This is a genomic window from Roseateles sp. FW301-B2, from assembly GCF_058788955.1.
Genome location: NZ_JBYTBE010000001.1, coordinates 386,214 through 443,071, shown reverse-complemented (window position 1 = coordinate 443,071; position 56,858 = coordinate 386,214). Strand labels below are relative to the sequence as shown.

Below are 56,858 nucleotides of genomic sequence, written 5' to 3'. Positions count from 1 at the left end.
ACACCACCGTGCTGATGGAATGCGCGCAGATGAACTGCATGGTGCTGCGCCTGCGCAAGCAGCTGGATGCCCAGCGCGTCGAGCAGGTGCGCGGCTATCTGAGCCGCCTGGAGCGCCTCTTGCCGGGCCACGACCGCGTCGCCCAGATGCGCAAATACCTGCGCGACACCCTCAGCGCCCTGGCATGAACCGCGAACTGCTGGCCCTGCTGATCCATGACCTGAAGAACCAGCTGGGGGTGCTGGAGGCCGAGCTGGCGCAGCTGGAGCGGCGGCCCGAGGCCGAGCTGGCGCACCGCGCCCACCAGCATTGCGCCCAGCTGCGCCAGCGCCTGATCGCCTACCTGACGCTTTACGGCGCCGACGGCAGCCGCCTGCTGGCGCAGGCCTCGGACGAGTCGCCGCAGGCCTTTCTGCAAGGCCTGCTGCATGTGGATTCGCGCCCCGATCATGCGCCGCTGCGCCTGGGGCCCTGCAGCGGCGCGCCGGCCTTCTGGTACTTCGACCCGCGGCTGGTGCGCCTGGCCCTGGAGGCGGCACTGCAGAACGCCTGGCGCTTCGCGCGCAGCGAGGTGGTGCTGGATGCCGGCGTGCGCGACGGCCAGCTGGTGTTCTCGGTGGACGACGACGGCCCCGGCCTGGGCAGCGCCGACCCCTCGGCCCAATCCTCCACCGGCCTGGGCCAGGAACTCTGCGCGGCGGTGGCGCGCGCCCACCAGCTCGGCGCGCGCTGCGGCAGCGTCAGCCTGCTGGACCGTCCCGGCGGCGGCACGCGCTTTGAAATCCTGCTGCCTTGAATGACCCGGCCTGCCCCCTAACTTCCTCGCTGGGCGGCGGCTACACTGCCGCCACTTTCAGCCTCCCGCCGCCATGACCAGCGCCCCTGCCCAGCCCGCCCCGGGCGACACCGTCGAAGCCATGACCGTGCTGTTGCAGGCCTGGAAAAAGGGCGACGGCGCCGCCTTCGAACGCGTGGTGCAGGCGGTGCATGGCGAGTTCCTGCGCATGGCGGCCTCGCGTCTGCGCGGCCACGACGCCGCCACCCTGGCCAAGGGCGATGTGGTGAACGAGGCCATGCTGCGCCTGATGGCCGCGCCCAGCGACTGGCAGAACCGCGCGCACTTCTTCGCCACCGTCTCGCTGACCATGCGCAGCGTGCTGCGCGAGCATGCGCGCGCCCGCCTCGCCGACAAGCGCGGCGGCGGCCGCGTGCAGCTCACCCTCACATCGGCGGCGCTGGGCGAGGAATCGATGGCGGCCGATCTGCTCACCCTTGACGCGCTGCTGGACCAGCTCGGCGCCCACGACCCGCGCGGCGCCCAGGTGCTGGAGCTGACCTATTTCGCCGGCCTGCAGCGCGCCGACATCGCCGAGGTGCTGGCCATCTCGGTGCCCACGGTGGACCGCGAGCTGCGCTTCGCGCGCGCCTGGCTGGCCGAACAACTGGGCCGCGAGCTGGAAGCCTGAGAGCGGGCATGAGCAGCAGCAGCGCCGCCGACCCCGATTTCGCCCAGGTCAAGGCGCTGTTCAACGAGATCTGCGACCTGCCCGACGAGGCCGCGCAACGCCGGCGTTTGGCCGAGCTAGCCGCCCCGGCGCAGCTCTGGGCGCGCGTGCTGCGCCTGGCCGGCCACGACGCCACCACCCGCTTTGCCAAGCCGGTGGCGGGCATGCTGGCCAGCGTCGGCGGCGCCGAGCTCAGGCCCGGCGAGCGCCTGGGCGCCTGGACCCTCGTGTCCGAGCTGGGCCATGGCGGCATGGGCATGGTCTACCTGGCCGAGCGCAGCGACGGCCATTACCAGCAGCGCGCCGCCATCAAGCTGCTGCGCGGCTGGTCGGGCGAGGCGGCGCTGGCCCAGCTGGCGCGCGAGCGCCAGATCCTCGCCTCCCTGAACCACCCCCATATCGCGCGCCTCATCGATGGCGGCAGCACGCCCGGCGGCCAGCCCTATCTGGTGATGGACTATGTCGAGGGCCAGCGCATCGACGTCTACCAGCACGAGCACGAACTCGGGCTGGAGGCCACGCTGGAGCTGTTCCTGATGGTGTGCGAGGCGGTGGCCTATGCGCACCGCCAGCTGGTGGTGCATTGCGACATCAAGCCCGGCAACGTGCTGGTGGGCAGCGACGGCCGCGCCATGCTGCTGGACTTCGGCATCGCCCAGCTGCAGGGCAAGCGCGCTGAGAGTGGCGTGGACGGCAGCGCGCAGGACGGCGAGACGCTGGCGCTGACGCCGCGCTATGCCAGCCCCGAGCAGCGCGCCGGCGCGCCGGCCAGCAGCGCCAGCGACATCTACAGCCTCGGCGCCATGCTGGGCGAGCTGCTGCAGGCGCTGGGCCCGGCGGCGGCGCGGCCCGCGGAATGGCAGGCGATCGTGCGGCGCGCCACCGCCGCGCAGCCGGAGGCGCGCTACCTCAGCGTGGCGGCGCTGATGTCGGATCTGCGCCGTTATCGCCAGCATCTGCCGCTGGCCGCGCTGCCGCGCAGCCCCGGCTATGTGGCGCGCAAATTCCTGCGGCGGCGCTGGCCCTGGGTGCTGGCGGGCAGCGGTGCGCTGCTGATGGCGGCCCTGTTCACCCTGCGCGTGGTGCAGGAGCGCGACCGCGCGCTGCAGGCCGAGGCGCTGGCGCGTGCCTCGGCCGCGCAGGCGGAGCGTTCGGCCGCGCAGGCACAGGGCGCCGAACGCCATGCCCTGGCGGAACGCGACCAGGCAGCCCAAGCGCGCGCCCAGGCCCAGCATGAGCGCGATGCGGCCCTGGCCGCCGAGGCACGCGCCGATGCCGAGCGGCGGCGCGCCGAGGCGGCCCGCCGGCTGGCCCAGCAGGAGGCCGAGACCACGCGCCAGGTGAGCGACTTCATGGTGGCGCTGTTCGAGGGCGCCGACCCGCGCGTCTCGGGCCGGCCCGACCTGAGCGCCGCCACTCTGGTGGACAAGGGCCGCGAGCGCATGGACCGCGACCTGCAGGGCCAGCCGGCGCTGCAGGCCTCGATGAAGGGCGTGCTCGGCAAGGTCTACGAGAACATCGGCAAGCCGCGCGCCGCGGTCGAGCTGTACGAACAGGCCATCGCCCTGGAGCGCGCCAAGCCACAGCGCCAGCCGCTGCGCGAGGCGGCGCTGCTGAGCCGCCTGGCCGTGACGCTGTCCAACGATGGCCAGGAGGCCAAGGCGGTGGCGCCGGCGCGCCGCTCGCTGGCGCTGCGCCAGCCCCTGGTGGCGGCCGATGCCCTGGAGCTGGCCGACGCCTACAACACCCTGGGCCTGGTGCTGACGCGCGTCGATGCCCTCGACGAAGCGCGCCGCTGCCTGGACAAGGCACTGGCGATACGCCTCGCCAGGCAGGGCGCCGAGCACCTGGACGTGGCGATCGCGATCCAGAACCTCGGCTCGCTGGCGCTGCGGGCCGGCCAGTTGCGCGAGGCCGAGGCGCAGTTCCGCCGCGCCCTCGAACTCAAGCGCCGCCTGCTCGGCGAGCAGAATCCGTCGGTGCTCACCAGCATGCAGTCGCTGGCCGTGGTGCTGGCCGCCCAGCACCGCGTCGACGAGGCCGAGGCCCTGCTGCGCGAGCTGGTGGCGCAGCGCCGCGCCGTGCACGGGCCGCAGAGCGCCACCGTGGCGAGCGCGCTCAACGAGCTGGCCAGCGTGCTGCAGGACGGCGGCCGCAGCGCCGAGGCGATCGCCGCCTACCGTGAGGCGCTGGCCCTGCACGAGCAGCTGCAGGGGCGCGGCTCGGTGAGCGTGGCGGTCAATATCAACAACCTCGCCACCGCGCTGGAGGACCTGGGCGACCCGGCCGCCGAAAGCCTGTACCGCGAATCGCTGGCGATCCGGCAGGCCGCCCTCAAGCCGGACGACCTGAGCCTGGCCCGCGCGCGCCACAACCTGGGCCGCTGGCTGCTGCGCGCCGGCCGCCTCGCCGAAGCCCAGCCGCTGCTCGAAGAGGCGGCCGTGCAGCGTCGCAAGCGCCTGCCGGCGGCCCACAACGACCGCATCGACTCCGAGCTGACCCTGGCCGAAGCCGCCCTGCTGCAGGGCGACAGCAGCACGGCCGCCGCCGGTGTTGCACTGGTGCAGGCACAGGAGGCGGCGCTGCGGCCGCTGCGCCGCGTGGCCTTGCTGCGCCTGCAAGGCCTGCTGGCCAGCCACCTGCGGCAGGCACAACAGGCCTTGGAGCATCACCAGGCCGCACTGCAACTGGCCCTGGCCACGGTCGCGCCCGAACACCCCAGCCTGCGGCGTCTGCGTCTCGATGTGGCCGAGGCGGCCGCGGCCCTGGCTCGGACCCCGGACAAACCCTAGGCCCTGATAGGCCGGCCGGCGCCACCGCCCTTATCCCCATAGAGCAGCAAAGCGCTGCAACAGGGGATCAAGATGAAAGCAACCATCTGGGCCGCAATGGCCCTGGCAAGCCTCGGACTGGGTATCGCGCAAGGCCCGGTCCAGGCCGCCACACAGTCCTTCCAGGGCGATTTCAGCCTGGACGACGAGCTCTTCAGTACCAGCGTCTGGCTCAGCCAGGACGATCAGCTGAGCGTGCAGAGCTTTTCCTTCGCGGGCGGGCAGAACGCGCTGGGCCAGCAGATCGCCGCCGGCGGCTTCGCGCCGGTGCTGGCCCTGTTCAGCGCGGGCGGCGAACTGCTGCAGTTGGCGCGTGGCAGCGCCGGCGCCTGCGGCGACCCGAGCAGCCCGGACCCGGCCAGCGGCTTTTGCTGGGATGCGCACTTCAGCATGGCCCTGCCGGCCGGCCACTACACCCTGGTGCTCTCGCAGGATGGCAACGAGCCGCTCGGCAGCCTGCTCAGCGACGGCTACAGCCAGACCGGCATCCCCGACTACACCGGCCTCGCCTACCTGGGCCAGCCCGGCCAGCATTTTGTGCAGGTCGATGCCAGCCAGCGCAGCGGCCACTGGGCCTTCGACATGCAGGCCGCCAGCGTGCCCGAGCCCGCCAGCGCGCTGCTGATGCTGCTGGGTAGCGCCGGACTGATCGCGCGGCGGCGCCGTTACCTGGAACAGGCCTGAGGCCAAGGGGGCTTGACCATGAAGCACTTCCGCATCGCCAGCGCACTGGCCCTGCTCGCATGCACCGGTGGCGCGCGCGCACTCGATGTGCCGCTGCAGGCCGACGCGCAGATCAGCAACCTCACGCCCAGCATCAATTTTGGCAGCCTGCCACAACTGGGTGTGGGCGGCGGCGCCAGCGTGCTGCTGCGCTTTGACCTGGCCGGCGTGCTGCCCGCCGGACTCAGCGCTGCCAAGCTGCAGAAGGCCAATTTGAAGCTGTTCGTCAACCGTGTCGGCGTGCCCGGCGCCATCGAGGTGCTGAGCGTCAACGGCGGCTGGGGCGAGAGCAGCGTCAGCGCTGCCGCCGCGCCGCCCAACAGCGGCGCGGGCAGCGGCCCGGTAGCGACGGTGAGCCAGGCCAACCAATACATCAGCATCGACATAACGAGTCAGGTCAAGGGCTGGATCAACAACCCCGCCACCAATCTGGGCCTGCTGCTGCAACCCGCCTTGAGTGCGCCGGCTACACAGCTGTTCCTGGACAGCAAGGAAAACACCGCCACCGGTCACGGCCCCAGCCTGGACATCAGCCTGATGGACCAGGGGCCGGTGGGCCCGCAAGGGCCCCAGGGCCTGCCAGGCCCGACCGGCCCGGTCGGGCCCAAGGGCGACACCGGCGCCACCGGCCCGGCCGGAGCCACGGGAGCGACCGGCGCAACGGGCACCCAGGGTCCGAGAGGCCTGACCGGTGCCACCGGCGCAACAGGCGCAGCGGGCCCGCAAGGGCCGCAGGGGCCGGCGGGGCCGGTCAACCTCGCCTACGGCCGCTCCGACTTCAGCCTGCCAGCCAACAACCATGCCTCTCTCAACCTCTACTGCCCCAGCAATATGTTTGTGGTGGGTGGTGGTTGCGGTCACCGCGACTACAACAGCGCGCAGACCGACATCACGGTCAACTACGCCGGCCCCAACCCCGACAACCAGCGCGGCGGCTATGCCTGCCGCATCAACAACAACTCGAGCAGCAGCCGGGCGGTGCGCGCCTACGTCATGTGCATCAGCGCCAGCAACGTCACCGGCCCCTGAACCCGCCGTCAGCCCATAGGCCCATTGGCCCATTGATCAAGGAGTGAGCATGTTGTCCCATCGATTCATCCGCGCCAGCGCGAGCTTGGCCCTGCTTGCCTGCGCCCTGCCGGCGCTGGCCCTGGACGCACCGCTGGCCGCCGATAGCCATGTCAACAGCCTGCTGCCCGGCAACAACTTCGGCAGCCTGCCAACGCTGAACGTGGGCGGTGGCGCCAGCGCCCTGCTGCGTTTTGACCTGGCCACCCTGCCCGCCGGCACCACGGCCGCCAAGCTGGTGAAGGCCAATCTGATCCTCTACGTGAACCGCGTCGGTGCCCCCGGCGCGATCGAGGTGCTGGGGCTCAACGGCGCCTGGGCCGAGGGCAGCGTCACGGCTGCGAACCAGCCGCCCAACGCCGGCGCCGGCAGCGGCATCAGCGTGCCAGTGGGCGCCGCCAACCAGTTCCTCAGCGTGGACCTGACCGCCCTGGTGAAGCAGTGGATCAGCAACCCCGCCAGCAACTATGGCTTGGCGCTGCAGGCGTCACTGAGCGCGCCGGCCACCGTAGCCTTCTTCGACAGCAAGGAGAACACCGCCAGCGCCCATGTGGCGCGGCTCGACCTGACGTTGGCGGACCAGGGGCCGAAGGGGGATACCGGGGCGACCGGGGCTACAGGCGCCACCGGTGCCACCGGCGCCACCGGCGCAACAGGCCCGCGCGGGCTAACCGGGGCTGCGGGCCCGGTAGGCCCGACAGGTGCGACGGGTGCCACCGGGCCGGCCGGGCCGGTCAACGTCCACTACGTGCAGGCCAACAACTCGATGGGGGCCAACACCTGGGGCGGCTTGAACGCCAGTTGCCCGGCCAACACCAGTCTGCTGGGCGGCGGCTGCGGCCACCGCGACAACAACAGTGCACAAGCCGATATACGCGTCGACTACGCGGGCCCTCACCCCAGCGCACCCACCAGCACCTACCAGTGCCTGCTGACCAACACGTCCAGCTCAAGCCGCGCGGTGCGCGCCTGGGCAATCTGCGCCACGACCACCGGCATCACCGTGCACTGAGGGCCTGCCATGACATCCCGCATCACCCCCCGCCTGTTGCTGGCCGCGCTGCTGTGCGGCGCCTGTCTGAGCGCGCAGGCCCTGGAAGCGCCCCTGAGCGCCGACACGCACATCAACGCCAGCCTGCCCGCTAACAACTTCGGCAGCCTGCCGACCCTGAACGTGGGCGGCGGCGCCAGCGCCCTGCTGCGTTTTGACCTGGCCACCCTGCCCGCCGGCACCACGGCGGCCAAGCTGGTGAAGGCCAATCTGATCCTCTACGTGAACCGCGTCGGTGCCCCCGGCGCGATCGAGGTGCTGGGGCTCAACGGCGCCTGGGCCGAGGGCAGCGTCACGGCAGCGAGCCAGCCGCCCAACGCCGGCGCCGGCAGCGGCATCAGCGTGCCGGTGGGCGCGGCCAACCAGTACATCAGCGTGGACCTGACCGGCCTGGTCAAACAGTGGATCAGCAACCCCGGCAGCAACTTCGGTCTGGCGCTAACGACGGCCCTGAGCGCCCCGGGCACGGTGGCATTCTTCGACAGCAAGGAAAACACCGCCACCGCCCATGTGGCCAGGCTGGACCTGACCCTGGCCGACCAAGGGCCCAAGGGCGACACCGGCGCCACCGGGCTGACCGGGGCGACGGGCGCCAAGGGTGCCACCGGCGCGACCGGCGCGATCGGTGCGACGGGTCCGGCAGGGATCCAGGGGCCGCAGGGCCAGGCCGGCGTATCCGGGCACCAACGCGTCAGCGCCACTACCAGCATACCGGCCAGCTTCCTGGCCACCCTGGTGGCCAGTTGCCCGAGCGGCAAGAAGGTGCTGGGCGGTGGCGTGCAATTCCCCAGCCTGGGCAGCCAGCTGGATCAGCTCAAGCTGGTGATGCACCAGAGCTATCCGTCCAGCGACAGCAGCTGGCAGGTCTACTTCTCCAACACCAACGCCTTCGCGGTCCAGGCCACCGTGTGGGCCATCTGCGCCAGCGCGCTGTAGCAGCACGGCGAGGGCGCTCAGCCCTCCCCCGACTCCGGTAGGTGGATCATGCCGGTGTGGTAGTTGTACTCGAACACCTCGCCATAACGCGCCCATTCGATGGCCACCTGGAGCACGCGCTCGGCCTCGTGGGCGTCCATGCTCTCCTGCAGCAGCTTGAGGAAGGGCTCCTCGCGCAGCTCACCATGCGCCTCCTGCTCCAGGCTGTGGCGGATGAAGGCGGCGATTGGCACATGGGCGAGCAGCTGCTGGCCGAAGATCTCGCGGCGGAACTCGTGCTCGCCCTCCACATACTTCTGGCCCAGCGGCGTGATGAGGATGTCGCCATGCTCGAGCTGGGCCAGGCCCAGGCGCTGCAGCGCATCGGCCAGCGGCAGCAGGTCCTCGTCGGTGAGCTCGCTTTCCTCGGCCAGCTGGGGCAGGTCGGCGCGGCCCTTGAAGCGCTCGTCCACCAGCAGCTCCAGCAGGCTTTCCATGCGGCCCACGTCGGCCTCGGGCAGGCGGTCGGACAGATGCGGCTTGGGCGCCTCGGCCTGTCCGGCAGGCACGGCGCCCACCGTCATCAGGCTGTAGACCTCGTCGATCAAGAGGCGCACCTCGGGGCTGTCGGGGTGGCGCGGCCGCGGCAGGCTGATCGGCAGCTCGGCGCGCACCCGGCCGGGGTTGCTGGAGAAGATCAGCACCCGGTCGGCCATCAAGACCGCTTCCTCGATATTGTGCGAAACCACCAGCATGGCTTGCGTCGGCATGCTGCCGCCGTCCCAGAGCTCCAGGATCTCGTTGCGCAGGCGTTCGCCGGTGAGCACGTCCAGCGCCGAGAAGGCCTCGTCCATCAGGAGCACCGCCGGCTCGGTGACGAGGGCGCGCGCCAGGCCCACGCGCTGGCGCATGCCGCCGGAGAGTTCACGCGGCAGCGCGCCTTCGAAACCGGCCAGGCCAATCAGCTCGATCGCCGCCTCGGCACGCTTGGCGCGCTCGTCCGGCGCCACGCCGCGCGCCTCCAGGCCCAGCTCAACGTTCTGCTGCACCGTCAGCCAAGGGAACAGCGCAAAGGACTGGAACACCATGGCAATGCCCTCGGCCGGGCCGAACAGCGGCTGGCCGCGGTAGCTGACCGTGCCACCATCCACCGGAATCAACCCCGCCATGATGCGCAGCAAGGTGGACTTGCCCGATCCCGACTGGCCCAGCAGGGCCACGATCTCGCCCTTGGCGAGCTCGAAGTCCACCCGTTCCAGCACCGAGCGCGAGCTGCCGTCCGAGGACTTGAAGCTCTTGGCCACGTTTTTCAGTTCGATCAGATTCGTCATGGCTGGGTTCAGAAGTGCATTCTTTGCTCGGCGAGCCGGTACAGGCGCCGCCACACCCAGTGGTTGAGCGCCATCACGAACACGCACATCACGCCAATGCCCAGCGCAATGCGCGGGAAGTCGCCCGCCGCCGTCATTTGCTGGATATAGCTGCCCAGGCCCTGGGCCTGCAGCGTGGTGTCGCCCCAGCTCACATATTCCGCCACGATGCTGGCATTCCAGGATCCGCCGCTGGCGGTGATGGCACCGGTCACGAAGCTGGGGAAGATCGCCGGCAGCAGGTAGCGCCGCCACATCAGCCAGCCCTTGAGCCCGAGGTTGTGCGCCGCATAACGCAGCTCCGAGGGGATGGTGGAGGCGCCGGCCACCACATTGAAGAGCAGGTACCACTGGGTGCCCAGGATGATGAGGGGCGAGAGCCAGATATCCGGATTGAGCTGCCAGCGCAGGATCAGTATCACCGCCACCGGAAACACCAGATTGGACGGGAAGGCCGCCAGGAACTGCGCCAGCGCCTGCACCCGGCCCGCGATGCGCGGGTTGAGCCCTATCCATACACCGATGGGCACCCAGATCAGCGAGGCCACCGCGATCAGCACCAGCACGCGTGCCAGGGTGTAGAAGCCCAGCTTGAAGACATGGCCCACTTCGCCCCAGCCCACCTCGCCATGGATGAAGCTCACCAAGCGCCAGAGCGCGAACATCACCAGCGCCGCCAGCACCGCATCCCAGACACGAGCCCAGAGCGGATTGGCGGGCTTGGGCCGGGCGCGAATGGAGGTGCCGTCGAAGCGCAAGCGCATCGGCGCGAAGCTGGACGTGAGCCAGCGGCCCGGCCAGTCGCCCAGGCGTTGCAGCAGCGCGGTGCGACGCAGCCAGGTCAACAGCCAGGAGGTCGGCGCGTTCTCGCTGCCCGACTCCTCGAAACGGAACTTGTCGGCCCAGGCCAGCAGCGGGCGGAAGAACAGCTGGTCGTAGAGCAGGATGCCGATCAGCATGCCCAGGATGGCATAGCCGATGCCGTGCAGGTCCTTGGCCGCGATCGCCATGGCGATGTAGGAGCCCACGCCCGGCAGCTTGATGTCCTGGTTGGCCACCGAGATCGCCTCCGAGGCGACCACGAAGAACCAGCCGCCCGACATGCTCATCATCATGTTCCACAGCAGGCCGGGCATCGCGAACGGCAGCTCCAGGCGCCAGAAACGCTGCCAGGCCGACAGGCGGAAGATGCTGGCAGCCTCCTGCAGCTCGGCCGGCACGGTGCGCAGCGACTGGTAGAGGCTGAAAGCCATGTTCCAGGCCTGCGAGGTGAAGATGGCGAAGATGGCCGCGCATTCCACCCCCAGCAGGCTGCCCGGGAAGAGCGCGATGAAGCCCGTCACCGTGATGGACAGAAAGCCCAGGATGGGAATGGACTGCAGGATGTCCAGCAGCGGCACCAGCAGCTTCTCGGCCGCGCGCACCTTGGCGGCGAGCGCCGCGAACACGCAGGCGAACAGCACCGAGGCCGCCAGCGCCAGGAACATGCGCAGCGTGGTGCGCAGCAGGTAGTAGGGCAGCGCCAGCGGGTCCAGGCTGATGGGCAGCACCTCGCCCACATGGAAGGGCCTGGCCATCTGCGTGGCGGCCAGCGCCAGCAGGCTGAAGCCGGCCAGCACCAGCGGCAGCAAGGCCCAGTCCCAGCGGTTGAGCGCGGGCTCGACCACCTGGCGGGGAAAGAATTCTTGGCGCTGCTCCTGCATGGAGGGCCATGCTAGGCGATGTCAGCTGAGCGGAAGCTGACTTGGAGCCAACTCAGCCCGATGCCGCCGCCAGCGCCTCGCGCACCGCAGCCACTTGGCGGCGCGAGACCGACAGCCATTCGTTCACCGTGGCAACGCGCACGGCCCAGCCCTCGGCGCCTTCGCTGGCCTCACCGGCCTCGGCCGCCTCGGGGCTGCCGCCATCGCTGGGCGCGTGGCGCTCGAGCTCGCGCACCGCCGCCTTGGCCACCAGGGCATTGCGGTGCACGCGCAGAAAGCGCTCGCCCAGGCGCTGCTCGAGCTCGCTGAGGCTGCCGTCCATCACATAGCTCTGGCTGGCGGTGCGCAGGGTCAGGTACTTGAGCTCGGCCTTGAAGTACAGCACCTCGGCCAGCGGCACTCGGATCAGGCGGCCGCGGTCGCTGATATTGATCACCGGGCCTTCGGCGGCCGCGTCGGCGGCGCCCTGCTGCGACCGGGCGGCGGCGCGCTCGGCGATGCGCTGGGCCACGCGCGCCAGCGCCGCCTGCAGGCGCTCGCGCCGCACCGGCTTGGTGAGGTAGTCGATCGCATCCAATTCGAAGGCACGCAAGGCATGCTCGGCATGGGCGGTGACGAACACCACCGCGGGCCGCGGCTCGCGCTCGCGCAGCGCGTCGGCCAGTTGCAGGCCGTCCGGGCCGGGCATCTGCACGTCCAGCAGGATCAGGTCGCAGCCATGGTCGCGCAGCCATTGCTGGGCCTGCGAGGCGGTGCCGGCCTCGGCCACCACCTCGGCATGCGGCTCGGCGCAGCTCTCCACCAGGCCGCGCAGGCGCATGCGGGCGAGCGGTTCGTCGTCGACGATCAGGACCTTGAGGGCGGGCTGCAGGTGCATGGTTCAGCGGGGCAGAACGATTCGGACGGTGAAGCGGCCGGGCTCCTGGCGGACCTCGAAGCGCGCGGCCACATCATGCATCAGACGCAGGCGGTCGCGCACATTGCGCAGCGCCAGGCCATGGCCGGGCACGCTGGAGGCGGCGCCCACGCTGTTGCTCACCAGGATCTCGACCTCGGCGCCGCGGCTCTTGGTACGCACCTCCAGCGCGCCGCCGGCGTCGTTGGGCTCGACGCCATGGCGCACCGCGTTCTCCACCAGGGGCTGCAGCAGCAAGGGCGGCACGCGCGCATTGCCGGCGCTTTCGTCGAGCTGCCAACGGATGCGCAGGCGCTCGCCGAAGCGGATCTGCTCGATGTCCAGATAGCGCCGCGCCAGCTCCACCTCCTCGTTGAGGCTGACCACCGTGCTGGCCTCGGCCAGGGCCACGCGGAACAGTTCGCTCAGGTCCTCCAGCACCGCCTCGGCGCGGTTCGGGTCCACGCGCACCAGGGCCATCGCGGTGTTGAGGGTGTTGAAGAGGAAATGCGGGCGGATGCGCGATTGCAGCTCCACCAGCTGGGCCAGGGCATCGGCGGGCCGCTGCGAGCGCTCGCGCAGCTTCATCCAGTACAGCAGCATGGCGGCCATGGCGGCACCGGCCAGCGCCACGCTGAGCTGGCGGAACCAGCCGCTGGGCTCGTCGCTGGCGAGGTTGAGCAGCTGCCAGCCCAGGCTGGCGCCCAGCGCCCCCAGGCCCAGCAGCACGGCCCATTGCCAGGGCTCGCGCAGACGCGCCAGCGGCCGGCGCGCGCCGCACACCAGCAGCAGCCAGAACAGCACGGCCGAAAGCGTCACCACCGTGCCGCTGCTCATCCACCACAGCCATTGCAGGGGCTCGCGCGCCGCCAGCGCCAGGCCCAGGGCCAAGAGGGCCTGCACGCCCAGCACCGCGCGCAGCACCAGGCCCACATGGCAGACGTCGAAGACGCGCTCGCCGTCGAACAGCGGCGCCACCTGTTCCTCCACCTCGGCGGGCGTGGGCGCCAGGCCCAGCATGCTGGTGAGGTTGCGGCTGTCGTGCCAGTCGTTGTGGTGCTTGCCTGCCATGCCGAGGGGCCTATGGGGCCCCGCCCTTAGAATCAATGCCCGCATTCTGCTTCAGCGGCGCGCCCTGCCCCTTTTCCACCCTTCCCGCACCCTTTCCGCCATGTCCGCCGACAACCAACTCGACAACAAGTCCCAAGCCTGGTCCGCGCTGTTCTCCGAACCGATGAGCGAGTTGGTGAAGCGCTACACCGCCAGCGTGTTCTTCGACCAGCGCCTCTGGAAGGCCGACATCCAGGGCAGCCTGGCGCATGCCGAGATGCTCGCCGCGCAAGGCATCCTGAACGCCGAGGACCACGCCGCCATCCAGCGCGGCATGGCGCAGATCACGAGCGAGATCGAGGCCGGCCAGTTCGAATGGAAGCTGGACCTGGAGGACGTGCACCTGAACATCGAGGCGCGCCTGACCACTCTGATCGGCATCGCCGGCAAGCGCCTGCACACCGGCCGCAGCCGCAACGACCAGGTCGCCACCGATGTGCGCCTGTGGCTGCGCGACGAGATCGACGCCATCGGCGCGCTGCTGCAGGCCCTGCAGCTGGCCATGGTGGAGGTGGCGGAGCAGAACGCCGAGGTGATCCTGCCCGGCTTCACCCACCTGCAGGTGGCCCAGCCGGTGGCCTTTGGCCATCACCTGCTGGCCTATGTGGAAATGTTTGCGCGCGACGCCGAGCGCCTGGCCGATGCACGCCGCCGCGTCAATCGACTGCCGCTGGGCGCCGCGGCCCTGGCCGGCACCAGCTACCCGCTGGACCGCGAGCGTGTGGCGAAGACCCTGGGTATGGAGGGCGTGTGCCAGAACAGTCTGGACGCGGTGAGTGACCGCGACTTCGCGATCGAGTTCAGCAGCGCCGCCGCGCTGGTGATGGTGCACATCTCGCGCCTCAGCGAAGAGCTGATCCTGTGGATGAGCCAGAGCTTCGGTTTCATCGACCTGGCGGATCGCTTCTGCACCGGATCAAGCATCATGCCGCAGAAGAAGAACCCCGACGTGCCCGAGCTGGCGCGCGGCAAGACCGGCCGCGTGGTCGGCCATCTGATGGGCCTGATCACCCTGATGAAGGGCCAGCCGCTGGCCTACAACAAGGACAACCAGGAAGACAAGGAGCCGCTGTTCGACACCGTCGACACCTTGAAGGACACGCTGCGCATCTTTGCCGAGATGATGGGCGGCCTGACCGTCAAGCCCGAGGCGATGGAGCGCGCGGCCTTGAAGGGTTATGCCACCGCCACCGACCTGGCCGACTACCTGGTGAAGAAGGGCCTGGCCTTCCGCGATGCGCACGAGATCGTGGCCCATGCGGTGAAGACCGCCATCGCCACCGGCCTGGACCTGTCGCAGCTGCCGCTGGCCGAACTGCAGAAGTTCGATGGCCGCATCGAGGCCGATGTGTTCGAGGTGCTGTCGCTGCGCGGCTCGCTGAACGCACGCAACATCCTGGGCGGCACCGCGCCGGCTCAGGTGCGCGCCCAGGTGGCGCGCCATCGCGCCCGCCTGGCCGCCGCCGCGGCGCATTGACATGTCGCAAGCCGGGGCGCGCCCGCGCGCCCTATGCTGAGCCCCTCACTTTGAGCACGACCATGAGCAGCATCACCTGGAACGAGCAACTCGCGCTCAACCACGCCCAACTCGACCACACGCATGAGGAATTCGTCGGCCTGCTGAACGAGTTCGCGGCGGTGCTGGCCAGCGGCGCCGACCCGCTGCCCGCCTTCCAGCGCCTGCTCGCCCATACCGAAGAGCATTTCGCGATGGAAGAGCGCTGGATGGCCGCCACCGGCTTCGCGCCCGAGAACTGCCACAGCAAGCAGCACGCGATGGTGCTGGACACCTTGCGCGAGGTGCTGCGCTATGCGGTGGAGCTCAAGGACATGGAGCCCATGCGCATCATTGTGGGCGAGCTCTCGCAATGGTTCCCGGCCCATGCCGAGATGATGGACGCCTCGCTGGTGTTCCACATGAGCCAGGTGGGCTACGACAGCGCCACCGGCACGCTGACCCAGCCGCTGCAGCAAGCCTCGGCCACCATCAGCTCCTGCGGCAGCGCCAGCTGCAGCTGAAGGCTGCCGGTTCCTTTCGCTATGTCCCCGCCTTTTGACATAAGGCAAGTCGCTGGCTTGACCTAGGGTAAACCCACAAGTCCAATCCATGAGTCCGCCGTCTGGCGCGCCAATCCGGCGCCGCGGCAGGCTCACAGGGAAGGACCACATGAGCGGGAAAAAGAATATGGCGGACCTCGGCATCGGCGTACGCCTGGGCCTGGGATTCGGGGTCCTGCTGCTGATGATGGCGGGCATCATCTTCATCGCCTGGCAGCAGTTCGGCCGCGCCGACGCGGTCAACAGCCGCATCATCGAGCAGGACTGGGTCAAGGCCGATGCGGCCAATGTGGTGAACGCCAGCACGCGCGCCAATGCGCGCAACACCATGGAGCTGATCGTCAGCGCCGATGCGGCGCAGTCGGCGCGCGCCAAGCAGCGCATCGAGGCCAACAAGCAGATCATCACCGAGGCCCTGCGCACCTTGGAGTCGCTGGTGCGTCTGCCCGACGGCAAGGCCATGCTGGCCCAGCTGAAGGAGACGCGCGCCAAGTACGTGGCCTCCTTCAGCAAGGTGGCCAAGCTGGTCGACGAGGGCCGCAAGGACGAGGCCACGCAGCTGCTCAACAGCGAAACCCTGGCCCTGCTGGATGCCATGCAGGAGCCCATCAACGGGCTCACCGCCCTGCAGAAGAAGGTGGTGGTGGCCAGCAGCGCCGAGTTGCGCGGCGATCTCGGCACCGGCCGCATGCTGCTGCTGGCCGTCGGCGCGCTGGGCCTGGCGCTGGGCGTGGGCTTCGCCTGGTGGATCACGCGCTCCATCACCCGGCCCCTGCATGCGGCGCTGCGCGTCGCGCGCACCGTGGCGGCCGGCGACCTCAGCAGCCAGATCGAGGTGCGCAGCGCCGACGAATGCGGGCAGCTGCTGCAAGCCTTGAAGGACATGAACGCCAGCCTGGTGAGCATCGTCAGCCAGGTGCGTCAGGGCGCGGATTCGATGGCCATCGCCACCGACCAGATCGCCGCCGGCAATCTCGATCTGTCGTCGCGCACCGAGGAGCAGGCCAGCTCGCTGCAACAGACCGCGGCCTCGATGGAGCAGCTGTCGGCCACCGTCAAGCAGAACTACGACGGCGGCCGCCATGCCAACCAGCTGGCCGAAACCGCCTCGGGCGTGGCCGTCAAGGGCGGCGCCGTGGTGGCCCAGGTGGTGCAGACCATGGAGGCCATCAATGCCTCGTCGACCAAGATCGCCGACATCATCGGCGTGATCGACGGCATCGCCTTCCAGACCAACATCCTCGCCCTGAATGCCGCGGTGGAAGCCGCGCGTGCCGGCGAGCAGGGGCGTGGCTTCGCCGTCGTGGCCGGCGAGGTGCGCAGCCTGGCGGGCCGCAGCGCCGAGGCCGCGCGCGAGATCAAGAAGCTCATCACCGGTTCGGTGGGCAATGTGCGCGAGGGCTGCAAGCTGGTGGAACAGGCCGGCAGCACCATGGACGAGATCGTCGTGCACGTGCGGCGCGTGGCCGACCTGATGGGCGAGATCACCACCGCCAGCAAGGAGCAGACCACCGGCATCGAGCAGGTCAACCAGGCGGTGGGCCAGATGGACCAGGTGACGCAGCAGAACGCCGCCCTGGTCGAGGAGGCCGCGGCCGCCGCGCAATCGCTGTCCGACCAGGCCCAGGGCCTGGTGCAGGCGGTGAGCGTGTTCAAGCTCGGTGCCGCGACGCCGAGCCAGGGCTGAGGCCATGGCCTACTTCGAATGGGCCGATGACATGGTGATCGATGGCGGCGCGATCGACGCGGACCACCGCCATCTGGTCGATCTGGTGAACCAACTGCACAGCGCCACCACCGAGGGCCGCGGCATGGAGGTGGTGGAGACCATCCTCAAGGAGCTACTCGCCTACACCGCCGAGCATCTGCAGCGCGAGGAGCAGCGCATGGCCGAGCTGCAGTTCCCCGATCTCGAGCGCCACCGGCTCACGCACGCGAAGTTCATCGCCGATCTGCAGGCCCTGCGCGCGCGCTTCGAGGCCGGCAGCATCGCGGTGGCGGCGCAGCTCTCGGCGGTGCTGCGCGACTGGTTGTCGCTGCACATCCGGCGCGGCGACAAGGAATTGCTGCGCTTCGTGCAGCGCCGCCAGCGCGCCTGAGCTCACGCGCTGCTGCTGCCAGCCCCTGTCAGCAGCGCACGCCACAATGCGGCATGGCCGCATCGCCTCCCTCCTCCACCGCCAGCGGGCCCCTGCCCGAGCGCCTGATCGCGCACCTCGACATGGACGCCTTCTATGCCTCCGTCGAGCTGCTGCGCTATCCCGATCTGAAGGGCCTGGCGGTGGTGGTGGGCGGGCGGCGCGCGCATGAGCCCAAGACCCTGCCCGACGGCACGCGCCAGTACGCGCGGCTGCGCGACTACACCGGCCGCGGCGTCGTCACCACCTCCTCCTATGCGGCCCGCGATCTGGGCGTGTTCTCGGCCATGGGCCTGATGAAGGCGGCGCTGCGCGCGCCCGATGCCATCCTGCTGCCCACCGATTTCGACGCCTACCGGCGCTACTCGCGCCTGTTCAAGGCCGCGGTGGCCGAAGTGGCGCCGGTGATCGAAGACCGCGGCATCGACGAGATCTACATCGACCTCTCCGACGTGCCCGGCATCCGCGAGCCGGTGGGCCACGATCCGCTGGGCGGGGTGCGCGCGGTGGCGCGCGAGATCAAGAACTCGGTGTTGCGCGCCACCGGCCTGAGCTGCTCGATCGGCATCACGCCCAACAAGCTGCTCTCCAAGATCGCCTCCGAGCTCGACAAGCCCGACGGCATCACCATCCTCCTGGCCGAGGAGATTCCCGCCCGCATCTGGCCGCTGGGCGTGCGCAAGATCAACGGCATCGGCCCCAAGGCCGGCGCCAAGCTGTTGGAACTGGGCATCGAGAGCGTGGGCGAGCTGGCGGCCGCCGACCCGGCCCTGCTGCGCCAGCATTTCGGCGAGAGCTATGCGGCCTGGCTGCACGAGGCCGCGCATGGCCGCGACGACCGGCCGGTGGTGACGCACAGCGAGCCCGTCTCGATCAGCCGCGAGACCACCTTCGAACGCGACCTGCATGCCAAGCACGACCGCGCCGAACTGGGCGCGATTTTCACGCGCCTGTGCGAGCAGCTCGCCGCCGACCTCGAGCGCAAGGGCTATCTGGGCCGCACGGTGGGCATCAAGCTGCGCTTCGAGGGCTTTCGCACCGTCACGCGCGACCTCACCCTGGAGCTGCCCACCCAGGATGCGCAGGCGATCCGCCGCGCCGCCGGCGCCTGCCTCAAGCGCGTGGACCTGAGCCAGCGCCTGCGCCTGCTGGGCGTGCGCATCGGCAGCCTGTCGCGCCCCGGCGACGCCGCAGCGCCGCGGCGCGGCAGCAAGCCCGCCGCGCCGTCCAGGGCCGAGAACCTGCCGTTGTTCTGAGCCTCTACACGCCCGGGCCCGGGCTGGGTATGCTCAAGCTCTGAGCCCGACCGAGCCGCATGACGCCCACCACGCCGAACGCCGAGGAACCCCAGCCCTGCCTGCAGCGCCTGCGCCGCGCCGCGCTGCGGCATCCGCGCTGCACACCGGCCCTGTACGAGCGGCTCGGCGCGCGCTGGCAGGCCGAAGGCCGGGCGGCGGCGGCGCTGGACGCCCTGTACGGCCGCTTCTTCGTGCTGGAACGCCTGGGCCTGGCGCTGGACCTGCGCCGCCAGCTCGAGGCCGGGCTGAAACAGGCCACCGAGGCGCATTTGCCGCAGCAGGCGGCGCGCCTGCACGAGGCGCTGGGCCGGCTGCATTACCAGATGGGCGAATACCAGCTCGCCAGCACGCATTGGTCGCAGGCGCTGGACCTGGCCGCCATGCTGGGCGATGGGCGCACCGGCGTGGCCGCCCGCATCGGCCTCGGCCAGATCCATTACGCGCTGGGCGACTGGCCCACCGGTGAGCGTTTCCACAGCGATGCGCGCGGCCTGCTGCAAGGCCTGGACGACGATTACCTGGAAAGCAAGCTGCGCATCAACCTCGGCGTGGGCCTGTTCAACCGCCAGCAGTACGAGGCGGCGGCACAGGAGTTCGGCCTGGGCCGGGCGGCGGCGGCGCGCGCCGGGCATCGCGACTATGTGGCCGAGGCGCAATGGCACGAGGCGCGCAGCGCCCAGGCGCGCGGCCAGCATGAGCAGGCCCTGCAGCTGTGCCGCGAGGCGCTGGCGCGCGCGCGCCTGGCCGGCTATGCCTGGCTGCAGACCATGGCCAGCGCCACCCTCACCGAGCTGGCCGCGGCGGGCGACGACATCGCCGAGGCGATACGCTGCGGCGAGGAGAGCCTGGAGCTGGCGCGGCGGCTGGGCGCGCGCCGCCAGCAGAGCACCGCGCACCGTGCGCTGGCCAAGCTCTACCAGAACCAGGGCCGCCTGCAGGCGGCGCTCAACCATCTCTGGCAGCACCAGGAACTGGAGGGCGAGCTCTACCGGCTCAGCCTGCCCGAGCGCTTGAGCGCCCTGGCACGCTTCGACCTCAGCCAGCAGCCGCCCGAGGAGCGGCTGCTGAACCTGTCCAACCGCATGTGGAGCATCGAAAGCGAAGAGGACCTGGCCGCGGCGGTGCAGGCGATGCGGCCCGAGATCGAATCGGTGCTGGCGGTGGACGCGGTGCAGTTCTGGTGGGACGCCCAGGGCCGCGGCGAATTTACCCCGCTGCCGCCGGTCGCCGCGGCGCAGCTGGATGCCGAGCATTGCCCGCGCTACCTGGCCATGCTGGACGCGCTGCACCAGCCGCTGGCGCTGTCGGAATGGAGCCTGCACCCCTGCCATGCCGAGCTCAGCGCGCTGGCCGGCGCCAGCGGGCTGGTGCTGCCGCAGTCGCGCCTGGAGTTCGCGCTGCGCCTGCAGGGTCGGGTGCGCGCCGTGCTGTGGCTGGACCAGCAGCACGCGCTGCGCGCCTGGTCGCGCGACGAGCTGCTGCGCGCCAGCCATATCGCCAAGCTCTACGAGCGCCTGCTGCTGGCGCTGGACCTGGCCCAGGCCAAGCGCGCCCAGCAGGAGATGGAGCGCGAGAAGTTCAGCTCGCTGGGCCGGCTGGTGGCCAGCGTCGCGCATGACGTCAACACCCCGGTGGGCGTGGCCATCACGGCGGCCTCGGGCCTGGGCGATGCGGCCGCACGCAGCCTGCAGGCCTTGCGGGGCGAGCGCGTCAGCCGCCAGGAGCTGACCGCCCTGGCCGAACAGATGCACGCCAGCGCCGAGCTGGTGGAGCGCAATCTGCAGCGCGCCGCCACCCTGATCGGCGACTTCAAGCGCATCTCGGTGGACCAGCAGGCCGAGACCCTGGAGACCTTCAGGCTGGCCGACTATCTGCGCAGCGTGGTCTCGGTGCACAGCCCGGTGCTGCGCAAGGCCGGCATCGAATGCAGGCTCGACATCCCGGAAGCACTCGAGATGACCCAGGTGTCCGGCCTGCTGACCCAGGTGTTCTCCAACCTCATCATGAACAGCCTCACCCATGCCTTCCCCGCGGGCCGGGGCGGCCAGATCGAGATCGCTGCCGAGGCCTGCGGCGCCGATCAGCTGCTGATCAGCTACAGCGACGACGGCGTGGGCCTCAGCCCGGAGGCGCGCCGCCATGCCTTCGAGCCCTTCTTCACCACCAAGCGCGGCCAGGGCGGCTCGGGCCTGGGCATGTACATCGTCTACAGCATCGTGCACAAGCTGGGCGGCAGCCTGGAGCTGCCCGAGCGGCCCCGCGGCATGTGCCTGCGCATGCGCCTGCCACGTAGCGCGCAGGTCTGAGCGCGGGCCTGACGCTCAAGTGCTCAGCGCGTCGGCAGGCGCCACATCCAGAAGGCCACGCAGGCGCAGCAGGCGGCCGGCAGCCAGCACCAGGCCAGCGGCAGCCGGTAGGCGGCCCACAGCGAGCCCAGCGTCATCATGGTCCAGGCCAGCTGCTTGGCGCGCAGCGGGATGGCATGGTGGTCGCGCCAGTTGCGCACCATCGGCCCGAAGCGCGGATGGTTCAGCAGCCATGCCTCGCAGCGCGTGCTGCCGCGCGCAAAGCAGAAGGCCGCCAGCAGCACGAAGGGCGTGGTGGGCAGCAGCGGCACGAAGATGCCGACGATGCCCAGCGCCAGGCTGGCAATGCCGGCCAGCACCCACAGCAGGCGCTGCCAGACCGGCCGGCGCGGCAATAGCAGGGGCACCGAGGTTTCGCTCATGGGCAAATCATCGCATGCCGCTACAGTGCGGGCATGAGCAGCGCCCCCGCTTCGGACCTCCGCTTCCCCTCCATCGACGGCCTGCGCGCCTTTGAAGCCACCGCCCGGCTGGGCAGCCTGGAGCGTGCCGCCGAGGAGCTCTGCGTCAGCGCCAGCGCGGTCAGCAAACGCATCAGCACGCTGGAAGAGCTGCTGGGCCTGACGCTGCTGATGCGCACCGCCAAGCCGCTGGCGCTGAGCGCCGCCGGCAAGGAGTATCTGGAGCAGGTGCGCGCCGCGCTGAGCCTGCTGGCGGCCGTGCCCCTGCACCAGCGCAGCGCCCAGCGCCTGGAGCGCCTGCGCGTCACCGTGCCGCCCACCTTCGCGCGCCAGATCCTGGTGCCGGCCCTGCCCGAGTTCACCGCCGCCCATCCCGAGCTGGAGCTGGAGCTGGTGCTGTCGATTCCCTATCTGGACGAGACCAGCCCGCCGGCGGACGTGGAGGTGCGGCATGGCGACATGCCCGAGGGTCAGGTCTTGCTGCGCGACGTGGTCACGCCGATGGCCGCGCCCAGCCTGCTGGCGCGCATGCCGCCGCTGCGCCAGCCCGCCGACCTGCAGGACTGGCCGCTGCTGCGCACGCCGCTGGAGCCCTGGACGCCCTGGCTGCGCGCCGCCGGCCTGGCCTGGCCCGAGCCCGCCAGCGGCACGCGCTTCGTCGACCTCGGCCTGACCCTGGAGGCCGCGGTGTGCGGCCAGGGCGTGGCGCTGGGGCGGCCGACGCTGGCCGGCCCCTATCTGCACAGCGGCGCGCTGCAGCGGCTCTTCCCCCTGAGCGTGCCGGCCGCCAAATGCTATGGCCTGCTGCAGCACAGCGGCTCGGGCGCGGCGGCCGCCTTCGGCGCCTGGCTGCGCGGCCGCTGCCAGCGCCTGCAGGAAGAATAAGTTTCAGCCCGCGGCTGAAGAACTTTCCCGGCGCGCCGCGGCCCAGGCCCTAGCATGCGTTCCAACCCAAGGAGACCCCCATGCCCGTGATCACCTGCATCGAAGATCTGCGCCTGCTGGCCCAGCGGCGCGTGCCGCGCATGTTCTACGACTATGCCGATTCGGGCTCCTGGACCGAGAGCACCTACCGCGCCAACTCGGCCGATTTCCAGGCCATCAAGCTGCGCCAGCGCGTCGCCGTGAACATGGAGAACCGCAGCACCGCCACCACCATGGTGGGCCAGCGCGTGGCGATGCCGGTGGCGATCGCGCCCACCGGCCTGACCGGCATGCAGCATGCCGACGGCGAGATCCTGGCGGCCAGGGCGGCCGAGAAGTTCGGCATCCCCTTCACGCTCTCGACCATGAGCATCTGCTCGATCGAGGACGTGCGCGCGCGCACCAAGGCGCCGTTCTGGTTCCAGCTCTACGTGATGCGCGACCGCGACTTCATCGAGCGCCTGATCGAGCGCGCCAAGGCCGCCCAGTGCAGCGCCCTGGTGCTGACGCTGGACCTGCAGATCCTGGGCCAGCGCCACAAGGACATCCGCAACGGCCTGTCCGCGCCGCCCAAGCCCACCATCGCCAACCTCATCAACCTGATGACCAAGCCGCGCTGGTGCCTGGGCATGCTGGGCACGCCGCGGCGCCAGTTCGGCAACATCGTCGGCCATGTGAAGGGGGTGGAGAACATGGGCTCGCTGTCCGAGTGGACCGCCAAGCAGTTCGATCCCCAGCTCAGCTGGGCCGACGTCGAATGGATCAAGAAGCGCTGGGGCGGCAAGCTCATCCTCAAGGGCATCCAGGACGTCGAGGACGCGCGCCTGGCGGTGGCCTCCGGCGCCGACGCGCTGATCGTCAGCAACCATGGCGGCCGCCAGCTGGACGGCGCCGAATCCAGCATCCATGCGCTGCCCGCCATCGTCGAGGCGGTGGGATCGCAGATCGAGGTGCATATGGACGGCGGCATCCGCTCGGGTCAGGACGTGCTGAAGGCCTGGGCCCTGGGCGCGCGCGGCACCTACATCGGCCGCGCCTTCCTCTATGGCCTGGGCGCGATGGGCGAGGCCGGCGTCAGCAAGACGCTGGAGATCATCCACAAGGAGCTGGACCTGACGATGGCCTTCACCGGCCATACCCAGCTGCAGAACGTCGGGCGCGAGATCCTGCGGCCCTAAGCCGCCACCTGGTTGCGCCCCGCGGACTTGGCGCGGTAGAGCGCCTGGTCGGCGCGTGAGTACAGCAGCTCGGCGCTGTCGCCGGCGCGCAGCAGGGCCACGCCGCAGCTGATCGTCAGCACCGGCAGTACCTCGCTGGCGCGGTGGGCCAGCCCCAGGGCCTGCACGGCCGCACAGGCCTGCCGGGCCACGGCCAGCGCGCCGGCCAGGTCCACCTCCTCGAGCAGCAGGGCGAACTCCTCGCCGCCCAGGCGCGCCGCCAGGTCTTCGGGCCGGCGTGCCTGGGCGCGCAGGCAGCCCGCCACCGCCTGCAGCGCGTGGTCGCCGGCCGGATGGCCGTAGCTGTCGTTGTAGCGTTTGAAGAAGTCCACATCCACCAGCACCAGCGCGCCGCCGCGCCCGTGCCGCTGGTGGGCGGCCAGCAGGCGCGCCAGGCATTCGTCGAACTTGCGGCGGTTGGGCAGCGCGGTCAGCACATCGGTGGTGGACTGGGCCGTCAACTCCACCATCTGCTGGCGCACCAGCTGGATCATGCCGTTGGCGTAATGCGCCAGGCGGCCGATCTCGTCCTGGCCCGTGACCTCGAGCTGGCCGGCCCAGTGGTTGCTGTCCACCACCGAGCGCAGCTCCTGCTCGAGCCGGCTGAGGCGGCGCACCACCAGACGGTCCACCACCACCATCATGCCGATGCCGGTGAGCAGGATCAGCAGCACCAGCCCGCGCGTCAGATAGCCCTGGCTCTGCTGCAGGCGCTCGAGCGTGCCGCGCGCCGCACTCATGCGCAGCAGGGCCACCGCCTGCCCGCCGATGCCGCTGACCGGCAGGTCCATGTCCAGCTCGCGCGCGTGCAGGCTCAGCGTCGGCACGCCCTGGGCGAACTGCGCCTCCAGCGCTGCGCCCATGCGCGCGCCCGCCGGCGCGGTGCCGGCCGGCAGCAGCTGGAACCGCAGCTTGGTCTGGCGCTGCACCGAATCCACCATGGCCGCGGTGAGCCAGCGCCCGATCACCACGGTGCCGCGCGCCGGGCCGCTGCGGTCGGAACGCAGCAGCGGCCGGAAGCACAGCAGGGCGCGCGCCGCGCCGATCAGGCTGAGGCCACAACCCGGCTGCGCGCCGCGCGCCAGCACGCCGACATGGGCCAGCAGCCCGGTCTGCAGTTGCGCCGCATGCGCCTGCATGGGCCGGGCGCCATCGGGCGCGGGCACCTCCACCTGTTCGAGCGTGCGGCCCTCTACATCCAGCAGGTAGAACCAGTCGATATGACCGGCCTGCAGCGAGGCGGCCGTCAATTCATCGCGCCGGAACTGCGCGTTCGGCTGCGCCACATGCTCGAACATGGCGGTGTAGTTGGACCAGGAGCCCAGCACCACGTCCAGCTGGACCAGCTGCGCATCCAGCGCCAGCAGCAGGCGGCGCAGGTCCTTCTCGGCCTCCACGCGCTCCTGCACCAGGCCGTCCGCCAGCAATTGCTCGCGCACCACCCACACGCTCAGGCCCGCCATGGCGGACAGGATGGCCAGCAGCGTGACGATGATCTTCAGCCTCAGGCCCATGCGCCCCAATGTACGGAGGGCAGGCCCGGCAGGCAAGTGCGCGGCCGCTACAACTGCGCCAGCGCCTGCTGCGCCGAGTCGAACAGCTGTGGCGCCACGCCGTGCGAACTCAGCGCCGCGCTGAGGCGGCTGCGCGCGAAGCCGGCGGCGCCGTAGCGGGTCACGTTCAGGTAGTAGCGGTCGCTCAGCTCGCGCACCATCGCGGCATAGGCCTCCAGCAGCGCCGGCTCGCAGAAGAAATGGTCGTAGTTGACGATGCCCCAGACCTTGTGCGGCAGCGGTGCCAGGCGTTTCTCCACCTCGGCGCGGATCGCCTCCACATCGTCCAGCGTGCGCACCGACAGGCGCTCGAAGTTGAGGAAGAACTGACGCTTGGCGGCGTCATAGCTGAAGCGCTCGGCCAGCGGCAGCATCAGCAGGCGCGCGCGCAGGCCGAGGCCGGCCTCCTCGAACAGCGCCGCCTCCATCGGCCGAGGTGGCGCCGGCAGCAGGGGCTGGAAGCCCATCAGATCGAGCACGTCCTTCTGCAGGTCCAGGCCCGGCGCCAGCTCGCTCAGCACCATGCCCGCCGCGGTGAGCCGCAGCACGCAGCGCTCGGTGACGTAGAGCACCTCCTGGCCGCGCCGCAACGCCTCGCGGCCTGAGAAGGTACGGTGCTCCACCGCGGGCACGAACTTGGGGCTGCCATCGGCCAGGAACTGGCCCACGAACACCAGCTTCCTGGTGTTCTGGCTGATGTTGATGAAGCCGCCGGCCCCGGCCAGGCGCGCGCCGAAGCGGCTGACGTTGACATTGCCCTGCGCATCCGCCTGGGCCAGGCCCAGCACCGCGAGGTCGAGGCCGCCGCCATCGTAGAAGTCGAACTGGTAGGGCTGGTCGATCACCGCCTGGGTGTTGATGGCGGCGCCGAAGTTCAGCCCGCCGGCCGGGATGCCGCCGATCACGCCGGGCTCGGCGGTCAGGGTGATGAGGTCGATCAGATGCTCCTCGGCCGCCACCGCCGCCACGCCCTCGGGCATGCCGATGCCCAGGTTCACCACCTGGCCGGACTTGAGCTCCAGCGCGGCGCGGCGCGCGATCACCTTGCGCGGGCCCGGCGCCATCGGCGTGGCGGCCGCCATCGGCACGCGCAGCTCGCCGGCAAAAGCGGGGCTGTAGGGCTCGGCAAAGGTCTGCTGGTGGTACTCGGGCTTCTCGGCCACCACCACCGCGTCCACCAGCGCGCCGGGAATCTTGACCTGGCGCGGATTGAGGCTGCCGCGCTCGGCCAGGCGCTCCACCTGCACGATCACGATGCCGCCGCTGTTGCGCACCGCCATCGCGATCGCCAGCGTCTCCAGCGTGAGCGCCTCGCGCTCCATGGTGATGTTGCCGTCGGTGTCGGCGGTGGTGCCGCGCAGCAGGGCCACGTCGATGGGGAAGGCCTTGTAGAACAGGTACTCCTCGCCATCGATGGGCATCAGCCGCACCAGCGCCTCGGTGCTGCGCGCATTCAGCGCGCCGCCGCCATGGCGCGGATCGACGAAGGTGTCCAGGCCGACGCGGCTGAGGTGGCCGGGCTTGCCGGCGGCGATGTCGCGGTAGAGATGGGTGATGACGCCCTGCGGCAGGTTCCAGGCCTCGATCTCGCCCGCCAGCGCCAGGCGCTGCAGGGCCGGCACCAGGCCCCAGTGGCCGCCCACCACGCGCTTGAGCAGGCCGGCGTGGCCCAGGTGGTTGAGGCCGCGCGTCTTGCCATCGCCCTGCCCCGCCGCGTACACCAGGCTGAGCTCGCGCGGCGTGCCGGTGGCCAGGAAGCGCTGCTCCAGCGCCACCGCCAGGTTCTCGGCAAAGCCGATGCCCACGAAGCCCGAGCTGGCCACGCAATCGCCATCCTGGATCAGCGCCACCGCGGCGGCGGCGCTCACCACCTTGCCATGCTCGAGCGCCTGCAGCGCATGGATCTGCGCGAGGCGCCCTTGTTGCTCCGGGCTGCTGTGTTGCGGCATGGCCGTCTCCTTGGGGTCAGTTCTTGCCCTGCAGGTATTTTTGCTCGGCTTGCAGCACCAGGGGCAGGACTTCGTCCAAGGTGACCGCGCGCGCGCCATCGTCCTCGAGGTTCACCACCGCCAGATAACCATGCTCGGCACCGCTGCGCGTGAAGGCCTTGGCCAGGCGCAGCTGGTCGCTGCGCAGCAGGCGGCCATCCGCGGCATCCCAGTGTTCCGCCGCCACCAGGCAACCGGCCTGCGGCACCGCGGGCGCATAGGCGGCGCCCGGGTAATAGCCCGGGTTGAGGGTGTTGCCATGCATCAGGATCTCGTCGCGCCCGGCCAGGCCCGCCAGCCAGGCCTCCTTGAAGGGCTCGTAGGCGGCCCAGGCCGGCGGCAGAAAGCTCTCGTACAGCGCCTCGCTCCAGGGCTGGGCCTGCGGCAGCGTGGGGCCGGCGGCATGCTCGAACTCGGCCGGCGTGGCCTCGACCGGCAGCATGGTGTGCAGGTAGGGCGTGGGGCCGATCCAGGGGTTGGTGGCGGTGCCGGCGCCGCGCAGCGTGAACAGGCCCTGCGGCGTGTTGCCCATGCTGATGGTGCCGGGCAGGCCGCTGCGCGACAGCGCCAGCTGCGGCACGGCGAACAGGCGGCCATCCGGCTCGCGCACGAAGCGCCCATCGGGCCCGCGCACCAGCGCCAGGCCCAGCTGGCCGCGGCTGGGCCGCTGCAGGCTGAACACCACCGGGTAGCCGGGGCGCAGCGGCGCGGCCAGCAGCTCCGGCAGGGGCGGGCGCGCGGCGGCGGGCGGGCCCAGGCTGGCCATCAGGGCGCGCAGGCGCGGCTCCTCGCGCCAGGGCGGGAATTGCGCCTCGGTCTGGGCACGCAATGCACCCGCCAGCTCGGGCTGGGCCTTCAGCAGGGTGTAGGCCGCGATGGCGTATTCGCGCGGCCGCTGCAGGCTGGGCAGCAGGGGCCAGAGCAGCGGCGCGGCGGCCGGGGCATAGAGGGCATAGGCCGCCGTCAGCAGGGCGCGCTGCGCGTCCGGTGCCTGCTGGGCCACGCCGGGCAGGGCCGCCAGCAGTGGCGCGCGCAGGGCCTCGATCTCGAGATTGAATTGCGCCGCGCTGGCGAGTGCGGCGGGCAGCTCGGCCAGCGCCGCGGCCTCGCCGCTCTGCAAGCGCGCCACGCGTGCGCGCTGCCGCGCCTGTTCGTCCGCCAGCATGGCGCGCTCGGCGGCGTCGGCCGCCGGCGCCCAGCGGAAGTCGCCGGGCTGGTAGCGCTGCAGCTCGGCCGCGCTGTGGCGCTTTTCCGGCGCCGGGCCAGGGCTGGCGCAGGCCGCCAGCAGCAAGGCCAGCGCCAGCATCAACGGCCGGGTCGCCAACGCCCTACTCCGCCGCCACCCGGGCATCGCAGAAGTCCATCATCATGCGCGCGGCCAGGTACAGGCGCGGCGCGATCGAGTCGAGGTAGATGAACTCGGCATCGGTGGTGTGGGCGCCGCCGCCGCGCAGGCCGAAACCCTCCACCACCGGGCCGCGCGCGCGCAGCGCGGCAAAGGCTGCATCGGTGCCGCCGCCGCTCGCCACCGCGTCGACACGCAGCGGCCGGCCGATCTCGGCAAAGCGCTGGCGTGCATGCTCGGCAAAGGCCTGGCCGGCCTTGCTGGCCTCCAGCGGCGGGCGGCGGCGCTCGAACTGCAGCTCCACGCGCGCCTCCGGCAACAGGCGGCTCTGGATGCGCGCCTGCAGCTTGCGCTCGAGCTCGTCGTAATCCGCCACGCGCAGCACGCGCACATCGGCCGAGGCACTGGCCAGCGGCGGCACCATATTGCGCACGATGCCGGCCTTGGCCATGGTCCAGTTGAGCTTGACGCCGGTCTTGGCGTCGGAGAGATCGCGCATCTGCAGGATCTGGTGCGAGAGCTCGTAGAGCGCGTTCACGCCGTTCTGCGGCGCGCTGCCGGCATGGGCGGCGCGGCCATGCACCGTCAGGTTCACCGAGGCGATGCCGGCGGTGGCCAGGCGCAGCGCATCCTGGCTGCCGCCGCCACCCTCGAAGGACATCACCGCATCGTGCTCGGCGCCCAGCTGGGTGAGCCAGCTGCGCGAGCCCGGCGAGGAGATTTCCTCATCGGCATTGAAGAGCACGGTGATCTGGCCGCAGCCGGCGTAGCCCTGCGCCTTCAGCAAGGCCAGGCTGTGCAGCACCAGCGCCAGGCCCTGCTTGTCGTCGGCAATGCCCAGGCCATAGGCGCGGTCCTCGCGCAGGCCGAAGGGCTGCTGGGCCAGCATGCCGGCCGGGTAGACCGTGTCCATGTGCGCGATCAGCAGCAGCTTCTTGCTGCCCTTGCCACGCCACTGGGCCTTGAGATGGCGGCCAGGGTCTCGGGCGTGTCTTCCATCCGGTAGACCTCGCGCGGCTCCAGCCACTCAATCTCGGCGCCCAGGCCCTTGAGGCGGCCGGCCAGCAGCTCGGCGATCTGGCCCAGGCCGGCGGTCTCGCGGCTGCCGCTCTCGACCGCCACCAGTTGTTCCAGGGTCTTGAGCAGGGCCGGACGTTCGACCTCGGCGGCCTGTAGCAAGGCGGGCTGGGCTCGCAAGGGGCCGTGGGCCAGGCCGGTGCACAGCAGCAGCGCGGCAAGCAGACGCAGGCGGGATGGGCTCATCGTCACTCCAGCAAGGGGGTTGCGGCCATTCTGCTTGCGATCGCCCAGCGCGGCGGGTGCGCCTTGGGCGCTCGTCGCACAACACCGATTTAGGGGCTGGCGTTTTCCCTGATCCTGACCGATAACTTACTGACGCGAAGCTGACGCCACCCGGTGTCCACGCGGGACCGGAGGCCGCCATGAAGCTCAAGCAACTGGGTCAGGTGAAGCGTTGGATGATCGGCCATGCACACCAGCATCCGGTCGAACTGGCGGTGTGGAACCTGGTGCTGACCTGCTGGGTGATGGGCTGGATGGGCATGCCCAGCGCGATGCTGATCGAGGAATGGGCGGCGCTGCCGGCCTGCCTCACCGCCACCCTGGTACCCAGCCTCTATGCCAGCGCCAGGCTGCGCCTGCACCGCCATGGGCGGCTGCGCTGCGACTGGCTCACCGCGCTGTGAAATCGACGCTCAGTGAATGAGCCCGATCCACTCGCCGGCACGCTGATAGTCGCCGAACAAGCGCATCGCCAGCGCCTGCAGGGCGGCTTGCCCGCTGGCATGGGCGGCGGCCAGGCGCTCGAAGGCGTAGAGGCGGTCGTACAGCATGCGGGTGGGCTGCAGGCTCATGCCCTCGCCCTGCATCAGCTCCTGCAGCACATGCAGGTCGCGCACATCCACCGGGCCGGCGATCGGCATGCCGATGTCCAGCGTCTGGCCGGGCAGCAGCGCGGGGTCCAGCGAAAAACCGGCACTCGTGACCTGCGGGCCACTCTGCCATTGCCGGGCGTCAAAGAACTCCAGCGGAGCCGGGCCAGCGTCTGGAACCAGGTGCAGCGGAATGATCATTGGGGGCCTCGACATCAGGGATTGCTGATGGGCTCGATGATGCCGGCCGCCCGCAAAACTTAAGCGAAAAAAAGCGGGTCAAGACCCGCCTTATTCGATCATGCGGAGCCTCAAGCCTTGGGCAGGGTGACGCCGCGCTGACCTTGGTACTTGCCGCCGCGGTCGCGGTAGGAGGTCTCGCAGACCTCGTCGCTCTCGAAGAACAGCACCTGGGCGCAGCCCTCGCCGGCATAGATCTTGGCCGGCAGCGGCGTGGTGTTGCTGAACTCCAGCGTCACATAGCCTTCCCACTCGGGCTCGAAGGGGGTGACGTTGACGATGATGCCGCAGCGCGCATAGGTGCTCTTGCCCAGGCAGATGGTCAGCACATTGCGCGGGATGCGGAAGTACTCGACGGTGCGCGCCAGCGCAAAGCTGTTGGGCGGGATGATGCAGACATCGCCCTGGAAGTCCACAAAGCTCTTCTCGTCGAAGTTCTTGGGATCCACCACGGTGCTGTGCACATTGGTGAAGATCTTGAACTCGGGCGCGCAGCGGATGTCGTAGCCATAGCTGGAGGTGCCGTAGCTGACGATCTTGCGACCGTCCACCTCGCGCACCTGGCCGGGCTCGAAGGGCTCGATCATGCCGGTGCTCTCCGCCATGCGGCGTATCCACTTGTCGCTCTTGATGCTCATCGGGGTTCCCTCAAGGTTTGGCGCATTTTAGGTTCCTAGAATGCGGCACCGACCATGACCCATATCAGCCTCACCCAAATGCTCGAATCCTCGCTGTGGGGCCGCCGCCTCAGCGCGGCGGAACTGCAGCGTGTGCTGCGCGAATGCCGCGAGCGCCCGGTGGCGGCGCGCGAGTACCTGGTGCGCAGCGGCGAGAAGGCGGAGTACTGGGTGGGCCTGATCAGCGGCTTCGGCAAGATGAGCATCAGCACCGCCGACGGGCGCGAGACCACCCTGATCAGCGTGGCCAGCGGCGGCTGGTTCGGCGAGGGCACGCTGATCAAGCATGGCCATTGGCAGTACGACGCGGTGGCGCTGCGCGATTGCCGCATCGCCCTGATGCCGCGCGAGACCTTCGAATGGCTGCGCGCCACCAGCCTGCCCTTCAACCACTATCTGCAGCAGCTGATGAGCGCGCGCATGGGCAGCTTCATCGCCCGGCTCAGCCACGACCGCCTGCTCAACTCCACCGAACGGGTGGCGCGCTGCCTGGCCAGCTTCTTCAACCCCGAGCTCTATCCGGAGCCGGGCCAGTTCCTGGAACTGAGCCAGTCCGAGCTGGGCCAGCTGGCCGGCGTGTCTCGCCAGCGCGCCAACATCGCCCTGCACCAGCTGGAAGAAGCCGGCCTGCTCAGCACCGAGCGGCGCGGCATCAAGGTGCTGCATCTCGACGGCCTGCGCAGCTACACCTCGCCGGCCTGAGCCGCTTTCTTCAGTTCAGCTCAGCGCAGCGTCACACCGTCGAAGCGCATGCGGCCGTCGGGCCCCAGCTTGAAGCCCTGCACGTTCTTGCGCACCGCCACGGTCAGCTCGCCATGGGCGATCACGCTCCAGGGCAGTTGGGCCATCGCGATGCGCTGCGCCTTGGCATAGAGCTGCTGGCGCAGGCCCTGGTCGAGCGTCTGCCTGGCCTGCTGGATCGCCTCGTCATAGGCCTTGTCGCAGAAGAAGCTGGCGCTGGCGGCGCCGCAGGCCAGCTGGCCGGCGGTGTCGGCCGGCTCGGTATCGCCGTTCCAGCCCAGCAGCGCGGTGTCGTGCTCGCCGGCATCGATGCGCTTCAGGTACTCGCCCCATTCATAGCTGACGATGCGCGCCTGCACACCGATCTTGGCCCAGTCGGCCTGGATCATCTGCGCCATCAGCTGCGCATTCGGGTTGTAGAAGCGCTGCACCGGCATGGCCCAGAGCGTCACGTTCAGGCCGCTGACGCCGGCGCGCTTGAGCAGCTCGCGCGCCTGCTCGGGCGCATAGGGCACGGGCTTGAGCGTGGCGTCATGCGCCCAGCTGGCGCGCGGCATGGTCGAGACCGCCAGCTCGCCGGCCGGGCCGAACACCGTCTTCAACAGCGTGGGCTTGTCGATCGCCATGTCCAGCGCCTGCCGCACCGCCAGCTTGTCCAGCGGCGGCTTCTTCAGATTGAAGGCCAGGAAGCCCACGTTCAGGCCCGGCGCGCTGGCAAAGCCGATCGCCGCGTCCTTGGCCAGCTCCTGCACATCGGCGGCACTGGTGAGCGCGGCGATGTCGCATTCATTGCGGCGCAGGCGCTGGGTGCGCACATTGCGGTCCACCGTGATCGCATAGACGAGCTGGTCGACCAGCGCGGTATCGCGGCGGAAATAGTCGGGGTGGCGCGTGTAGCGCAGCACGCTGTCGGACTGGAAGCTCTTGAACACGAAGGGTCCGGTGCCCACCGGCAGCTGCGCGATCTGCGCGGCCTTGCCAGCCTTCAGCAGCTGGGCGCCGTATTCGGCCGACTGCATGGCGGCGAAGGCAAAGCTCAGCATGCTCAGGAAGGAGGCGTCGACGCTGCTGAGCGTGATCGCCACCTCGTCGTCGGCCAGCCGCTCCACCTTGCTGATCAGCTTGCTCCAGCCCAGCGAGAGCACATAGGGCGAGATGGTCGGATAGGCCTGCTGGAAGGGATGCTTGGGGTCGAGCAGACGGCCGAAGGTGAACAGCACGTCGTCGGCATTGAAGTCGCGCGTGGGCGTGAACCACGGCGTGCGGTGGAACTTCACGCCATGGCGCAGCTTGAAGCGCAGCTGGCGCCCGTCGGCGCTGACGTGCCAGCTTTCGGCCAGGCCCGGGATCAGCTTGCCGCTGCCGCGCTCGGCCTCCAGCAGGCCGTCGAAGACCGGCTGGGTCGCCACATGGTCGATGCCCGAATCGGTGTTGGCCGGATCAAAGGTCTTGGGGCTGCCGCTGGCGCAGAAGCGCAGCGTGCTGGCCTGGGCCAGCGTGGTGGCGAGGAGAGAAACCAGCAACAGCTTGCAAATCCGCGCCATCACAGCTCCTGTCAATGTTGCAGTGCCGGCACGGTGATCTCGCCCGGCACCGCCTTGCGTGCAAACAAGGTGTACATGGTGGGCACCACGAAGATCGTCAACAACGTGCCCAGGCTCATACCACCGACGATCACCCAGCCGATCTGCTGCCGGCTCTCGGCGCCGGCGCCGGAGGCCAGCGCCAGCGGCAGCGCGCCCAGCACCATCGCGCCGGTGGTCATCAGGATCGGGCGCAGGCGCAGCGCCGCGGCCTCCACCACCGCATCCATGGTAGCGCGGCCCTGCTGGCGCAGCTGGTTGCTGAACTCGACGATCAGGATGCCGTGCTTGGTGATCAGCCCCACCAGCGTGATCAGGCCGATCTGCGAATAGACGTTGAGCGTGCCACCCGACCATTGCAGCGCCAGCAGCGCGCCCACCATCGACAGCGGCACCGAGAGCAGGATCACGAAGGGGTCGACAAAGCTCTCGAACTGCGCCGACAGCACCAGGAAGATGAACAGCAGGGCCAGCACGAACACCAGGCCCAGCGCGCCCGAGGAGGACTTGTACTCGCGCGACACGCCGTTCAGCTCGGTGGCATAGCCCACCGGCAGTTGCTGCTGCGCGATCTCGTCCATCTTCACCAGCGCCTCGCCCAGCGCATAGCCGGGCGCCAGGCCCGCGGTGATGGAGACCGAGCGGCGCTGGTTGAAGTGGTTCAGCTCCTTGGGGCTGACCGCCTCGCTGACCTTCACCAGCGACGACAGCGGCACCAGCGCATCGCCCTTGCCGCGCACGAACAGGCGTTCGATCTGCTGCGGCGTGCTGCGGTGCTGCGACTCGGTCTGCACCAGCACGTCGTACTGCTCGGCATCGCGCTTGTAGCGCGTCACCGCGCGGCTGCCCAGCATGGTCTCGACGGTGCGCGCCACCTGGTCCACCTGCACGCCCAGATCGGCGGCGCGCTCGCGGTCCACCTCCAGATAGATCTCGGGCTTGTTGAGGCGCAGGTCGTTGTCGATCTGCACAAAGCCGGGGTACTTGCCCATCTCGGCGGTGAACTGGGCCGCCACCTTGGCGAGGTTCTGGTAGCTGTCGCCGGTGACGATGACGAAGTTGATGGGCCGCGAGTTGAAGCCCTGCCCCAGGCTGGGCGGCGTGATCGGGAAGGCGTTCACGCCCGGCAGCTGGCTGACCTGCGGGATCAGGCTGCGTGCCAGCTGCTGCGTGCTCTTCTTGCGCTCGTCCCAGTCCACGGTGCGCAGGATGGCGATGCCCTGCGACACGGTGGCGCCGCCGGCGAAGACGAAGCGCTTGTCGAACTCGGGGTACTGCGCGCCGATGCGCTCGACCGCATCGAGGTAGCGCGCGGTGAATTCCATGGTGGCGCCATCCGGCGCGGTGATGGGCATCACCACCACGCCGCGGTCCTCCATCGGCGAGAGCTCGGACTTGGCGTTGACGAACAGCCACCAGCTGCCCGCACCCGAGGCCAGCATCAGCATCACCACCAGCCAGCGCTGGCGCAGCGCCAGGCGCAGCAGGGCGGCGTAGCGCTCGCTGATCCACACCAGCACGCGCTCCATGCCGGCGTCGAATCGCGTCGGCCGGGCGTTGTGGCGCAGCAGCTTGGAGCACATCATGGGCGTGAGCGTGAGCGCCACGAAGCCCGACACCAGCACCGCGCCGGCCAGCGTGAGCGCGAACTCGACGAACAGGCGCCCGGTGCGGCCGGGCGTGAAGGCCAGCGGCGCGAACACCGCCACCAGGGTCAGCGTCATCGCCACCACCGCGAAACCGATCTCGCGCGCGCCCTGGAAGGCGGCCTGCAGCGGCGCCAGGCCCTCCTCGATATGGCGGAAGATGTTCTCCAGCACCACGATGGCATCGTCCACCACCAGGCCGATCGCCAGCACCAGGGCCAGCAGCGTCATGGTGTTCACGGTGAAGCCGGCCGCCGCCATGATGGCGAAGGAGCCGATCAGGCTGACCGGAATCGTCACCAGCGGGATGATGGAGGCGCGCAGGGTGCGCAGGAACACGAACACCACCAGGGCCACCAGCACCACCGCCTCGGCAATGGTGTGGTAGACCGACTGGATCGAGCGGTCGATGAAGATGGCGTTGTCGCTGGCCGGGCGCACCACGATGCCCGCCGGCAGGTCCTGTTGCAGGCGCGGCAGCATCGCGTTGACGGCCGCCGAGACCTCCAGCGGATTGGCGGTGGCCTGCTTGATCACGCCCACCGAGACCGCGGGCAGGCCGTTCAGGCGCACGCGCGAGCGCTCGCTGGCGGCGGCCTCGGCGATGCGCGCCACGTCCTTGAGGCGGATCACGCTGCCGTTCACCTGGCGCAGCGCGACCTCGGCAAACTCGGCCGCGCTGTTGAGATCGGTGCGCGCGGTGACGTTGAACTCGCGCTGCTGGCTCTCGATGCGGCCGGCCGGCACCTCCAGGTTCTGGCGCCGCAGCGCGTCCTCCACGTCCTGCACGGTGAGCTTGTAGGCGGCCAGGCGGTCGGCGTCGAGCCAGACGCGCATCGCATAGCGGCGATCGCCGCCGGTCTCCACATCGGCCACGCCGGGGATGGTCTGCAGGCGCGGCTTGACGATGCGGTTCACCACATCGGTGACCTGCAGCGGATCCAGCGTCTCGCTGGTGAACACCATGCGCAGCGTCGGCTGGGCATCGGCCTCGACCTTGGCGATCACCGGCTCGTCCACCGCGGTGGGCAGGCGAAAGCGCACGCGCGCGACGCGATCGCGCACATCGGCGGCGGCGTTGTCAGGGTTCTTCTCGAGCTTGAAGCGCACCGTGATCTGGCTCGACTCGGAGCGCGAGATCGAGGTCACGATATCGACGCCCTCGATGCCGGAGATCGAATCCTCCAGCGGCTTGGTGACCTGGCTCTCGATCACCTCCGAGGAGGCGCCGGTGAGGCGGGTGCTGACCGTCACCACCGGCTCGTCGATGCGCGGGTATTCGCGCAGCGAGAGCTTGCTGAAGGAGACAAAGCCCACCAGCACCAGCAGCAGTGACATCACCGTCGCGAAGACGGGGCGGCGGATCGCGATTTCGGACAAGCGCATGCGATCTGCCCCTTAGCGGCTGGCTGCCGAGGCCGCGGCTGGATTCACGGCATTGGCGGCGGCCCCGCCCTGCTTGTCCACATCGACCAGCCTGACCGCCTGCTGCTCGCCGCGCGTCAGGCGCGACTGGCCGGCGGTGACCACCCAGTCGCCGGCCTTGAAGCCGTCCAGCACCTCGACCTTGCCCGGCACGCGCAGGCCCAGGCGCGCCTCCAACCGCTGCGCCTGCTTGCCGCCCGCGCCATCCACCAGCTTGAACAGATATTGCTTGCCGCCCAGCGGCACCAGCGCCTCCTCGGGCACCACCAGGGCCTGGGCACGCGTGGCGAACACCACGCGCACGCGAGCGAACAGGCCCGAGCGCAGCTCGCTGCCGGGCTTGTCCAGGCGCGCGCGCACCAGCATGGCGCGGCCGCCGGCATCCAGCTGGGTATCGAGCGCCTCGACCTTGGCCGTGAAGCTGCGGCCCGGCAGCGCATCCAGCGAGAGCTCCACCGGCTGGCCGAGCCTCAAGCTGGGCACATAGCGCTCGGGCAGGCGGAAGTCCACCCACATCGAGGAGGCATCCTCCACGCTCACCAGCTCGGCGCCGTCCTTGACGTATTCGCCGAGGTTGACATTGCGGATGCCGGCCACGCCGTCAAACGGCGCCAGCACCTGCATGCGGCCGAGCTGGGCGCGGCTCAGCGCCACCTGGGCCTCGGCCACCTGCAGCGCCGCCACCGCCTGATCCACCACGCTGGCGGAGACGAAGTTCTGCGCCAGCAGCTCGCGATTGCGCTGCAGCTGGGTGCGGGCGATGCCGGCCTGGGCCTCGGCCTGCTGCAACTGCGCGGCCTGCAAGGCATCGTCCAGCTGTATCAAGACCTGACCCCGGCGCACGCGCTGGCCATCCGTAAAGCCGAGCTTGACGACGCGGCCGCTGACCTCGGGCTTGAGCACCACCGACTGGCGCGCGCGCAGGCTGCCTACCGCCTGGGCGTCGTCGGTGAGCGTCAGCAGCTCGACGGCGCGGCCCTCCACCAGGGTGGGGCCGCTGGCGCCCGCGGCCTTGGGCGCAATGGCGGCAGCCGCGCTGCCCTCGGGGCGGTGTTGCCACCAATAGGCCAGGCCACTCAGGCCCGCCAGGGCAAGCAGGGCTACAACGGTGTGGGTCTTCTTGATCAAGCTCATGCGCGCGGGTCTCCGAGCGCGCACTGTAGCGGCGAATGGCGGATTTCAGCGCCCGGCCCGGGCACCGCTGCGACCGGAGCTGGTTTTCTGGGTGCCAGTTGGGCGCGCCGGGCGCCCTGCGCACGCGCGCGGCTCAGCGGCCGACCGAGGCCGCGCCCTTGTTGGCGAGCGCGTCGGCGCGCTCGTTGCCCGGATCGCCGGCATGGCCCTTGACCCAGCGCCACTCCACCTGGTGCAGCTTGCGCAGCGCGTCCAGGCGCTGCCAGAGCTCGACGTTCTTCACCGGCTTGCCGTCGGCGGTCTTCCAGCCGCGGCGCTGCCAGCCGGCAATCCATTCGGTCATGCCCTTGCGCACGTATTCGCTGTCGGTGTAGATGACGATCTGGCAGCTGCGCTTGAGCGAGGCCAGTGCCTCGATCACGGCGGTGAGTTCCATGCGGTTGTTGGTGGTGTTGGCCTCGCCGCCGCACATTTCCTTCTCGTGGCCACCGGCGCTCAACCAGGCACCCCAGCCGCCCGGGCCGGGGTTGCCCTTGCAAGCACCATCGGTGTAGATGACGACGCTGGGCTTGGCAATCTGGGCCGCGGCCGCTTTGGGTTCTGTCATGGATCTCGTATCGAAGAGGAAGAAGAAGAAAACTGATGCGGGTGCGAATTCAAGGCCACCGCCGAGGCGCCGCGCGCCTGCCGGCGCTGCTGCCGCGCCAGGCCGACCAGGCGCATGCCATGCACGCGCTTGACCGCCACCACGAAGTAGACCGCGCCCAGCACGGTCCACCAGCGCGGCCCCAGGCGTTCCAGCCATTGCCAGCGCGCCAGCCAGGCGGCGCTGCGCAGCGGCGGCCGGTAGCAGCCGAACTGCGCCTGCTCGACCTCGAAGCTCAGCAGGCGCAGCCAATCGCGCAAGCGCCAGTAGCCGATGAAATCACCGGCGCGCGGCAGGAACAGGGGTGGCTCGCCGCGCAGGCGGAAACGGCTGCGCAAGCGCCCCAGATTCTGCCTCAAGCCCCACAGGCTGGCCGGGTTCAGGCCCAGGATCACCAGCCGCCCCTCCGGCCGCAGCACGCGCTCGACCTCGCGCAGCGTCAGGTGCGGGTCCAGCGCCAGCTCCAGCGCATGCGGCAGCACCACCAGGTCCAGGCTGTTGGACTCGAAGGGCAAGGCATCGAACTCGCAGTGCAGCGACACCGCCGCCGGGCGCTCGTCCAGGGGCCAGTCGAGCAGGGGCTGCTCGAGCGAATCGAGCGCCAGCCAGCGGTGCGGCATGCGGTTGCTGCGCAGGCCCTGCAGCTCGGGCAGGCCCAGCTGCAGGGCGTGAAAGCCGAACAGATCGGCCACCGCCTCGTCCAGCCGCGCCTGCTCCCAGGCCAGCAGATAGCGCCCGGGCGGCGTCTGCAGCCAGGCGGCGAGCTCTACAATTTGGGATTCGCGTGTCATCGCCCTCGCCGCACTAACTCTTGCTCACTGCATGAATCTGGTCGCCCTGCATCTGGTCGCCATCAGCGCCTTCAACGACAACTACATCTGGATGCTGCATGACGGCGTTCAAGCCCTGGTGGTTGATCCAGGCGATGCCGCGCCGGTGCTGCAGACCTTGCGCTCCTTGTCGCTGCGCCTCGCGGGCATTCTAGTGACCCATCACCACGCCGATCATGTGGGCGGCCTGGCCGAGCTGCGCCCGGTGCTGCAGGGCCAGGTCTGGGGCCCGGCCGGCGAGGCCATCCCGGGCCCCTATGAGCCACTCAGCGGCGGCGCTAGCCTGACGCTGCTGGGCCAGCGCCTGCGCGTGCTGGACGTGCCCGGCCACACCGCCGGCCATATCGCCTTCGTGCTGGACGCGCCCAGCGACGGCTCGGCACCGCTGCTGTTCTGCGGCGACACCCTGTTCTCCGGCGGCTGCGGCCGGCTGTTCGAGGGCAGCCCGGCGCAGATGCTGGCCTCGCTGCAGCAGCTGGCGGCGCTGCCGGGCGACACGCGGGTTTGCTGCGCGCATGAATACACCTTGTCTAATCTGCGCTTTGCGCGGACCATAGAGCCCGCCAACCAGGCCCTGCAGCAGTACCAGGCCTGGTGCGAGGCGCAGCGTGCGGCCGGCCTGCCCACCCTGCCCTCCAGCCTGGCACGCGAACTTGAGATCAACCCGTTCCTGCGTTGCACGGCCGCCGACGTGATCGCGTCGGCGATGCAGTGGCGCAGCGAACACCAGCAGGTCCCCATCGCCGCCGACGGTTCGCCGCTCGCGGTATTCGCCAGCTTGCGGCAATGGAAGAACGACTATCGATGAGCATGCATTTGAGCCCTCCCAGGCAAGTCCTGACCCTCGCGAGCCTGGCGGCCGCCCTGCTGCTGGGCGCCTGCGCCACCACCGCCCACGATGCGGGCCCGCCGCCCGCCGCCGCGCCGCTCGAACGCGAGGCCGCGGCCCCGCCGCCCAAGACCACCGACACCGCGCAGCAGGGCTTCCGCCAGGCCGAGAGCGAATCGATGGCCCTGCTGGAAGACAGCCTCAACCCCGGCGCCAAGATCGACCTCAACGACGCCGCCGCCCAGGCCGACCTGTGGGCGCGCATCCGCCGCGGCTTTGCCATGCCCGAGCTCGACAACGAGGGCGTGCGCCGCGCCGAGGCCTGGTACAGCGCCCGCCCGGACTATGTGCAGCGCATGACCGAGCGCGGCAGCCGCTACCTGTTCCACATCGTCGAGGAAGTTGAAAAGCGCGGCATGCCCACCGAGCTGGCCCTGCTGCCCTTCGTCGAAAGCGCCTTCGTCACCGACGCCACCTCGCGCGTCAAGGCCTCCGGCATGTGGCAGTTCATGCCCGCCACCGGCCGCGATTTCGCGCTCAAGCAGAACGTCTTCCGCGACGACCGGCGCGACGTGCTGGCCTCTACGCGCGCCGCGCTCGACTATCTCGGCCGCCTCGGCAAGATGTTCGATGGCGACTGGCAGCTGGCGCTGGCCGCCTACAACTGGGGCCAGGGCAATGTGAGCAAGGCGATCGCGCGCAACCAGAAGGCCGGCCTACCGACCGACTACGACAGCATCAAGATGCCGGACGAGACGCGCTACTACCTGCCCAAGCTGCAGGCGGTGAAGAACATCGTGCTGCGCCCGGACGCCTATGCCCTGAGCCTGCCGCCGGTGGCCAACCACCCCTACTTCCTGTCGGTGAAGATCGAGCGCGACATGGACGTGGCCCTGGCCGCCAATCTAGCTGGCATGAGCGAGGAGCATTTCCGCCAGTTCAACCCGCAGATGAACCAGCCGGTGATCCTGGCCAAGGCCGGCGGCGAGGCCGGGGGCCAGGTCTTGCTGCCCTACGACAACGCCGCCGTCTTCATCGGCCAGCTGGCCGCGCACCAGGCCGTCAACCGCGGCCCGCTGGCGAGCTGGACCGCCTGGGTGGTGCCCAAGACCATGAAGCCGGCCGAGGCCGCCAAGCAGCTGGGCATGAGCGAGGCGCAACTGCGCGAGCTCAACAAGATCCCTGCGCGCATGCTGGTCAAGCAGGGCTCGACCCTGCTGGTGCCGCGCACCGCGCACCGCGACCAGGATGTCTCCGAGCACCTGGCCGACAACGCCAGCATGAGCCTGGCGCCCGATGTGCCGCCGCTGCGGCGCGTCGCGCTGAAGGCCGGCAAGGGCGAGACGGTGGCCTCGGTGGCCAAGCGCTGGCGCGTCAGCGCCGGCCAGGTGGCGCAATGGAACAAGGTGGGCGTGAAGGCGAGCTTCAAGCCCGGCCAGCCGCTGGTGATCTACACCGCCCAGGCCGAGCCGGCCCCCACGCGCGTGGCGCAGGCCGGCAAGCCCGCGTCCAGGCCCGCCAGCAAGCCGGCGGCCCGCGTGGGCGGCCGCACCGTCACCGCCATGAACAACAGCGCGCCGGTGCTGTCGCGTCAGCTCACGCAGCGCCGCTGAAGAACAGCGCGATGCTGAAGCCCATGCCGACGAACCAGGTGATCGAGCGCGCCGAGGCCTTGTCGCTCACATAGAGCGCGATGTAGACGACACGGGCGGCGATGAAGCCCAGCGCCAGCAGGTCCACGCGCTCCTGCGGCGCATGCATCTGCTGCGCCGCCAGCACACCGGCAATGAACAGTGGCAGGGCCTCGAAGCTGTTGGACTGCGCCGCATTGGCGCGCGCCTGCCGGCCGGTGAGCTGGGCCAGCCAGGCACGCGGCTGATGGTTGTCATAGCCGCCGGCGCTGCGCCGCTTGCCGATGCCGGGCGACTTGGCGATGCCGGCACAGACGATGGGCAGCAGGGCCGCGATGATGATGCAGTAGTTGGCAAAGGTCATGAGACAAGAGGCCCCGCGGGTTCAACGTCGATCCACCAGGGCATGCGCGATGGTGCCCAGGTCCACATACTCGAGCTCGCTGCCCACCGGCACGCCGCGCGCCAGCCGGGTGGAACGCAGGCCGCGCGCGCGCAGCACCTCGCCCACCACATGGGCGGTGGCCTCGCCCTCGGCGGTGAAGCTGGTGGCGAGGATGACCTCCTCCACCAGGCCATCGGACGCCCGCTCCAGCAACTCGGCCACGCCGATGTCCTTGGTGCTGATGCCGTCCAATGGGCTGACGCGCCCCTGCAGCACGAAGTAATAGCCGCGGTAGGAGCCGGTGCGCTCCAGCGCCGCCTGATCGGCCGGCGTTTCCACCACACACAGCAGCTTGGCGTCGCGCGTGGCATCCAGGCAGACCGGGCACAGCGCCGCCTCGCTGAAGGTATGGCAGCGCTGGCAATGCTGTACCTGCTGGGCCGCCGCGGCGAGCGCGGCGGACAGGCGCTGCGCACCCTCGCGGTCATGCTGCAGCAGGTGGTAGGCCATGCGCTGCGCCGACTTCTGGCCCACGCCGGGCAGGCGCCGCAGCGCCTCGATCAGTTGCTCAAGCGCGCTCAACGGCCGCTCAGAATGGGAACTTCATGCCGGGAGGCAGCGGCATGCCGGCCGTCAGCTTGCCCATCTTCTCCTGGCTCACCGCCTCGGCACGGCGCAGGCCGTCGTTGAAGGCGGCGGCCACCAGGTCCTCCAGCATGTCCTTGTCGTCCGCCAGCAGGCTGGGGTCGATGCTGACGCGCTTGACGTCGTGCTTGCAGGTCATCGTGACCTTCACCAGGCCGGCGCCCGACTGGCCCTCGACCTCGATGGTGCCGAGCTCGTCCTGCGCCTTCTTCAGGTTGTCCTGCATCGCCTGGGCCTGCTTCATCAGACCGGCCAGTTGACCCTTCATCATGGTGTGTTCTCCGTATGGTTCAGTGTGGTTTGATGGACCCGGGCACGATGCGTGCCGTCCGGAACTGCGTCAGCAGTTGCTGGACGAAGGGGTCCTCGAGAATGATTTGCTCGGCGCGGCGCTGGCGCGCGCGCACCTCGGTGGCGTCGCGCAGCGCGGGCGAGTCCTGGGCCAGGCCGGGCTCCAGCTCGATCACGGCGGCGGCCTGCAGATGCGCGGCGAGCGCGGCCTCCAGCTTGTCCTTCAAGGCCGGCTGGCGCAACGACTCGCGCTCCACGCGCAAGCGCCAGACCTGCGGTTGGGCCTGCGCGTCGATGCCGACGCATTCGGCCTGCATACCCAGTTCGCGCACCAGGGCGGTGACGCCCAGTTGCCGGATCAGGCCGGCCCAGCGCTCGCCCAGGGGGGTGGGCACGAGCGGAATCTCGGCCCCAGCGGTGGAGGCATAGCCGCCCTCGCCGCCGGGCGCAGCGGCAGCGCCCGCGCTATCGCTGGACATATCGCCGACATCCAACGAGGCCTCCGCCAGCGCCACACCGTCGTCATCGGCGGGCGGCACATCCAGCCAGGGCGGCGGCTCGTCGCCGAGCTCGGGCTCGGGCGCACGCTCCACCGGCTTGGGGCGCAGGCGCGCGCTCATGGGGCTGTCGGCGCTGGGGCGCTCGCGGCTCGCCTGCACCGGCGCGGGGGCCGGAGCCGGCGGCGCGGGCTTGGACGCGGGCTCGCTGGCCACCGTGGCCACCGGCTTCACGGCCATGCTGGGCGCCGCGGTGCGCAGCAGCGGCGCGGCGGCGGCAGGCGCGGCCGACGCCACGGGGGCAGGTCTTGCCAGCGGCCTGGCCGCCGGTGCTACGCCGCGTTCCCCGCCCGCCGCGGCGGGGCGAAAGCTGAGCATGCGCAGCAGCACCATCACCAGGCCGGCGTAGTCGTCCGGCGCCAGCGAGAGTTCGGCGCGGCCGTGCAGGGCCATGCTGTACATCACCTGCACCTCGTCGGCGGGCAGCAGGGCCGCCAGGCGCTGCGCCTCGGCGGTCTCGGGGTCCTGCTCGTCCAGCGCGCCCGGCGCGGCCTGGGCCACCGCCATCTGCTGCAGGGTGCTGGCCAGGTCCTCCAGCGTCCCCGCGGCCGACAGGCCCAGGTTGCGCAGGCCATCGGCCTGGGCCACCACGGCCGGGCCGTCGCTGGCGATGAGGGCATCGAGGATGGCGATCACATGGCCGCGATCCACCGTGCCGAGCATCTGGCGCACGCCGGCCTCCTGCAACTGGCCGGCGCCAAAGGCGATCGCCTGGTCGGTGAGCGAGAGCGCATCGCGCATCGAGCCACGCGCGGCGCGCGCGAGCAGGCGCAGCGCGCCGGGCTCGGCCGGCACCTGCTCGGCCTGCAGCACCTGGGTCAGGTGCGAGAGCACGTTCTGCGGCGCCATCGGGCGCAGATTGAACTGCAGGCAGCGCGACAGCACCGTCACCGGCACCTTCTGCGGGTCGGTGGTGGCGAGCACGAACTTCAGATAGTCGGGCGGCTCCTCCAGCGTCTTCAGCATGGCGTTGAAGGCGGTGTTGGAGAGCATGTGCACTTCGTCGATCATGTAGACCTTGAAGCGCCCCACCACCGGCTTGTAGACCGATTGGTCCAGCAGCTGCGAGATCTCCTCGACGCCGCGGTTGGAGGCCGCGTCGAGCTCCACATAGTCAACGAAGCGGCCGGCATCGATGTCGCGGCAGGCGTCGCAGACGCCGCAGGGCGTGGCGGTGATGGTGCCATTGCCGTCCGGGCCGGTGCAGTTCAGGCTCTTGGCGAGGATGCGCGAGACCGTGGTCTTGCCCACGCCACGCGTGCCGGTGAACAGATAGGCATGGTGCAGGCGCTGCTGGGTGAGTGCATTGGCCAGGGCCTGCACCACATGCTCCTGGCCCACCAGCTCTTCGAAGCTGTGGGGGCGATATTTGCGCGCGAGGACCTGGTAACTCATGGCCGGCATTCTATGGGCGCTTGCCCCGTCGCCCCAGCGGCGTCGGCCAAGGCAGGGTGAACGATAATGCCACCCCATGAGCACGCATGCCCCCTCCTCCCCGGACACCCTGAGCTACGAGCAAGCCGGGGTCAATTACGACCTGATCGACCCCCTCAAGGTGAGCGCCCAGCGCGCTGCCGCCGCCACCGCCGTCCATATGGGCGCGCATGGTTTCAGCGAGGTCAAGGCCTCGCGCGGCGAATCCGCCTATGTGCTGGACGTGGGGCCCTTCTACCTCGCCTCCATCGTCGAATGCCTGGGTTCCAAGACCCTGGTGGCCGACGAGATGAACAAGCTCACCGGCAAGAACTATTACGACGGCATCGCCCAGGACACCATCGCGATGGCGGTGAACGACCTCATCACGGTGGGCGCCACGCCGCTGGTGGTGCAGGCCTACTGGGCCGCCGGCGGCTCCGACTGGTTCGGCAATGCCGAGCGCGCCCAGACCCTGGTGGCCGGCTGGAAGAAGGCCTGCGACATCTGCCAGGTTTCCTGGGGCGGCGGCGAAACGCCGGCGCTGGCCGGCATCGTTGAGGAGGGCCGCATCGACCTGGCGGCCTCCTGCACCGGCATCATCAATCCCAAGAGCCGCCTCTCGGTGGGTGACGCGCTGGCCGCCGGCGACGCCATCGTGCTGCTGGCCTCCAGCGGCATCCATGCCAACGGCCTGTCGCTCGCGCGCAAGCTGGTGGAGCGCCTGCCCCAGGGCTACCTCACCGAGGTGGAGCCCGGCCTCAGCTACGGCGAGGCGCTGCTGGCACCCACGGTGCTGTACTCGCCCGTCACCGAGGCGCTCTTCAAGGCCGGCATCCAGCCGCATTACTGCGCCAACATCACCGGCCATGGCTGGCGCAAGCTGCTGCGCCACCCGGCCCAGTTCACCTACCGCATCCACACCGTGCCGCCGGTGACGCCGGTGCTGAAGTTCATGCAGGAACACGCCAAGCAGGACGACCGCGAGGCCTACTCGACGCTGAACATGGGGGCAGGTTTTGCCATCTTCGTTCGTCCCGAGGACGCCGAGCGCACCGTGGCCGTGGCCAAGGCCTGCGGCATCGAGGCCTGGGTAGCGGGCGCGCTGGAGGAAGGCCCCAAGCAGCTGCTGATCGAGCCGCTCAACATCCGCTTCAGCGACGACGACCTGCAGCTTCGCTGAGGGCCGCGCAATCCTCGCTTACAATCCGCGCTGACGGGCCTCCTCGCATGGAAGCGCGGCCAACCGGGTCAGGTGGGGAACCAAGCAGCCCTAGTCGTTGTGACCAGTGCCGGGGGTAAGGCTCGTCAACCCCCCCTCTTTTTTCTGATCGGCGTTCTCAGCTCGCCTGCTTGAACGCCATCACCGCCTGGTTGCGCAGCGTGCGCAACAGCGACAGCTCCTTCTCCCCCAGATCGATGCCGCCCGGCGTGGCCTTGTCGGCATAGATCATCGCGAAGGGCGCGCCCTTCATGGCCATCGGCAGGATCAGGAAGCTGGGGGCCTTGGGCGCCCCCATGAACCAGGCAGGCAGGCGCTCGGCAATCTTGGCCACGGTGGCATCGGCAATCAAGGTGTCGACCCCCTTCTGGCAGACCGCGGCGAACAGATCGACATGCGCCCCGGGCGCATGCCGCAGCGGCACACGGAACAGCGGCGCCACCAGTTCGACGCCCTCGCCCAGGCCAAAGCGCCCGGTGAGCGTTTCGGTCTTGGGGTCGCGCAGACAGAACACCACGCGCCGGAAACCCAGGCCGCGGTAAATCGTCTCCAGGATCATGCGCAACACTTCGTTGAGCTTGAAGTTCTCCACCATCGCGTTGGTGATGTCCTGGATGCCCGCGGCCAGGGTCTCGGACGCCTGCTCCAGCGAGACCTGGCGCTCGTCCAGCACCATGGTGGGCTCGTACATCACGGTGGTGGCGTGCAGCTCGTGCGGCGACAGGCTGTCGCCCGGCGCGGGCGTCAGCGGTGCCAGCAGGCGCTGGCCGGGCGAGCTCTTGGGCAGGCGGATCTCCATCGCCTCGGCCATCTGCGAGAGGTTGCGGCGCGCCAGGTCGGCGGCGGTATCGAAGTCCTGCGCGGAAATGCCCAGCGCGCGCGAGTAGCGCTGCGCCATCGCCTTGACCTTGGCATGGGCCTCGCTCGGGTCGGAGTGCAGGATCACGTCGGCCACGTCGTTGGCGGCGCGCGCCAGCCAGCGCTGGCGCTCGGCCGGCGCATCCACCGCCCGGTTCGGCGCCTCGCCGTCGGGGCGGCGCATGGCGCGCTGCAACTGCTCGGGCAGGCCCCATTGCCGCGCCACTCCCAGGCCCATCTGCTCGTAGCTCAGACCCAGCACCTGGGCCGATGCGGCGGCCTCGCTGAGCGGGGCCGCGGCGCCCTCGCGGCGCTCCGGCCGGGTGATGCGGCGCACCTGCTCCGCTTCCTCGGGAAAGTAGAACTCGGTCAGCAAGCGCCCCAGGTTCTGCAGCATGGCGGAGAGGAAGGCCTCCTCGTTCTCGCGCGTGGCGCTGCAGAGTTCGCGCGCCAGCGAGCCCGCCATCAGCGAGCGCAGAAACTCCACCCGCAGCTGCTGCGCATGGGCCTTGTTCTCCATGCGTTCGAGCAGGATCAGCGACATGGCCAGATTGCGTATGCCCGCAAAGCCGATCAGGGCCGCGGCGCGCGACACGGTGGTGATGCCGCCGCCCCCGGCATGGCTGAACTGGGCCGTGTTCACCAGGCGCAGCAGCTTGTGGGTGAGCGCGACGTCCTTGAGGATTTCGTTCGAAATGCTGGCCAGGCTCTCGTTCTCCGATTGCGTGAGCCGCTGGATGCGGCCCATCGCGTCGGACATGGCCGGGAAGTCGGTCTTGTGCCGCATGCGGCGCAGCAGGAATTCCAGCGTCGCGTTCTCGGTGGCATCCACCGGCTCGGCCTGCACCGTCGGGTGCAGCCATTCGGCCAGCGCGTCGTGGAACTCGCGCGCGGTGTGCCAGCGCTGCGCGGGGTCGCGCGCCAGGCCGCGCTGGATGGTGGCACGCAGCTTGTCGTCCACGTCGGTGCCGAGGCCATGGGGCAGCAGCAGATCCTGCTCGATGACGCGGCGCACCGCCGCCCAGGGGTCGGGGTGGTAGTTGAGGCGCTGGCCCGAGAGCATCTCGGCCAACATCACGGCGGCCGCAAACACGTCCATCTGCGGGCTGGGCGCCAGGCCCTTGGCCGCCTCGGGCGAGATATAGCCGGGTGTACCCACCACGCGCTGCGGCCGCCCGGCGTCCGAAATCCAGGCGGCGATGCCGAAGTCCATCACGCGGGCGCGCCCCTTGGCGTCGATCATGATGTTGGAGGGCTTCAGGTCACGGTGCACCACGCCGGCGGCGTGCGCGGCACCGAGCCCGTCGAGCACGCCCAGCATCAGCTCCACGGCATCGCGGGCGCGCCCATAGGGGCCCGCGCGCAGCTTGTCGGCCAGCGTGCCGCCGCTCACATACTCGAACACCATATAGGCCTGGCCGTCCTGCATATCGGCCTCGAACACCGGCACGATATTCGGATGGGTGAGCCGCGCCACCGCGCGCGCCTCGTGCAGCCAGGCGTCGACGCTGCTGGGCTCGGCGCCCTTGTGCAGCACCTTCAGCGCCACCTCGCGGTCCAGCCGCGGGTCATGGGCCAGCCACACGGTGGCCTGCGCCCCTTCGCCTAGCTGTTTGATCGGACGGAACCGCCCCATGGCCGCGGGCGGCTGCGAGACGGGAGGCAGAGACGACATGGTGGACCTTTGAACTCTGGCCTGACGCAGGCTGCTGAACGACGAACTCAGGAAGTCTCCTCGGGAGGTTTGCCGCCCAGTTTCGCTCTGAGCGTCGAGGCCTTGGGTAGCGGGGCGGCACCGTCGCGCGGCGCCATCGATTCTGCATCGCCATCGAGCGCGCCGGGCTCGGTGGGCAGCGGCGCACTGAAACTGGCCTCGGCGATGGCCACCCCGGCCGACCGGAACGGGGCATCGCCGTCCTGCCGTGCCTGCTCGGGATGCAGGGCCTGCAGCACATCGCGCAGCCCCAGGCCCAGCACGCGCGCGTAGCGCCGCGTCGCCAGCTCGATGGCCGGCTGGCGCTTGGCCTCGGGCAGCAGTTGTGCGTCGATCAGCTCGTTGGCCAGGCTGCAGGTCAGGCGCAACAGTTCGGCATCGCCCTCGGCGCTGCGCACCGGCGCATCGGGCGCCTGGCGATGCATCATGTGCATCACCTCTTCGCCCAGCGCCCAGTAGCGCGCCACCGCCAGGGCCAGCGCATTCAGGTCGCAGCCCAGCACCGCGTAGGCGGCGGCAACCTCGCTCATGCCCTGCGGATTGGGGTTGTCTTCGGTGGCCTCGCCCGGCTGCATGAGCTGGCGGATCTGCTGCGCATCGTCGGCAAAGTGGTACTGCAGCAGCAGGCGGCCGAGGTTCTGCAGCACCGTGATGAGGTAGACCACCTCGCCGTCATAGCCGGCGGGGCGCAGCGCCTGGGCCACCATGCCGGCCCGGTGCACCCGCGTCATCAGGCTGCGCAGCAGCGCCGCCTGCACCTCGCCGAGCGGCCCCGGCCAGGGCTTGAGCGAGCGTGCCGCCTGCTGCAGGCCGTTCAGCCCCAGCATGGCGATGGCGCGCTGCATGTTCAGCACCGTGCCGCCGCTGGTAACGCCCTGCTGCTTGAGCGCGTTGTTGACGCGGCGCAGCAGTTCCAGGCTCAGGCCCATGTCCTGCAGCACCAGACTGGAGAGCTCGCTGGCATGCTGGCCCTCCAGCGAGGAGGACTGGCCGATGCGGTGCAGCTTGCCCGAGCTGGCCGGCAGATGGCCGATGCGTTGCAGCTTGTCCATCAGCAGCGCGATCGGCCCGCCCTGGTCGTAGGCGGCGGCGGTGCGCCAGCCGTCCAGCGCGCGCAGGAAGCTGCGCGCCAGGTGGTAGCGCTGGCGTGCCTGGCGGTCGGTGGCGCGGTTGGCGATGGCGCGCAGCGGCTCGGGGATCGGATGCGGCGTCTCCCAGCCCAGGCGCACCAGCTCCTTGCCCAGCGGCTGCATCTGCTGCACCGCGGCCTGCAGATCCTGCTGCTCCAGCACCGCGCGGCCACTCAGCAGGCGGTGCAGGAGCAGGCCGACGCACAGCACATCCTCCTCGGCCGACTCGCGCACCGCGCGGCGCGTGACGGTGTTGAAGTCCACGCCGGCGGGGAACACCTCCTGCGCCAATTCCAGGCCAGCCAGGCGCACCTTGTTGGCGGCGTCGATCAACAGGTAGCTGCTTTGCAGATCGCGGTGCGCATGGCCGGCCTCATGCGCGAAGGCCAGGCCCTCGAGCAGCTGGCAGACCCAGTCGGCGGCCTCCAGCGGCGTGGGCGCTGGCTGGCGCGCCAGGCGCTCGTCCAGGGTTTCGCCCAGCGCGCGGTCGTAGGCCAGGAAGGGCCATTGCTCGACCCGCCCGACCTCGATCACATGGGCCAGGTTCGGGTGCTGCACGCGCGCGCCGGCATGGGCGGTCTTGAGCCAATGGGCCATCGCCGCCTCGCTATTGGGCGCCTGGCGCGGCATCGCCAGCAGCATCTCCTGGCCGTGGCGCGAGTCGAACACCAGCCACAGCATGCTGCGCGTGCTCTTGTTGAGCAGGGCGCGCAGCTCGAAGCGCCCGAAGCGGCGCATCGGCGCGGCCGAGGGGGCGGCTGGGGTGGTAGCGGTTGGTGCGGGCTGGGCGTCGGACACGGCGGGGCTGGCCCTCCACGGCCAGTTTCATTTGTAAGCATTTGACCCAAAACAGCCCGCCTGCGGTAGCGGGAACTGGCGGGTTTTGTCGTTCTTTTCGCGACCGGCCTCAGTTGCTGAGCTGCGCCCAGACCTTGTCCAGACGCTTCACGCTGACCGGTTGGGGGGTGCGCAGTTCCTGTGCAAACAGGCTGATGCGCAACTCCTCCAGCTGCCAGCGGAAGTCCACCAGGCGCGCATCCTGCGTGCCCTTGAGCTCGGCCACGCGGCGCAGATAGCGCTGCTCCAGCGGGCGCAGCTCGGCCAGGCGCTGGGCATCGCGGGCCGGGTCTGCACGCAGCTTGTCCAGGCGCGCGGTGATGCCCTTGAGGTAGCGCGGCAGATGCTGGGCCTGGGCCCAGGGCGTCAGTGCCACGAACTGCTTGGGCATCAGGCGCTGCAGCTGCGCGGCGACATCGTCGGCCACTTCCTTGGGCGCGCGCGCATCCTTGAGCTTGCGCGTGGCGGCCTGGTATTCGATCAGGATCACCCCGGTCAGGCGCGCCACCTCCTGCGCGATCAGGTTCAGGCGCGTGCGCCCCTCTTCCAGCCGCTGCTTGAAGGCGAACTCGTCCGCCGGCAGCGGCTCGGCCAGGAAGGCGCGGTCCACCGCCACGCCGATGATCTGGTCGCGCAGCTCCTCGGCCGTGCCCAGGCCCATGTAGAACACCGACATCTTCTGCAGATCGGGGATGTTCTTCTCCAGGTATTTGAGCGGCTCCTTGAGCTGCAGGGCCACCAGGCGGCGCAGACCCAGGCGGTGCTTGGCGGCGGCCACCTCGGGCTCGTCGAAGACCTCGATCTCCACCTGCGTGCCGCGGTCGATCAGGGCCGGGAAGCCGATCAGGGTCTGCGCACCGCGCTGGATTTCCATCAGCTCGGGCAGCTCGCCAAAAGTCCAGGCGGTGTAGGCCTGGCTGGCCTGGGTGGCCTCGCGCGCCTTGGGCTTCTGAAGCACTTCAGCGCGCACGCCACCCTTGGCGACCGGCGCCGGCGCGGGCGCCGCCTGCGGCGTGGCTAGCTTGAGCTGGGCCAGGGCCTGGAAGGCCGAGCGCGCCTGCGCGCCCAGCTCGGCCTTGAGCGCCGCGAGATTGCGGCCCATGCCCAGCTGGCGGCCATGCTCGTCCACCACGCGATAGTTCATGAACAGATGCGGCTGCAGCTGCTCGAGCTTGAAGTCATTGCGCTGCACGGCGATCTGGCTGCGCTCCTTCACCGCCTTCAGCAGCACCTCGACCAGGCTGCCCTGGGCAAAGGGGTTGAGCTCGATGAACTCGGCCACGAAGTCGGGCAGCGGCACCAGGCGCGCGCGCGGCTTCTGGTGCAGGCTCTTCAGCAGGGCCATGATCTTGGCCTCCAGCATGCCCGGCACCAGCCATTCGCAGCGCTCCTCGCTGACCTGGTTGAGCGCATAGATGGGCACGCTGACGGTCAGGCCGTCGCGCTGGTCGCCCGGCTCGTGCAGATAGCTGGCCATGCAATCGACCCCGCCCAGGCGGATCGTCTTGGGGAAGGCATTGCTGGTGATGCCGGCCGCCTCATGGCGCATCAGCTCGTCGCGGCTGAGATGCAGCAGGCGCGGATTGGCGCGGCTGGCTTCGCGGACCCACTTCTCCAGCGTGGCGCCCGAGCAGACCTCGCGCGGCAGCTGCTGGTCGTAATAGTTGTAGATCAGCTCGTCGTCCACCAGCACGTCCTGGCGGCGCGACTTGTGCTCCAGCTCCTCGACCTTGGCGATCTGCTTCTGGTTGTGCGCCAGGAAGGGCAGGCGGCGCATCATGTCGTCAGGCAACTCGCCATTCACCAGCGCCTCGCGGATGAAGATCTCGCGCGCCGCCGGCAGGTCGACGCGGCCGAAGTTCACGCGCCGGTTGTTGTAGATGACGATGCCGTAGAGCGTGGCGCGCTCCAGCGCGATGACCTCGGCGGCCTTCTTCTCCCAATGCGGCTCCAGCAACTGGGTCTTGAGCAGATGGCCGGCCAGCGGCGCGATCCACTGCACATCGATATTGGCGATGCCGCGGCCGAACAGGCGCGTGGTGTCCACCAGCTCGGCGGCGATGATCCAGCGCCCCGGTTTCTTGCTCAGGTGCGCACCGGGGTGGCGCCAGAACTTGATGCCGCGCGCGCCCAGGTACCAGTCGTCCTCGTCGCTCTTGCAGCCGATATTGCCCAGGAGGCCGGCCAGCATCGAGAGATGCACCTGCTCGTAGGTGGCCGGGCTGCCGTTGAGGCGCCAGCCATGCTCGGCCACCACGGTGTGCAGCTGCGAGTAGATGTCGCGCCATTCGCGCACGCGGCGTGGCGAGACGAAGTTGTCGCGCAGCAATTGCTCGTGGCGGCGGTTGGAAAGCTTGTGCTCGCCCTGCCCGCCGCGGCTTTCTTCCAGCCATTTCCAGAGCTTGAGATAGCCCATGAACTCGGAGCGCTCGTCGTCGAACTTCTTGTGCTTCTCGTCGGCCTGCTGCTGTTGCTCCATCGGCCGGTCGCGCACATCCTGGCCCGACAGTGCGCTGGCGATGATGAGCACCTCGGCCAGTGCCTCGCGGCTCTTGGCCTCCAGAATCATGCGGCCCACGCGTGGGTCCAGCGGCAGCTTGGAGAGCTCGCGGCCGATCGCGGTGAGTTCGTTGCCCTCATCCACCGCGCCCAGCTCGGCCAGCAGCTGGTAGCCGTCGGCGACGGCTTTGCGCGGCGGCGGTTCGATGAAGGGAAAATCGTCCACCTGTCCCAGATGCAGGGCCTTCATGCGCAGGATCACGCCGGCCAGCGACGAACGCAGGATCTCGGGGTCGGTGAAGCGTGGCCGCTCGTTGAATTCCTTCTCGGCGTACAGGCGTATGCAGATGCCATTGGCGACGCGCCCGCAGCGCCCGGCGCGCTGGTTCGCCGCCGCCTGGCTGATCGGCTCGATCTGCAGCTGCTCGACCTTGTTGCGGTAGCTGTAGCGCTTCACCCGCGCCTGCCCTGGGTCGATCACATAGCGGATGCCGGGCACCGTCAACGAGGTCTCGGCCACATTGGTGGCCAGCACGATGCGGCGCTGGCCATGCGGCTCGAACACGCGGTCCTGCTCCTGCTGCGACAGGCGCGCGAACAGCGGCAGGATTTCCACGCCGGGCGGATGGTGCTTGCGCAGCGCCTCGGCGGCCTCGCGGATCTCGCGCTCACCGGGCAGGAACACCAGCACATCGCCGCCGCCCTCGCGCCAGAGCTCATCGACGGCGTCGGTGATGGCGTTGTTGAGGTCGTACTCGCGCGATTCCTCGAAGGGCCGGTAGCGCTGCTCCACCGGGAAGGTGCGGCCCGAGACCATCACCACCGGCGCGGGGCCCTTGGCAGATTCGAAATGCTTGGCAAAGCGCTCGGCATCGATGGTGGCCGAGGTCACCACCACCTTCAGATCCGGCCGGCGCGGCAGCACCTCGCGCAGATAGCCGAGCAGGAAATCGATGTTGAGGCTGCGCTCATGCGCCTCGTCGATGATCAGGGTGTCGTAGGCCTTCAGCAGCGGGTCGGTCTGGGTCTCGGCCAGCAGGATGCCGTCGGTCATCAGCTTGACCGAGGCACCGGGCTGCAGCCGGTCCTGGAAGCGCACCTTGTAGCCAACGATCTCGCCCAGCGGCGTGTTCAGTTCCTCGGCAATGCGCTTGGCGACGCTGGAGGCGGCAATGCGGCGGGGCTGGGTGTGGCCGATCAGCTTGCCGGTGTTGGCGCGGCCGCGGCCCAGCGCCAGGGCAATCTTGGGCAGCTGGGTGGTCTTGCCCGAGCCGGTCTCGCCGCAGACGATGATGACCTGGTGCTCGTTGAAGAGGCGCGCAATTTCCTCGCGCCGGGCCGAGACCGGCAGCGATTCGGGGAAGCTGATGGGCGGCAGCGGATTGGCGATCGGCGCCGGCTGGGCGGGCCGAGCGGGGCGCGCGGAGCGCGGCGGACGCTTCGCGGCGGCGGCCGGGCTGCCAGGATGGGGGGGGAGCTTTTCGTTCACGAGGCGCGGATTATCCGCGCCCCGCGCGGCCGGCCGCTCAGGCGGGCCTGGGCTCGTAGGTGATGATGTTGATGGCGGCCCCTTGCGGGTCGCGGATGCAGGCCATGCGGCCCACCGTGGGGACGTTCATCGCCGGCATCAGCACCGCGCCGCCCAGGGCCGTGCACTTGGCGATGGTGGCGTCGACATCGTCCACCGTCACATAGCAACCCCAGGCCGGCGGCAGCTGGCTGCTCGGGTCGGGGCAGCTCATCATGCCGGCAATGGCGGTATCGCCGATCTTGGCCACGTGGTACTTGCCGGTGGGCATGTCCATGGACTCGATGGTCCAGCCGAACAGGCTCCCATAGAACTCGGAAGCGGCCGCGGGGTTGGGCGTCATCAGCTCGGACCAGCTGAACGCGCCATGGGTCTTGAATGCATCCATCTCGGGCTCCTCGGTAGTGAGGGGCCCATGCTCCATCCGGGCTGGCGCGCGCGCAAGTGTCTTTGCGCAGGCGCCGCTGCGGCACAATTCGTACCATGAGCCTGGTCTTCCCCCACACCTTCGTCCCCTGGTTTCGCTCCGTCGCGCCCTATATCCACGCCTACCGAGGCGAAACCTTTGTGATCGGCATGGCCGGGGAGCTGATCGCCGCCGGCAAGCTCAACGCCTTTGTGCAGGACCTCTCCATCCTGCACGCGATGGGCATCAAGATCGTGCTGGTGCATGGCTTCCGCCCCCAGGTGAACGAACAGCTGGCCGCCAAGGGCCATGCCTCGCAATACAGCCATGGCCTGCGCATCACCGACGCGGTGGCGCTGGACTGTGCTCAGGAAGCCGCCGGCCAGCTGCGTTTCGAGATCGAGGCGGCGTTTTCGCAAGGCCTGCCCAACACGCCGATGGCCAATGCCACGGTGCGGGTGGTGTCCGGCAACTTCCTCACCGCGCGGCCCGTGGGCATCGTGGACGGCGTGGACTTCCAGCACAGCGGCGTAGTGCGCAAGGTGGATGCGGCGGCGATCCAACGCGCCATGGACACCGGCGCGGTGGTGCTGCTCTCGCCCTTTGGCTTCTCGCCCACCGGCGAGGCCTTCAACCTGACCATGGAAGACGTGGCCACCGGCACCGCCATCGCGCTGCAGGCCGACAAGCTGCTGTTCGTGGGCGAGGTGGCCGGGGTGCGCGAGAACCCCGAGGACCTGGACAGCCCGATCGACACCGAGCTGGCCCTGGCCGACGCCGAGCGCCTGCTGGCGCGCCTGCCCGAAGCGACCGAACCGACCGATGTGGCCTTCTACCTGCGCCACTGCGTGCGCGCCTGCCAGGCCGGCGTGGAGCGCTCGCACATCGTGCCCTTTGCGGTCGATGGCGCGATCCTGCAGGAGGTCTACACCCATGACGGCATCGGCACCATGGTGGTGGACGAAAAGCTCGAGAGCCTGCGCGAGGCCAGCTCCGACGACGTGGCCGGCATCATTGCGCTGATCGAGCCCTTCGAGCGCGACGGCACCCTGGTCAAGCGCGACCGCACCGAGATCGAGCGCGATGTGGAGCTCTACACCGTGATTGAGCATGACGGCGTGATCTTTGGCTGCGCCGCGCTCTACCCCTATGTGGAAGCGCGCACCGCCGAAATGGCCGCGCTGACCGTCTCGCCCGCCGTGCAGGGCCAGGGCGACGGCGACCGCATCTTGAAGCGCGTGGAACAGCGCGCCAAGGCCATGGGTCTGGCCAGCATCTTCGTGCTCACCACCCGCACCATGCACTGGTTCATCAAGCGCGGCTTCGTGCAGGTGGACCCCGACTGGCTGCCCGAGGAACGCAAGCGCAAGTACAACTGGGACCGCCGCTCGCAGGTGCTGGTGAAGAAGCTGGCCTGACCCTGCGCAGCGCCCGCCTATGCCAGGCGCGCTACAGTGCGCGCCATCCCCCTTATCGATTGAATTACCGAGGTTGACTATGGCCCGCACCGTGCAATGCATCTATCTGAAGAAGGAAGGCGACGGCCTGGACTTCGCGCCCTACCCCGGCGAATTGGGCAAGCGCATCTATGAAAACGTCAGCAAGGAAGCCTGGCAAGCCTGGATGAAGCACCAGACCAT

Annotated in this window: 46 protein-coding genes, 1 other RNA gene and 1 pseudogene (2 of these 48 cut by a window edge); 24 read left to right on the top strand and 24 right to left on the bottom strand. The window is 69.9% G+C overall.

Annotated features, from left to right (window positions below; translation table 11 throughout):
- The 8 genes from AC3WQY_RS01840 to AC3WQY_RS01805 all read left to right on the top strand — a co-directional run.
- A protein-coding gene (locus AC3WQY_RS01840) for a tetratricopeptide repeat protein (protein ID WP_492705306.1) crosses the window boundary here: on the top strand, positions 1 to 188 show its final stretch. Its footprint begins 1,435 nt before the window's first position; the window shows 188 of its 1,623 coding nt (coding positions 1,436-1,623); its start codon lies off the left edge, out of view; the stop codon is at positions 186 to 188.
- Entirely contained in the window at positions 185 to 796 is a 612-nt protein-coding gene (locus AC3WQY_RS01835; RefSeq protein ID WP_492705304.1) for a sensor histidine kinase, read from the top strand. Before AC3WQY_RS01840 ends, AC3WQY_RS01835 begins: the two co-directional genes overlap by 4 nt.
- Before the next feature lie 73 nt (positions 797 to 869).
- Positions 870 to 1,466: an ECF-type sigma factor gene (locus AC3WQY_RS01830; RefSeq protein ID WP_492705302.1), complete on the top strand. Its 597-nt coding sequence runs from the start codon at positions 870 to 872 to the stop codon at positions 1,464 to 1,466.
- 8 nt (positions 1,467 to 1,474) lie between these two features.
- Complete coding sequence (locus tag AC3WQY_RS01825; protein ID WP_492705300.1) at positions 1,475 to 4,297, top strand: tetratricopeptide repeat protein; 2,823 nt, start codon at positions 1,475 to 1,477, stop codon at positions 4,295 to 4,297.
- A 72-nt stretch (positions 4,298 to 4,369) separates the two neighbouring features.
- Positions 4,370 to 5,020 (top strand): DVUA0089 family protein, encoded by a 651-nt coding sequence (locus tag AC3WQY_RS01820; RefSeq protein WP_492705298.1) that lies wholly within the window; start codon positions 4,370 to 4,372, stop codon positions 5,018 to 5,020.
- Between the two features lie 18 nt (positions 5,021 to 5,038).
- Entirely contained in the window at positions 5,039 to 6,088 is a 1,050-nt protein-coding gene (locus tag AC3WQY_RS01815; protein ID WP_492705296.1) for a DNRLRE domain-containing protein, read from the top strand.
- A 49-nt stretch (positions 6,089 to 6,137) separates the two neighbouring features.
- Complete coding sequence (locus tag AC3WQY_RS01810; RefSeq protein WP_492705294.1) at positions 6,138 to 7,139, top strand: DNRLRE domain-containing protein; 1,002 nt, start codon at positions 6,138 to 6,140, stop codon at positions 7,137 to 7,139.
- A gap of 9 nt (positions 7,140 to 7,148) precedes the next feature.
- Positions 7,149 to 8,114, top strand: coding sequence for a DNRLRE domain-containing protein (locus AC3WQY_RS01805; RefSeq protein ID WP_492705292.1), 966 nt, complete (start codon positions 7,149 to 7,151; stop codon positions 8,112 to 8,114).
- A 17-nt stretch (positions 8,115 to 8,131) separates the two neighbouring features.
- Here the strand turns inward: AC3WQY_RS01805 and AC3WQY_RS01800 are convergent, their stop codons facing one another.
- From AC3WQY_RS01800 to AC3WQY_RS01785, 4 genes are read right to left on the bottom strand one after another with little or no spacing between them, the layout of a single operon-like run.
- Complete coding sequence (locus AC3WQY_RS01800) at positions 8,132 to 9,424, bottom strand: ABC transporter ATP-binding protein (protein ID WP_285232821.1); 1,293 nt, start codon at positions 9,422 to 9,424, stop codon at positions 8,132 to 8,134.
- A gap of 8 nt (positions 9,425 to 9,432) precedes the next feature.
- The gene (locus tag AC3WQY_RS01795; RefSeq protein ID WP_492705289.1) at positions 9,433 to 11,166 is read right to left on the bottom strand and encodes an ABC transporter permease; all 1,734 of its coding nucleotides are present in this window, start codon (positions 11,164 to 11,166) and stop codon (positions 9,433 to 9,435) included.
- 52 nt (positions 11,167 to 11,218) lie between these two features.
- Complete coding sequence (locus tag AC3WQY_RS01790; RefSeq protein WP_492705287.1) at positions 11,219 to 12,043, bottom strand: LytR/AlgR family response regulator transcription factor; 825 nt, start codon at positions 12,041 to 12,043, stop codon at positions 11,219 to 11,221.
- Between the two features lie 3 nt (positions 12,044 to 12,046).
- Positions 12,047 to 13,132, bottom strand: coding sequence for a sensor histidine kinase (locus AC3WQY_RS01785; RefSeq protein WP_492705285.1), 1,086 nt, complete (start codon positions 13,130 to 13,132; stop codon positions 12,047 to 12,049).
- Between the two features lie 100 nt (positions 13,133 to 13,232).
- Here AC3WQY_RS01785 and argH point away from each other — a divergent pair, with 100 nt between their 5' ends.
- From argH to AC3WQY_RS01755, 6 genes are all read left to right on the top strand, one after another.
- A complete protein-coding gene (gene argH, locus AC3WQY_RS01780) occupies positions 13,233 to 14,648 on the top strand; it encodes an argininosuccinate lyase (protein ID WP_492705283.1) in 1,416 nt (471 codons plus the stop codon).
- Between the two features lie 62 nt (positions 14,649 to 14,710).
- Entirely contained in the window at positions 14,711 to 15,190 is a 480-nt protein-coding gene (locus AC3WQY_RS01775) for a hemerythrin domain-containing protein (protein WP_285232826.1), read from the top strand.
- A gap of 148 nt (positions 15,191 to 15,338) precedes the next feature.
- Positions 15,339 to 16,916, top strand: coding sequence for a methyl-accepting chemotaxis protein (locus tag AC3WQY_RS01770; RefSeq protein WP_492705280.1), 1,578 nt, complete (start codon positions 15,339 to 15,341; stop codon positions 16,914 to 16,916).
- Between the two features lie 4 nt (positions 16,917 to 16,920).
- The gene (locus tag AC3WQY_RS01765) at positions 16,921 to 17,328 is read left to right on the top strand and encodes a bacteriohemerythrin (protein WP_285232828.1); all 408 of its coding nucleotides are present in this window, start codon (positions 16,921 to 16,923) and stop codon (positions 17,326 to 17,328) included.
- A 53-nt stretch (positions 17,329 to 17,381) separates the two neighbouring features.
- Positions 17,382 to 18,623 (top strand): DNA polymerase Y family protein, encoded by a 1,242-nt coding sequence (locus AC3WQY_RS01760; protein ID WP_492705278.1) that lies wholly within the window; start codon positions 17,382 to 17,384, stop codon positions 18,621 to 18,623.
- 59 nt (positions 18,624 to 18,682) lie between these two features.
- Positions 18,683 to 20,971, top strand: a complete 2,289-nt coding sequence (locus AC3WQY_RS01755) for an ATP-binding protein (RefSeq protein WP_492705276.1) — start codon at positions 18,683 to 18,685, stop codon at positions 20,969 to 20,971.
- 23 nt (positions 20,972 to 20,994) lie between these two features.
- On the opposite strand, the gene AC3WQY_RS01750 is transcribed toward AC3WQY_RS01755, so the two are convergent.
- Positions 20,995 to 21,393, bottom strand: coding sequence for a YbaN family protein (locus AC3WQY_RS01750; RefSeq protein ID WP_492705274.1), 399 nt, complete (start codon positions 21,391 to 21,393; stop codon positions 20,995 to 20,997).
- Between the two features lie 33 nt (positions 21,394 to 21,426).
- Between AC3WQY_RS01750 and AC3WQY_RS01745 the strand changes: the two genes are divergently transcribed.
- Both AC3WQY_RS01745 and AC3WQY_RS01740 read left to right on the top strand, forming a co-directional pair.
- Complete coding sequence (locus AC3WQY_RS01745) at positions 21,427 to 22,317, top strand: LysR family transcriptional regulator (protein WP_285232832.1); 891 nt, start codon at positions 21,427 to 21,429, stop codon at positions 22,315 to 22,317.
- 80 nt (positions 22,318 to 22,397) lie between these two features.
- A complete protein-coding gene (locus AC3WQY_RS01740) occupies positions 22,398 to 23,534 on the top strand; it encodes an alpha-hydroxy acid oxidase (protein ID WP_285232833.1) in 1,137 nt (378 codons plus the stop codon).
- Here AC3WQY_RS01740 and AC3WQY_RS01735 read toward each other — a convergent pair.
- The 4 genes and pseudogenes from AC3WQY_RS01735 to AC3WQY_RS01720 all read right to left on the bottom strand — a co-directional run bounded on the left by AC3WQY_RS01735 (position 23,531) and on the right by AC3WQY_RS01720 (position 29,722).
- Entirely contained in the window at positions 23,531 to 25,087 is a 1,557-nt protein-coding gene (locus tag AC3WQY_RS01735) for a GGDEF domain-containing protein (protein WP_492705271.1), read from the bottom strand. The two genes, AC3WQY_RS01740 and AC3WQY_RS01735, sit on opposite strands and share 4 nt — an antisense overlap.
- Positions 25,088 to 25,134: 47 nt before the next feature.
- Complete coding sequence (locus AC3WQY_RS01730) at positions 25,135 to 27,075, bottom strand: acyl CoA:acetate/3-ketoacid CoA transferase (protein WP_492705269.1); 1,941 nt, start codon at positions 27,073 to 27,075, stop codon at positions 25,135 to 25,137.
- Between the two features lie 16 nt (positions 27,076 to 27,091).
- Positions 27,092 to 28,438 carry a hypothetical protein gene (locus AC3WQY_RS01725; RefSeq protein WP_492705267.1) on the bottom strand — a complete coding sequence of 449 codons (1,347 nt, stop codon included), beginning with the start codon at positions 28,436 to 28,438 and terminating at the stop codon, positions 27,092 to 27,094.
- A 4-nt stretch (positions 28,439 to 28,442) separates the two neighbouring features.
- A pseudogene (locus AC3WQY_RS01720) lies at positions 28,443 to 29,722 on the bottom strand (glutamate carboxypeptidase).
- A gap of 179 nt (positions 29,723 to 29,901) precedes the next feature.
- Between AC3WQY_RS01720 and AC3WQY_RS01715 the strand changes: the two are divergent.
- Positions 29,902 to 30,165 (top strand): hypothetical protein, encoded by a 264-nt coding sequence (locus AC3WQY_RS01715; RefSeq protein WP_285232838.1) that lies wholly within the window; start codon positions 29,902 to 29,904, stop codon positions 30,163 to 30,165.
- 9 nt (positions 30,166 to 30,174) lie between these two features.
- Here AC3WQY_RS01715 and AC3WQY_RS01710 read toward each other — a convergent pair whose 3' ends face one another.
- A complete protein-coding gene (locus tag AC3WQY_RS01710; protein ID WP_285232839.1) occupies positions 30,175 to 30,552 on the bottom strand; it encodes a hypothetical protein in 378 nt (125 codons plus the stop codon).
- Positions 30,553 to 30,662: 110 nt separating this feature from the next.
- Positions 30,663 to 31,229 (bottom strand): dCTP deaminase, encoded by a 567-nt coding sequence (dcd, locus tag AC3WQY_RS01705; protein WP_285232840.1) that lies wholly within the window; start codon positions 31,227 to 31,229, stop codon positions 30,663 to 30,665.
- 54 nt (positions 31,230 to 31,283) lie between these two features.
- Between dcd and AC3WQY_RS01700 the strand changes: the two genes are divergently transcribed.
- The gene (locus tag AC3WQY_RS01700; RefSeq protein ID WP_492705264.1) at positions 31,284 to 31,970 is read left to right on the top strand and encodes a Crp/Fnr family transcriptional regulator; all 687 of its coding nucleotides are present in this window, start codon (positions 31,284 to 31,286) and stop codon (positions 31,968 to 31,970) included.
- A gap of 20 nt (positions 31,971 to 31,990) precedes the next feature.
- Here the strand turns inward: AC3WQY_RS01700 and AC3WQY_RS01695 are convergent, their stop codons facing one another.
- The 5 genes from AC3WQY_RS01695 to AC3WQY_RS01675 form a co-directional block, all read right to left on the bottom strand.
- Entirely contained in the window at positions 31,991 to 33,532 is a 1,542-nt protein-coding gene (locus AC3WQY_RS01695; RefSeq protein WP_492705262.1) for an ABC transporter substrate-binding protein, read from the bottom strand.
- A 32-nt stretch (positions 33,533 to 33,564) separates the two neighbouring features.
- On the bottom strand, positions 33,565 to 36,624 hold the full coding sequence (locus AC3WQY_RS01690) for an efflux RND transporter permease subunit (RefSeq protein ID WP_285232843.1): 3,060 nt from the start codon (positions 36,622 to 36,624) through the stop codon (positions 33,565 to 33,567).
- Between the two features lie 12 nt (positions 36,625 to 36,636).
- Entirely contained in the window at positions 36,637 to 37,797 is a 1,161-nt protein-coding gene (locus AC3WQY_RS01685; protein WP_492705259.1) for an efflux RND transporter periplasmic adaptor subunit, read from the bottom strand.
- A gap of 133 nt (positions 37,798 to 37,930) precedes the next feature.
- Positions 37,931 to 38,404 carry a ribonuclease HI gene (gene rnhA, locus AC3WQY_RS01680; protein ID WP_285232845.1) on the bottom strand — a complete coding sequence of 158 codons (474 nt, stop codon included), beginning with the start codon at positions 38,402 to 38,404 and terminating at the stop codon, positions 37,931 to 37,933.
- On the bottom strand, positions 38,401 to 39,234 hold the full coding sequence (locus tag AC3WQY_RS01675) for a class I SAM-dependent methyltransferase (protein ID WP_285232846.1): 834 nt from the start codon (positions 39,232 to 39,234) through the stop codon (positions 38,401 to 38,403). The genes rnhA and AC3WQY_RS01675 overlap by 4 nt, the downstream gene beginning before the upstream one ends.
- 46 nt (positions 39,235 to 39,280) lie before the next feature.
- Between AC3WQY_RS01675 and gloB the strand changes: the two genes are divergently transcribed.
- Together gloB and AC3WQY_RS01665 are read left to right on the top strand one after the other, a co-directional pair.
- Positions 39,281 to 40,081 (top strand): hydroxyacylglutathione hydrolase, encoded by an 801-nt coding sequence (gene gloB, locus AC3WQY_RS01670; RefSeq protein ID WP_285235680.1) that lies wholly within the window; start codon positions 39,281 to 39,283, stop codon positions 40,079 to 40,081.
- The gene (locus tag AC3WQY_RS01665) at positions 40,078 to 41,715 is read left to right on the top strand and encodes a transglycosylase SLT domain-containing protein (RefSeq protein WP_492705257.1); all 1,638 of its coding nucleotides are present in this window, start codon (positions 40,078 to 40,080) and stop codon (positions 41,713 to 41,715) included. The genes gloB and AC3WQY_RS01665 overlap by 4 nt, the downstream gene beginning before the upstream one ends.
- Here the strand turns inward: AC3WQY_RS01665 and AC3WQY_RS01660 are convergent.
- Genes AC3WQY_RS01660 through dnaX form a run of 4 tightly spaced genes read right to left on the bottom strand, consistent with a single transcriptional unit; the run spans position 41,699 to position 45,006 of the window.
- Positions 41,699 to 42,097, bottom strand: coding sequence for an MAPEG family protein (locus AC3WQY_RS01660; protein WP_285232848.1), 399 nt, complete (start codon positions 42,095 to 42,097; stop codon positions 41,699 to 41,701). The two genes, AC3WQY_RS01665 and AC3WQY_RS01660, sit on opposite strands and share 17 nt — an antisense overlap.
- A gap of 21 nt (positions 42,098 to 42,118) precedes the next feature.
- A complete protein-coding gene (recR, locus tag AC3WQY_RS01655) occupies positions 42,119 to 42,700 on the bottom strand; it encodes a recombination mediator RecR (RefSeq protein WP_285232849.1) in 582 nt (193 codons plus the stop codon).
- Between the two features lie 7 nt (positions 42,701 to 42,707).
- The gene (locus tag AC3WQY_RS01650; protein ID WP_285232850.1) at positions 42,708 to 43,034 is read right to left on the bottom strand and encodes a YbaB/EbfC family nucleoid-associated protein; all 327 of its coding nucleotides are present in this window, start codon (positions 43,032 to 43,034) and stop codon (positions 42,708 to 42,710) included.
- 19 nt (positions 43,035 to 43,053) lie between these two features.
- Complete coding sequence (gene dnaX / locus AC3WQY_RS01645; protein ID WP_492705254.1) at positions 43,054 to 45,006, bottom strand: DNA polymerase III subunit gamma/tau; 1,953 nt, start codon at positions 45,004 to 45,006, stop codon at positions 43,054 to 43,056.
- A 76-nt stretch (positions 45,007 to 45,082) separates the two neighbouring features.
- Here dnaX and AC3WQY_RS01640 point away from each other — a divergent pair, with 76 nt between their 5' ends.
- Together AC3WQY_RS01640 and ffs are read left to right on the top strand one after the other, a co-directional pair.
- Positions 45,083 to 46,207 (top strand): AIR synthase-related protein, encoded by a 1,125-nt coding sequence (locus AC3WQY_RS01640; protein ID WP_492705252.1) that lies wholly within the window; start codon positions 45,083 to 45,085, stop codon positions 46,205 to 46,207.
- Positions 46,208 to 46,239: 32 nt separating this feature from the next.
- Positions 46,240 to 46,337, top strand: an RNA gene (gene ffs / locus AC3WQY_RS01635) — signal recognition particle sRNA small type.
- A 27-nt stretch (positions 46,338 to 46,364) separates the two neighbouring features.
- Here the strand turns inward: ffs and AC3WQY_RS01630 are convergent.
- From AC3WQY_RS01630 to AC3WQY_RS01615, 4 genes are all read right to left on the bottom strand, one after another.
- The gene (locus AC3WQY_RS01630) at positions 46,365 to 48,779 is read right to left on the bottom strand and encodes a protein kinase domain-containing protein (RefSeq protein WP_492705250.1); all 2,415 of its coding nucleotides are present in this window, start codon (positions 48,777 to 48,779) and stop codon (positions 46,365 to 46,367) included.
- Positions 48,780 to 48,826: 47 nt separating this feature from the next.
- The gene (locus AC3WQY_RS01625) at positions 48,827 to 50,746 is read right to left on the bottom strand and encodes a serine/threonine protein kinase (RefSeq protein ID WP_492705248.1); all 1,920 of its coding nucleotides are present in this window, start codon (positions 50,744 to 50,746) and stop codon (positions 48,827 to 48,829) included.
- Between the two features lie 109 nt (positions 50,747 to 50,855).
- The gene (gene hrpA / locus AC3WQY_RS01620; RefSeq protein ID WP_492705382.1) at positions 50,856 to 54,674 is read right to left on the bottom strand and encodes an ATP-dependent RNA helicase HrpA; all 3,819 of its coding nucleotides are present in this window, start codon (positions 54,672 to 54,674) and stop codon (positions 50,856 to 50,858) included.
- A gap of 136 nt (positions 54,675 to 54,810) precedes the next feature.
- Complete coding sequence (locus AC3WQY_RS01615; RefSeq protein ID WP_492705246.1) at positions 54,811 to 55,200, bottom strand: VOC family protein; 390 nt, start codon at positions 55,198 to 55,200, stop codon at positions 54,811 to 54,813.
- Between the two features lie 95 nt (positions 55,201 to 55,295).
- Between AC3WQY_RS01615 and argA the strand changes: the two genes are divergently transcribed.
- Both argA and AC3WQY_RS01605 read left to right on the top strand, forming a co-directional pair.
- Positions 55,296 to 56,636: an amino-acid N-acetyltransferase gene (gene argA / locus AC3WQY_RS01610; protein ID WP_492705244.1), complete on the top strand. Its 1,341-nt coding sequence runs from the start codon at positions 55,296 to 55,298 to the stop codon at positions 56,634 to 56,636.
- A gap of 79 nt (positions 56,637 to 56,715) precedes the next feature.
- Positions 56,716 to 56,858 carry the 5' portion of an oxidative damage protection protein gene (locus AC3WQY_RS01605; protein WP_285232857.1) on the top strand. 130 nt of this gene lie beyond the right edge of the window, so 143 of the gene's 273 nt are visible here — the first part of the coding sequence; the start codon lies at positions 56,716 to 56,718; its stop codon lies off the right edge, out of view.

Bases quoted from the DNA above. Each gene is read 5' to 3' on its own strand.
- AC3WQY_RS01830 (WP_492705302.1), top strand. From the start codon at position 870: ATGACCAGCGCCCCTGCCCAGCCCGCCCCGGGCGACACCGTCGAAGCC.
- AC3WQY_RS01660 (WP_285232848.1), bottom strand. From the start codon at position 42,097: ATGACCTTTGCCAACTACTGCATCATCATCGCGGCCCTGCTGCCCATC.
- AC3WQY_RS01795 (WP_492705289.1), bottom strand. From the start codon at position 11,166: ATGCAGGAGCAGCGCCAAGAATTCTTTCCCCGCCAGGTGGTCGAGCCC.
- AC3WQY_RS01790 (WP_492705287.1), bottom strand. From the start codon at position 12,043: ATGCACCTGCAGCCCGCCCTCAAGGTCCTGATCGTCGACGACGAACCG.
- AC3WQY_RS01775 (WP_285232826.1), top strand. From the start codon at position 14,711: ATGAGCAGCATCACCTGGAACGAGCAACTCGCGCTCAACCACGCCCAA.
- AC3WQY_RS01820 (WP_492705298.1), top strand. From the start codon at position 4,370: ATGAAAGCAACCATCTGGGCCGCAATGGCCCTGGCAAGCCTCGGACTG.
- AC3WQY_RS01785 (WP_492705285.1), bottom strand. From the start codon at position 13,132: ATGGCAGGCAAGCACCACAACGACTGGCACGACAGCCGCAACCTCACC.
- argH (WP_492705283.1), top strand. From the start codon at position 13,233: ATGTCCGCCGACAACCAACTCGACAACAAGTCCCAAGCCTGGTCCGCG.
- AC3WQY_RS01650 (WP_285232850.1), bottom strand. From the start codon at position 43,034: ATGATGAAGGGTCAACTGGCCGGTCTGATGAAGCAGGCCCAGGCGATG.
- AC3WQY_RS01810 (WP_492705294.1), top strand. From the start codon at position 6,138: ATGTTGTCCCATCGATTCATCCGCGCCAGCGCGAGCTTGGCCCTGCTT.
- AC3WQY_RS01615 (WP_492705246.1), bottom strand. From the start codon at position 55,200: ATGGATGCATTCAAGACCCATGGCGCGTTCAGCTGGTCCGAGCTGATG.
- AC3WQY_RS01690 (WP_285232843.1), bottom strand. From the start codon at position 36,624: ATGCGCTTGTCCGAAATCGCGATCCGCCGCCCCGTCTTCGCGACGGTG.
- AC3WQY_RS01825 (WP_492705300.1), top strand. From the start codon at position 1,475: ATGAGCAGCAGCAGCGCCGCCGACCCCGATTTCGCCCAGGTCAAGGCG.
- AC3WQY_RS01750 (WP_492705274.1), bottom strand. From the start codon at position 21,393: ATGAGCGAAACCTCGGTGCCCCTGCTATTGCCGCGCCGGCCGGTCTGG.
- AC3WQY_RS01685 (WP_492705259.1), bottom strand. From the start codon at position 37,797: ATGAGCTTGATCAAGAAGACCCACACCGTTGTAGCCCTGCTTGCCCTG.
- AC3WQY_RS01800 (WP_285232821.1), bottom strand. From the start codon at position 9,424: ATGACGAATCTGATCGAACTGAAAAACGTGGCCAAGAGCTTCAAGTCC.
- dcd (WP_285232840.1), bottom strand. From the start codon at position 31,229: ATGAGCATCAAGAGCGACAAGTGGATACGCCGCATGGCGGAGAGCACC.
- AC3WQY_RS01745 (WP_285232832.1), top strand. From the start codon at position 21,427: ATGAGCAGCGCCCCCGCTTCGGACCTCCGCTTCCCCTCCATCGACGGC.
- AC3WQY_RS01755 (WP_492705276.1), top strand. From the start codon at position 18,683: ATGACGCCCACCACGCCGAACGCCGAGGAACCCCAGCCCTGCCTGCAG.
- AC3WQY_RS01765 (WP_285232828.1), top strand. From the start codon at position 16,921: ATGGCCTACTTCGAATGGGCCGATGACATGGTGATCGATGGCGGCGCG.
- AC3WQY_RS01770 (WP_492705280.1), top strand. From the start codon at position 15,339: ATGAGCGGGAAAAAGAATATGGCGGACCTCGGCATCGGCGTACGCCTG.
- AC3WQY_RS01730 (WP_492705269.1), bottom strand. From the start codon at position 27,075: ATGCCGCAACACAGCAGCCCGGAGCAACAAGGGCGCCTCGCGCAGATC.
- AC3WQY_RS01715 (WP_285232838.1), top strand. From the start codon at position 29,902: ATGAAGCTCAAGCAACTGGGTCAGGTGAAGCGTTGGATGATCGGCCAT.
- AC3WQY_RS01760 (WP_492705278.1), top strand. From the start codon at position 17,382: ATGGCCGCATCGCCTCCCTCCTCCACCGCCAGCGGGCCCCTGCCCGAG.
- argA (WP_492705244.1), top strand. From the start codon at position 55,296: ATGAGCCTGGTCTTCCCCCACACCTTCGTCCCCTGGTTTCGCTCCGTC.
- AC3WQY_RS01735 (WP_492705271.1), bottom strand. From the start codon at position 25,087: ATGGGCCTGAGGCTGAAGATCATCGTCACGCTGCTGGCCATCCTGTCC.
- rnhA (WP_285232845.1), bottom strand. From the start codon at position 38,404: ATGACAGAACCCAAAGCGGCCGCGGCCCAGATTGCCAAGCCCAGCGTC.
- AC3WQY_RS01640 (WP_492705252.1), top strand. From the start codon at position 45,083: ATGAGCACGCATGCCCCCTCCTCCCCGGACACCCTGAGCTACGAGCAA.
- AC3WQY_RS01835 (WP_492705304.1), top strand. From the start codon at position 185: ATGAACCGCGAACTGCTGGCCCTGCTGATCCATGACCTGAAGAACCAG.
- AC3WQY_RS01675 (WP_285232846.1), bottom strand. From the start codon at position 39,234: ATGACACGCGAATCCCAAATTGTAGAGCTCGCCGCCTGGCTGCAGACG.
- AC3WQY_RS01710 (WP_285232839.1), bottom strand. From the start codon at position 30,552: ATGATCATTCCGCTGCACCTGGTTCCAGACGCTGGCCCGGCTCCGCTG.
- AC3WQY_RS01815 (WP_492705296.1), top strand. From the start codon at position 5,039: ATGAAGCACTTCCGCATCGCCAGCGCACTGGCCCTGCTCGCATGCACC.
- AC3WQY_RS01740 (WP_285232833.1), top strand. From the start codon at position 22,398: ATGCCCGTGATCACCTGCATCGAAGATCTGCGCCTGCTGGCCCAGCGG.
- AC3WQY_RS01630 (WP_492705250.1), bottom strand. From the start codon at position 48,779: ATGTCGTCTCTGCCTCCCGTCTCGCAGCCGCCCGCGGCCATGGGGCGG.
- AC3WQY_RS01700 (WP_492705264.1), top strand. From the start codon at position 31,284: ATGACCCATATCAGCCTCACCCAAATGCTCGAATCCTCGCTGTGGGGC.
- AC3WQY_RS01665 (WP_492705257.1), top strand. From the start codon at position 40,078: ATGAGCATGCATTTGAGCCCTCCCAGGCAAGTCCTGACCCTCGCGAGC.
- AC3WQY_RS01805 (WP_492705292.1), top strand. From the start codon at position 7,149: ATGACATCCCGCATCACCCCCCGCCTGTTGCTGGCCGCGCTGCTGTGC.
- dnaX (WP_492705254.1), bottom strand. From the start codon at position 45,006: ATGAGTTACCAGGTCCTCGCGCGCAAATATCGCCCCCACAGCTTCGAA.